The sequence below is a fragment of the Streptomyces sp. NPDC043896 genome, from assembly GCF_056435605.1.
In genome coordinates, this window is the sequence record NZ_JBWKEE010000006.1 from 283,278 (window position 1) to 340,577 (window position 57,300).

General features: G+C 72.7%; 47 protein-coding genes, 1 tRNA gene and 1 pseudogene (2 of these 49 running past the window's edge). 28 read left to right on the top strand and 21 right to left on the bottom strand.

Annotated elements, in window-relative coordinates; translation table 11 throughout:
* Both AC069X_RS11440 and AC069X_RS11445 read right to left on the bottom strand, forming a co-directional pair.
* A protein-coding gene (locus AC069X_RS11440; protein ID WP_478727445.1) for an ABC transporter permease crosses the window boundary here: on the bottom strand, positions 1 to 2,344 show its 5' portion. 206 nt of this gene lie to the left of the window's left edge; only the first 2,344 of its 2,550 coding nucleotides appear in the window; its start codon is at positions 2,342 to 2,344; its stop codon lies beyond the left edge, outside the window.
* A 56-nt stretch (positions 2,345 to 2,400) separates the two neighbouring features.
* Positions 2,401 to 3,168 carry an ABC transporter ATP-binding protein gene (locus tag AC069X_RS11445; RefSeq protein WP_042803491.1) on the bottom strand — a complete coding sequence of 256 codons (768 nt, stop codon included), beginning with the start codon at positions 3,166 to 3,168 and terminating at the stop codon, positions 2,401 to 2,403.
* Positions 3,169 to 3,599: 431 nt separating this feature from the next.
* Here AC069X_RS11445 and AC069X_RS11450 point away from each other — a divergent pair.
* A tRNA-Leu gene (locus tag AC069X_RS11450) sits at positions 3,600 to 3,682 on the top strand.
* Positions 3,683 to 3,818: 136 nt separating this feature from the next.
* On the top strand, positions 3,819 to 4,664 hold the full coding sequence (locus tag AC069X_RS11455; RefSeq protein ID WP_478727447.1) for a Bax inhibitor-1/YccA family protein: 846 nt from the start codon (positions 3,819 to 3,821) through the stop codon (positions 4,662 to 4,664).
* Between the two features lie 115 nt (positions 4,665 to 4,779).
* Here AC069X_RS11455 and AC069X_RS11460 read toward each other — a convergent pair whose 3' ends face one another.
* The gene (locus AC069X_RS11460; RefSeq protein ID WP_478727449.1) at positions 4,780 to 5,010 is read right to left on the bottom strand and encodes a DUF4287 domain-containing protein; all 231 of its coding nucleotides are present in this window, start codon (positions 5,008 to 5,010) and stop codon (positions 4,780 to 4,782) included.
* 102 nt (positions 5,011 to 5,112) lie between these two features.
* Between AC069X_RS11460 and AC069X_RS11465 the strand changes: the two genes are divergently transcribed.
* On the top strand, positions 5,113 to 5,469 hold the full coding sequence (locus tag AC069X_RS11465; protein WP_478727451.1) for a hypothetical protein: 357 nt from the start codon (positions 5,113 to 5,115) through the stop codon (positions 5,467 to 5,469).
* Here the strand turns inward: AC069X_RS11465 and AC069X_RS11470 are convergent.
* From AC069X_RS11470 to AC069X_RS11480, 3 genes are all read right to left on the bottom strand, one after another.
* The gene (locus tag AC069X_RS11470; protein WP_478727602.1) at positions 5,453 to 6,259 is read right to left on the bottom strand and encodes a hypothetical protein; all 807 of its coding nucleotides are present in this window, start codon (positions 6,257 to 6,259) and stop codon (positions 5,453 to 5,455) included. The two genes, AC069X_RS11465 and AC069X_RS11470, sit on opposite strands and share 17 nt — an antisense overlap.
* Before the next feature lie 314 nt (positions 6,260 to 6,573).
* Positions 6,574 to 7,794: an acetyl-CoA C-acetyltransferase gene (locus tag AC069X_RS11475; protein WP_478727453.1), complete on the bottom strand. Its 1,221-nt coding sequence runs from the start codon at positions 7,792 to 7,794 to the stop codon at positions 6,574 to 6,576.
* Positions 7,795 to 7,950: 156 nt separating this feature from the next.
* Entirely contained in the window at positions 7,951 to 9,006 is a 1,056-nt protein-coding gene (locus AC069X_RS11480) for an SGNH/GDSL hydrolase family protein (RefSeq protein ID WP_478727455.1), read from the bottom strand.
* Positions 9,007 to 9,119: 113 nt separating this feature from the next.
* On the opposite strand from AC069X_RS11480, the gene AC069X_RS11485 reads away from it, so the two are divergent.
* Complete coding sequence (locus AC069X_RS11485; protein ID WP_478727604.1) at positions 9,120 to 10,502, top strand: cystathionine beta-synthase; 1,383 nt, start codon at positions 9,120 to 9,122, stop codon at positions 10,500 to 10,502.
* Positions 10,503 to 10,847: 345 nt separating this feature from the next.
* Here AC069X_RS11485 and AC069X_RS11490 read toward each other — a convergent pair whose 3' ends face one another.
* Entirely contained in the window at positions 10,848 to 11,219 is a 372-nt protein-coding gene (locus tag AC069X_RS11490) for a hypothetical protein (protein WP_478727457.1), read from the bottom strand.
* Between the two features lie 148 nt (positions 11,220 to 11,367).
* Here AC069X_RS11490 and AC069X_RS11495 point away from each other — a divergent pair, with 148 nt between their 5' ends.
* On the top strand, positions 11,368 to 12,210 hold the full coding sequence (locus AC069X_RS11495) for a MurR/RpiR family transcriptional regulator (protein WP_478727459.1): 843 nt from the start codon (positions 11,368 to 11,370) through the stop codon (positions 12,208 to 12,210).
* Between the two features lie 19 nt (positions 12,211 to 12,229).
* Here AC069X_RS11495 and AC069X_RS11500 read toward each other — a convergent pair whose 3' ends face one another.
* Entirely contained in the window at positions 12,230 to 13,393 is a 1,164-nt protein-coding gene (locus AC069X_RS11500; protein ID WP_478727461.1) for an FAD-dependent oxidoreductase, read from the bottom strand.
* 118 nt (positions 13,394 to 13,511) lie between these two features.
* Here AC069X_RS11500 and AC069X_RS11505 point away from each other — a divergent pair, with 118 nt between their 5' ends.
* On the top strand, positions 13,512 to 14,072 hold the full coding sequence (locus tag AC069X_RS11505) for a TetR/AcrR family transcriptional regulator (RefSeq protein ID WP_478727463.1): 561 nt from the start codon (positions 13,512 to 13,514) through the stop codon (positions 14,070 to 14,072).
* 60 nt (positions 14,073 to 14,132) lie between these two features.
* On the opposite strand, the gene AC069X_RS11510 is transcribed toward AC069X_RS11505, so the two are convergent.
* Positions 14,133 to 15,485: a type III PLP-dependent enzyme domain-containing protein gene (locus tag AC069X_RS11510; RefSeq protein WP_478727465.1), complete on the bottom strand. Its 1,353-nt coding sequence runs from the start codon at positions 15,483 to 15,485 to the stop codon at positions 14,133 to 14,135.
* 105 nt (positions 15,486 to 15,590) lie between these two features.
* Here AC069X_RS11510 and hutU point away from each other — a divergent pair, with 105 nt between their 5' ends.
* The 8 genes from hutU to AC069X_RS11550 all read left to right on the top strand — a co-directional run bounded on the left by hutU (position 15,591) and on the right by AC069X_RS11550 (position 25,606).
* Positions 15,591 to 17,255, top strand: coding sequence for a urocanate hydratase (hutU, locus tag AC069X_RS11515; RefSeq protein ID WP_478727467.1), 1,665 nt, complete (start codon positions 15,591 to 15,593; stop codon positions 17,253 to 17,255).
* Positions 17,256 to 17,356: 101 nt separating this feature from the next.
* Entirely contained in the window at positions 17,357 to 18,547 is a 1,191-nt protein-coding gene (locus AC069X_RS11520; RefSeq protein ID WP_478727606.1) for an allantoate amidohydrolase, read from the top strand.
* On the top strand, positions 18,538 to 19,878 hold the full coding sequence (locus AC069X_RS11525; protein ID WP_478727469.1) for a formimidoylglutamate deiminase: 1,341 nt from the start codon (positions 18,538 to 18,540) through the stop codon (positions 19,876 to 19,878). Before AC069X_RS11520 ends, AC069X_RS11525 begins: the two co-directional genes overlap by 10 nt.
* Before the next feature lie 127 nt (positions 19,879 to 20,005).
* Positions 20,006 to 21,184, top strand: a complete 1,179-nt coding sequence (gene hutI, locus AC069X_RS11530; RefSeq protein WP_478727471.1) for an imidazolonepropionase — start codon at positions 20,006 to 20,008, stop codon at positions 21,182 to 21,184.
* A gap of 137 nt (positions 21,185 to 21,321) precedes the next feature.
* Positions 21,322 to 22,023, top strand: coding sequence for an LPXTG cell wall anchor domain-containing protein (locus AC069X_RS11535; protein ID WP_478727473.1), 702 nt, complete (start codon positions 21,322 to 21,324; stop codon positions 22,021 to 22,023).
* A 54-nt stretch (positions 22,024 to 22,077) separates the two neighbouring features.
* Positions 22,078 to 23,106: a COG1470 family protein gene (locus AC069X_RS11540; RefSeq protein ID WP_478727475.1), complete on the top strand. Its 1,029-nt coding sequence runs from the start codon at positions 22,078 to 22,080 to the stop codon at positions 23,104 to 23,106.
* Complete coding sequence (locus AC069X_RS11545; RefSeq protein WP_478727477.1) at positions 23,103 to 24,263, top strand: hypothetical protein; 1,161 nt, start codon at positions 23,103 to 23,105, stop codon at positions 24,261 to 24,263. The genes AC069X_RS11540 and AC069X_RS11545 overlap by 4 nt, the downstream gene beginning before the upstream one ends.
* Positions 24,260 to 25,606, top strand: a complete 1,347-nt coding sequence (locus tag AC069X_RS11550; protein WP_478727479.1) for a hypothetical protein — start codon at positions 24,260 to 24,262, stop codon at positions 25,604 to 25,606. The genes AC069X_RS11545 and AC069X_RS11550 overlap by 4 nt, the downstream gene beginning before the upstream one ends.
* 76 nt (positions 25,607 to 25,682) lie before the next feature.
* Here AC069X_RS11550 and AC069X_RS11555 read toward each other — a convergent pair whose 3' ends face one another.
* A complete protein-coding gene (locus AC069X_RS11555) occupies positions 25,683 to 27,203 on the bottom strand; it encodes a peptide MFS transporter (protein ID WP_478727481.1) in 1,521 nt (506 codons plus the stop codon).
* A gap of 471 nt (positions 27,204 to 27,674) precedes the next feature.
* Here AC069X_RS11555 and AC069X_RS11560 point away from each other — a divergent pair, with 471 nt between their 5' ends.
* A complete protein-coding gene (locus tag AC069X_RS11560) occupies positions 27,675 to 28,352 on the top strand; it encodes a response regulator transcription factor (RefSeq protein WP_478727483.1) in 678 nt (225 codons plus the stop codon).
* Positions 28,353 to 28,388: 36 nt separating this feature from the next.
* Entirely contained in the window at positions 28,389 to 29,654 is a 1,266-nt protein-coding gene (locus AC069X_RS11565) for an ATP-binding protein (protein ID WP_478727485.1), read from the top strand.
* 36 nt (positions 29,655 to 29,690) lie between these two features.
* Here AC069X_RS11565 and AC069X_RS11570 read toward each other — a convergent pair whose 3' ends face one another.
* Complete coding sequence (locus tag AC069X_RS11570; RefSeq protein ID WP_478727487.1) at positions 29,691 to 30,227, bottom strand: GtrA family protein; 537 nt, start codon at positions 30,225 to 30,227, stop codon at positions 29,691 to 29,693.
* A gap of 210 nt (positions 30,228 to 30,437) precedes the next feature.
* Between AC069X_RS11570 and AC069X_RS11575 the strand changes: the two genes are divergently transcribed.
* Positions 30,438 to 31,577 carry a 5-(carboxyamino)imidazole ribonucleotide synthase gene (locus tag AC069X_RS11575; protein ID WP_478727489.1) on the top strand — a complete coding sequence of 380 codons (1,140 nt, stop codon included), beginning with the start codon at positions 30,438 to 30,440 and terminating at the stop codon, positions 31,575 to 31,577.
* A 155-nt stretch (positions 31,578 to 31,732) separates the two neighbouring features.
* Here the strand turns inward: AC069X_RS11575 and AC069X_RS11580 are convergent.
* Positions 31,733 to 31,882: pseudogene (locus AC069X_RS11580) on the bottom strand (RNA-guided endonuclease TnpB family protein); the annotation flags it as partial.
* A 245-nt stretch (positions 31,883 to 32,127) separates the two neighbouring features.
* Between AC069X_RS11580 and purE the strand changes: the two are divergent.
* The 3 genes from purE to AC069X_RS11595 all read left to right on the top strand — a co-directional run bounded on the left by purE (position 32,128) and on the right by AC069X_RS11595 (position 35,165).
* The gene (purE, locus tag AC069X_RS11585; protein WP_478727490.1) at positions 32,128 to 32,667 is read left to right on the top strand and encodes a 5-(carboxyamino)imidazole ribonucleotide mutase; all 540 of its coding nucleotides are present in this window, start codon (positions 32,128 to 32,130) and stop codon (positions 32,665 to 32,667) included.
* A complete protein-coding gene (locus AC069X_RS11590) occupies positions 32,664 to 33,842 on the top strand; it encodes a dipeptidase (protein WP_478727492.1) in 1,179 nt (392 codons plus the stop codon). The genes purE and AC069X_RS11590 overlap by 4 nt, the downstream gene beginning before the upstream one ends.
* Positions 33,843 to 34,043: 201 nt before the next feature.
* Positions 34,044 to 35,165: a membrane dipeptidase gene (locus tag AC069X_RS11595; protein ID WP_478727494.1), complete on the top strand. Its 1,122-nt coding sequence runs from the start codon at positions 34,044 to 34,046 to the stop codon at positions 35,163 to 35,165.
* A gap of 10 nt (positions 35,166 to 35,175) precedes the next feature.
* Here the strand turns inward: AC069X_RS11595 and AC069X_RS11600 are convergent, their stop codons facing one another.
* Together AC069X_RS11600 and AC069X_RS11605 are read right to left on the bottom strand one after the other, a co-directional pair.
* Positions 35,176 to 36,471: a glycosyltransferase 87 family protein gene (locus AC069X_RS11600; protein WP_478727496.1), complete on the bottom strand. Its 1,296-nt coding sequence runs from the start codon at positions 36,469 to 36,471 to the stop codon at positions 35,176 to 35,178.
* Positions 36,472 to 36,573: 102 nt separating this feature from the next.
* Positions 36,574 to 37,917, bottom strand: coding sequence for a UDP-glucose dehydrogenase family protein (locus tag AC069X_RS11605; protein WP_478727498.1), 1,344 nt, complete (start codon positions 37,915 to 37,917; stop codon positions 36,574 to 36,576).
* A gap of 242 nt (positions 37,918 to 38,159) precedes the next feature.
* On the opposite strand from AC069X_RS11605, the gene AC069X_RS11610 reads away from it, so the two are divergent.
* The 3 genes from AC069X_RS11610 to AC069X_RS11620 all read left to right on the top strand — a co-directional run bounded on the left by AC069X_RS11610 (position 38,160) and on the right by AC069X_RS11620 (position 41,666).
* Positions 38,160 to 39,317, top strand: a complete 1,158-nt coding sequence (locus AC069X_RS11610) for an acyl-CoA dehydrogenase family protein (RefSeq protein ID WP_478727500.1) — start codon at positions 38,160 to 38,162, stop codon at positions 39,315 to 39,317.
* 430 nt (positions 39,318 to 39,747) lie between these two features.
* Positions 39,748 to 40,830, top strand: coding sequence for a mannose-1-phosphate guanylyltransferase (manB, locus tag AC069X_RS11615; RefSeq protein WP_478727502.1), 1,083 nt, complete (start codon positions 39,748 to 39,750; stop codon positions 40,828 to 40,830).
* Positions 40,831 to 40,853: 23 nt separating this feature from the next.
* Positions 40,854 to 41,666, top strand: a complete 813-nt coding sequence (locus AC069X_RS11620; RefSeq protein ID WP_478727608.1) for a polyprenol monophosphomannose synthase — start codon at positions 40,854 to 40,856, stop codon at positions 41,664 to 41,666.
* A 61-nt stretch (positions 41,667 to 41,727) separates the two neighbouring features.
* Here AC069X_RS11620 and AC069X_RS11625 read toward each other — a convergent pair whose 3' ends face one another.
* Entirely contained in the window at positions 41,728 to 42,876 is a 1,149-nt protein-coding gene (locus AC069X_RS11625; RefSeq protein ID WP_478727504.1) for an acyltransferase family protein, read from the bottom strand.
* Positions 42,877 to 43,064: 188 nt separating this feature from the next.
* Positions 43,065 to 44,432, bottom strand: coding sequence for an LCP family protein (locus AC069X_RS11630; protein WP_478727506.1), 1,368 nt, complete (start codon positions 44,430 to 44,432; stop codon positions 43,065 to 43,067).
* A gap of 106 nt (positions 44,433 to 44,538) precedes the next feature.
* Here AC069X_RS11630 and AC069X_RS11635 point away from each other — a divergent pair, with 106 nt between their 5' ends.
* The 3 genes from AC069X_RS11635 (at position 44,539) to AC069X_RS11645 (ending at position 48,067) form a co-directional block, all read left to right on the top strand.
* Positions 44,539 to 45,075 carry an acyl-CoA thioesterase gene (locus AC069X_RS11635; protein WP_478727508.1) on the top strand — a complete coding sequence of 179 codons (537 nt, stop codon included), beginning with the start codon at positions 44,539 to 44,541 and terminating at the stop codon, positions 45,073 to 45,075.
* A 133-nt stretch (positions 45,076 to 45,208) separates the two neighbouring features.
* A complete protein-coding gene (locus AC069X_RS11640) occupies positions 45,209 to 46,375 on the top strand; it encodes an acyltransferase family protein (protein ID WP_478727510.1) in 1,167 nt (388 codons plus the stop codon).
* A gap of 168 nt (positions 46,376 to 46,543) precedes the next feature.
* The gene (locus AC069X_RS11645; protein ID WP_478727512.1) at positions 46,544 to 48,067 is read left to right on the top strand and encodes a glycosyltransferase family 39 protein; all 1,524 of its coding nucleotides are present in this window, start codon (positions 46,544 to 46,546) and stop codon (positions 48,065 to 48,067) included.
* A gap of 27 nt (positions 48,068 to 48,094) precedes the next feature.
* Here AC069X_RS11645 and AC069X_RS11650 read toward each other — a convergent pair whose 3' ends face one another.
* Positions 48,095 to 49,594, bottom strand: a complete 1,500-nt coding sequence (locus tag AC069X_RS11650) for an LCP family protein (RefSeq protein ID WP_478727514.1) — start codon at positions 49,592 to 49,594, stop codon at positions 48,095 to 48,097.
* Positions 49,595 to 49,789: 195 nt separating this feature from the next.
* On the opposite strand from AC069X_RS11650, the gene AC069X_RS11655 reads away from it, so the two are divergent.
* On the top strand, positions 49,790 to 50,818 hold the full coding sequence (locus tag AC069X_RS11655; RefSeq protein WP_478727516.1) for a glycosyltransferase family 2 protein: 1,029 nt from the start codon (positions 49,790 to 49,792) through the stop codon (positions 50,816 to 50,818).
* Between the two features lie 90 nt (positions 50,819 to 50,908).
* Here the strand turns inward: AC069X_RS11655 and AC069X_RS11660 are convergent, their stop codons facing one another.
* The 4 genes from AC069X_RS11660 to AC069X_RS11675 form a co-directional block, all read right to left on the bottom strand.
* Positions 50,909 to 52,453 carry an LCP family protein gene (locus tag AC069X_RS11660; protein WP_478727609.1) on the bottom strand — a complete coding sequence of 515 codons (1,545 nt, stop codon included), beginning with the start codon at positions 52,451 to 52,453 and terminating at the stop codon, positions 50,909 to 50,911.
* A 388-nt stretch (positions 52,454 to 52,841) separates the two neighbouring features.
* Positions 52,842 to 54,587 carry an LCP family protein gene (locus AC069X_RS11665; protein ID WP_478727518.1) on the bottom strand — a complete coding sequence of 582 codons (1,746 nt, stop codon included), beginning with the start codon at positions 54,585 to 54,587 and terminating at the stop codon, positions 52,842 to 52,844.
* Between the two features lie 223 nt (positions 54,588 to 54,810).
* Positions 54,811 to 56,127, bottom strand: coding sequence for an LCP family protein (locus tag AC069X_RS11670; protein ID WP_478727520.1), 1,317 nt, complete (start codon positions 56,125 to 56,127; stop codon positions 54,811 to 54,813).
* Between the two features lie 229 nt (positions 56,128 to 56,356).
* Entirely contained in the window at positions 56,357 to 57,100 is a 744-nt protein-coding gene (locus AC069X_RS11675; protein ID WP_478727522.1) for a TIGR03089 family protein, read from the bottom strand.
* A gap of 140 nt (positions 57,101 to 57,240) precedes the next feature.
* Here AC069X_RS11675 and AC069X_RS11680 point away from each other — a divergent pair, with 140 nt between their 5' ends.
* Positions 57,241 to 57,300, top strand: the beginning of a protein-coding gene (locus AC069X_RS11680; RefSeq protein WP_478727524.1) for a peptidoglycan recognition protein family protein. It continues 1,347 nt past the right edge of the window; only the first 60 of its 1,407 coding nucleotides appear in the window; the start codon lies at positions 57,241 to 57,243; its stop codon lies beyond the right edge, outside the window.

Here is a 57,300-nt window from a genome sequence, read left to right on the forward strand (position 1 = left end):
CCGCGCCGAAGAGCGAGATGACCACGGACTCCAGACGGATCATGTTCTTGACCCGCGCCCGGTCGAGGCCGATCGCCCGCAGCATGCCGATCTCCTGGGTCCGCTCGAAGACGGACATCGCCAGGGTGTTGACCACGCCGAGCACCGAGATGATCAGCGCCATGCCGAGCAGGCCGTACATGATGTTGAGCATCGTGTTGATGATGCCGCCCATCTCGTTGCGCATGTCCTGCTGGGTGGCGACGGTCATCGCCGGGTTCTTGCCGAGGGCGTCGATGACGGCCTGCTGGCTCGCCTTGGACTGGCCGCCGCTGGTGTTGACGTAGACCTCGGGGATGAGCTGCTCGTCGGTGTGCGCGGCGAGGATCTTGTTGTCGAGGACGAAGGGGGACAGCAGTCCGTCGAGGTCCTCGTAGACCGCGCCGACCTTCAGGGTGGCCTTCTGGCCGTCCTCGAACTGCGCCTGGAGGGCGGAGCCGACGGTGAGGTTCTGCTTCTTCGCGGTCTTCTCGGCGACGGCGACCTCGCCCTTGCCGAGGCTGTCCAGGGAGCCGCCGACGACCTTGATGTTCAGCACCTGGCCGATGGCGGCCGGGTTGACGCCGGACGCGGCGCGGAAGCTGTCGCCGATCTTGAAGTAGCCGGCGGCCTGCGGGGAGACCGCCGTGACGCCGGGGGCCTTGGCCAGGGCCTCGACGACCGACTTGTCGAGGCTGCCCATGCCGCCGGACATGGTGACCTTGTAGTCCGCCTTCAGCTTGTCGGTGCTCATCTTGTCGATGGCCTTGCCCATGGTGACGCCGAGCACCGACATGGTGGTGACGAGGGTGAGGCCGATCGCCAGGGAGGCGGCGGTGACGGCGGTGCGGCGCGGGTTGCGGACGGCGTTCTGCGCGGCCAGCTTGCCGGGGACGCCGAAGACCTTCTGCAGGGCCGGGCGGATGCCCGCGATGACCGGCTTGGACAGCAGCGGCAGCAGCACGATCATGCCGATGAGCATGAGGGCCGCGCCGGCGCCGATGACCATGCGGCCGTCGCCGCCCATCGAGACACCGAGGAAGACGACGCCGATGCCGGCGAGGCTGACGACGGAGCCGATGACGTTGCGGACCACGAGGGACTTCGCGGAGGCCGGCAGGTGGGCGCTGCCCATGGCGGCGACGGGGGCGATCCGGCCGGTGCGCCAGGCGGGCAGCAGGGCGGCGACGGTGGTGACGAGGACGCCGATGACCAGGGCGGCGATGATCGTGCCGGGGGCGACGACCAGGTCCCCGGCGGGGATCTTGGCGCCGAGGGAGTCCATCAGGGAGCGCATGCCGACCGCCAGGCCGACGCCGGCGGCGAGGCCGATGGCGGCCGAGAGGGCGCCGACGACCAGGGCCTCGGCGAGCACCGAGCGCATGACCTGGCCGCGGTTGGCGCCGACGGCGCGCAGCAGGGCCAGCTCCTTGGTGCGCTGGGCGACCAGCATGGTGAAGGTGTTGTAGATCAGGAAGACGCCGACGAAGAGGGAGATGCCGGCGAAGGCGAGCAGCATGTTGCTCATGCTGCTCATCCCCTTCTCGATGTCCTTGGCCTGCTGGGCGGCGAGTGCGGCGCCGGTCTGGGCCTTGGTGGTCTTGCCGTCGACCAGCGGCTTGATGTCGGCGAGCAGCGTGTCGGCGGAGGCGCCGGGGGCGGCGGCGACGGAGAGCTCGTCGTAGAAGCCGGGCTGGAGGTAGAGCTGCTGGGCGACCTTGGTGTCGAAGAGGACGAGGCTGCCGCCGGCGTTGACGGCGCCGTCCTCGGTGGTGAAGACGCCGGCGAGGGTGAACTCGCGGACCGGGCCGTTGGTGGCGACGCGGACCTTGTCGCCGGTCTTGTACCCGCCCTTGGCGGCGGACTCCTTGTCGAGGGCGACCTGGTCGTCCTTGAGCGGGCCGGTGCCGTCGGTGAACGTGTAGCGGGGGTCCTTGCCGTCCTTGACGGGGGCGTAGTTGGAGCCCTTGTTGGCCCAGCCGGTGCCGATCAGCTTGCCGTTCTCGTCGCCGACGCCGGCGAAGCCGGAGACGCGGCCGGAGACCGAGCCGACGCCCTTGACGGCCTTGACCTTGTCCAGGGTCTGCTGGCTGATGCCGGGGTCGCCCTCCTTCTGGCCGTCCTCGGAGCGGGCCTGGCCGTACGAGGTGACGGAGACGGCGACGCCGTCGTAGCTCTTGGCGGACTGGCCGGACAGGGCCTTGCCGAGGGTGTCGGTGAAGACGAGGGTGCCGGAGACGAAGGCGACGCCGAGGGTGACGGCGAGCACCGTCATCAGCAGCCGGGCCTTGTGCGCGAGGACGTTGCGCAGGGCGGTACGGAACATGGGGTTATCAGTCCTGGGCTGGAAGTCTGTTCGTGGCTTCGGTGATCAGTGACCGATCAGCTGGTGCGGCCCTTGGCGTCGAAGGCCTTCATCCGGTCGAGCACGCCGTCGGCGGTGGGGGCGTACATCTCGTCGACGATGCGGCCGTCGGCGAGGAAGATCACGCGGTCCGCGTAGGAGGCGGCGACGGCGTCGTGGGTGACCATGACGACGGTCTGGCCGAGCTCGCGCACCGAGTTGCGCAGGAAGCCGAGGACCTCGGCGCCGGAGCGGGAGTCGAGGTTGCCGGTGGGCTCGTCGCCGAAGATGATCTCGGGGCGGGCGGCCAGGGCGCGGGCCACGGCGACGCGCTGCTGCTGGCCGCCGGAGAGCTGCGTGGGGCGGTGGGAGAGGCGGCCGGAGAGGCCGACCATGTCGACCACGGTGTCCAGCCACTGCTTGTCGGGCTTGCGGCCGGCGATGTCCATGGGGAGGGTGATGTTCTCCAGGGCGGTCAGGGTCGGCAGCAGGTTGAAGGCCTGGAAGATGAAGCCGATCTTGTCCCGGCGCAGCTGGGTCAGCTGCTTGTCCTTGAGGGAGCCCAGCTCGGTGTCGCCGATGCGGACGGAGCCGGAGGAGAAGGTGTCGAGGCCGGCGACGCAGTGCATCAGCGTGGACTTGCCGGAGCCGGAGGGGCCCATGATCGCGGTGAACTGGCCCTGGGCGAAGTCGACGGAGACGTTGTCCAGGGCGACCACCTGGGTCTCGCCCTGGCCGTACACCTTGGAGAGCTGCGCGGCGCGGGCGGCCACGGCCTGTGCGGTGTGCTGCCGGGCGTAGTTCATGGCGGTCACGGGGGGACTCCTGTCGAGCGGTCGTGCGGTGCTGCGGGACCTTTCCATCCTCACCGGGGGCACCCCCGCCGGGGATCAGCCGCGGTGCCCGTTCGACGGCCCACTGGAGTCTGACCGGAAGCCGCCCCGTCTCCTCCTCTGGTATGACAGGAGCGCCGCCGGGGAGGGGTGCGCGGGGCGTCGCGCAGGGGGTGGCCCGGGGTGGCGGGAGGGGTGGCGGGCGGCAGCGGAATCAGGTCAATCCCGGGGCGGCGCGGATCATCCTCCGGAAGGGGGCCGACCGCGACTTATCGGCCCTGACGCCCACTCAATCGCCAATAAAATCAGACAACATCGGATAGAGAGCACTCGGCCGGGCATGGTGTTCCGGATAGGCTCATCACCACGTTCAAGGCTTTTTTCCACGGGGCCCGCCGCGCCTTGCCCGGATGGTGGAATGGCAGACACGGCGAGCTTAAACCTCGCTGGCCCTCGGGCCGTGCCGGTTCAAGTCCGGCTCCGGGCACTCAGCGGCGCTTGCCGTTTATCCCCGGCGGTTCGCCGCGCCTTCTCCTAAGATCCTCCTCCAGCAGTAGGGTGCTTTCTTTGCGAGCGCATTACTCTTGATGCAAGGCCGCGCACGGTGGCCATGGAGGAGTGAGATGAGGAGCAGTAACCCGGTCTTCTCGCGACGGGGGTTCAGCCGCGACAACGGCGGCTACGCGGGCTTCGAGGCGCAGGCCGGGACCGCGACCAACCCGTACGCGACGAATCCTTACGCCACCGACCCGACCACCGGCATGCCGGCGGCCCCGGTCCGCGGCAACGCGATGACCATCGACGACGTCGTGACCCGTACGGCCATGACGCTCGGCACCCTGATCGTCACCGCCACCCTCGCGTGGATCGCCCTGCCCGTCGACCCGGCCAACGTGGGCAAGTCCTACGGCATCGCCATCGGCTCGGCGCTCATCGCGTTCGTCCTCGCCATGGTGCAGAGCTTCAAGCGCAAGCCGATGCCGGCGCTGATCCTGGGCTACGCGGCGTTCGAGGGCGTCTTCCTCGGCGTCATCTCCATGGTGACCAGCACCTACATCAGCCCCGGCGTGGTCGTCCAGGCCGTGCTCGGCACGATGTGCGTCTTCGCCGCGGTGCTCGTGGCGTACAAGATGCGCTGGATCCGCGTCACCCGCCGCTTCACCGGCTTCGTGATGGCCGCGGCCCTCGGCTTCGTCCTGCTGATGGTGGCGAACTCCCTGTTCATGCTGTTCGGCGGCGGTGACGGCCTCGGCTTCCGCAGCGGTGCGCTCGGCATCGTCTTCGGCATCGTCGGCGTCATCCTCGGCGCCTGCTTCCTCGCCCTGGACTTCAAGCAGGTCGAGGACGGCGTGACGTACGGCGCCCCGCGCGAGGAGTCCTGGCTGGCGGCCTTCGGCCTGACGCTGACCCTGGTGTGGATCTACCTGGAGCTGCTGCGCCTGTTCCAGATCCTCTCGGGCGACGACTAGTCGTACCGGCAAGAGCGAAGGGAAGGCCCCGCGAGCGTCCGCTCGCGGGGCCTTCCCGCGTTCCGGGCTCCTCGGGGAGCCGGGGGTCGGGGCCGGTCAGGGGTCGGGGGCGGGCTCAGCCGAACCTGCGGGCGGCTCTGCGCAGGCCGTGCTCGTGGATGATCGCCTTCGCCTGGCCGTACGACAGCTCGTGCGCGCCGAGCAGCCAGCTGACCTTCTCCTGGAACCGGACGAGGGAGGGGCCTTCGTCGACGGTGCGGAGCCAGTCGGAGATCTCACGACCGGTGGTCTGGGGGATTCTGTCGATCATGTTGCGGTGGGTCTTCTCGGAGAACTCTACGGACATGGGCGCCTCCGGGGGGTGTCGCCGTGCTGTTCTCTTCACGTCACCGTGCCGCAGAGTTCGCCCGTTGGCAATGGTGCCGGGACGGCGCGTAAGGTCGGCCGGGTGCTCGATACCTCACCCCTGAACGCCGCCGTGGAACGCTTCGCCGACCGGCTGCGGGCCGCCCCGCAGAGCCGGCTCCGGCAGGGTGCGGCCGCCGAGGCCCTGGAGCTGGCCCGTGAGCTCGCGCTGCGGGCCCAGCGGCTGGAGGACCCCCGGGGGGCGGCTCCGGCGCGCGTGATGCCCGACGCGGGCCTCTTCACCGTCGGGGACCAGGTGGCGGTGGCCGGGCTCGACCTCGCCGAGGCGCTGCGCGCGGCGGAGGCCGCCGGCGCCCCCGCAAACGCGAAGGCCCCGTCCGAGGTGCTGGACGAGGCCGTGGCGCTGGTGGAGCAGGCGGAAGTCAGAGCGATGCGATGACCCGGTCCGCGAGGATGTAGACGTTGCTGTCGGGGTCCTCGGAGTCACCGCAGGAGAAGGTCAGCGCGTAGGCGCCGGAGATGCCGGAGCCGCCCAGCAGGACCGGTGCGGTGCCCGAGCGCAGGGCCTCGGCGAGGCGCTCCGCGGTCTCCCGGTGGCCCGGGGTCATGCACAGCGTGGTGCCGTCGGTGAAGACGTACACGTCGAGGGTGCCCAGCGGGCCCGGGCGGACGTCCGCGAGGGCCGTACGGGCCTCCGCGAGCTCCTCCAGGCGGCTGACGGTGCGCTCGTGGTCGGCGCCGGGGTTCGGCTGGACCGGGACGAAGTCGGGGTGCGAGGGGTGGCGGCGGCGGGCCGCGGCCAGTTCCGCCGAATCCTCGGGGTACTCGTCGGCGAGGTCGTCGCCCAGGACCGGCTCCAGGCCGGCCATGTCCGCCTGCCGGGGCAGGAAGACCGGGCTGTCCTCGCCGAGGCCGGGCAGGCCGCCCAGCAGCGAGGGGGCGTCGGCGGCGTCGCGGGCCTCCTGCGCGGCCCAGAAGGCCCGCGCCTCGGCCAGCTCGCGCTCGCGCTCCTCGGCGAGGGCCTCGGCCACGGCGGCTCGTATCTCGGCGGCGGGGGACTGAACCCCCGCGCTGCGGGCGTGCGGGACGGTCGCGGCGCGCGGGTGGGTCGACACCGCCAGCTCATCGCGCAGGGCGGTGACCTGCTTGCGCAGTCCGTGGACGGCGTGCAGCGCAGCAGCGCCCACGGCCGTGGCAGCGGCCGTGGTCAGCAGCAGGGCAAGAGACATGGCGCTCACTGACTAACTCCTGGTTGATTCGATCCCCCGACTTCCTACATCAGCTTGTCCTGTGCTGTGAATGGCGTGCAGTGCATTACGTCATGAATTGGACAGGTCTTTCGTCCTTGCGGAGCAAGGGGTATGGCTTCTGACCTGGGCAAATACCGATCCCCCAGGACAAAGGTCACATCCTGGGGGAGATTCGGTCACAGGTCGGCCGCGACGGGATTGGATCCGCCGTCAGTAGAGCGCACGGATCTCGAGGATCCCTTGCGGGGCCTGGGGGCCCGGCTCGATCCCGTGATCGCCGGGGCCGTCCGGCACTACGACAGGCGCTCGATCACCATGGCCATGCCCTGGCCGCCGCCGACGCACATCGTCTCCAGGCCGAACTGCTTGTCGTGGAACTGGAGGCTGTTGATCAGGGTGCCGGTGATACGCGCCCCGGTCATCCCGAACGGGTGACCGACGGCGATGGCCCCGCCGTTGACGTTCAGCTTGTCGAGCGGGATCTCCAGGTCGCGGTAGGACGGGATGACCTGGGCCGCGAAGGCCTCGTTGATCTCGAACAGGTCGATGTCGCCGACGGTCAGCCCGGCCCGCTTCAGGGCCTGCTTCGACGCCTCGACCGGGCCCAGGCCCATGATCTCGGGGGAGAGGGCGGTGACGCCGGTGGAGACGATCCGCGCCAGCGGGGTCAGGCCCAGCTCCCGCGCCTTGGTGTCGCTCATGATGACGAGCGCGGCGGCGCCGTCGTTGAGCGGGCAGCAGTTGCCGGCGGTGACCAGGCCGTCGGGGCGGAAGACGGGCTTGAGGCCCTCGACGCCCTCCAGGGTGACGCCGGCACGCGGGCCGTCGTCCTTGCTGACGACGGTGCCGTCCGGGGTGGTGACCGGGGTGATCTCGCGGGCCCAGAAGCCGTTCTTGATGGCCTCCTCGGCCAGGTTCTGCGAGCGCACGCCGAATTCGTCCATGTCCCGGCGGGTCACGCCCTTGAGGCGGGCCAGGTTCTCGGCGGTCTGCCCCATGGAGATGTAGGCGTCCGGGATCAGGCCGTCCTCGCGCGGGTCCTGCCAGCCGCTGCCCTCGCTCTGCGCGACCGCCTCGGTACGGGCCTCGGCGTCCGCGAACAGCGGGTTGTGGGTGCCCGGCAGGCCGTCGGAGGAGCCCTTGGCGAAGCGGGACACGGTCTCGACGCCGGCGGAGATGAAGACGTCGCCCTCGCCCGCCTTGATGGCGTGCAGCGCCATGCGGGAGGTCTGGAGGGAGGAGGAGCAGTAGCGGGTGATGGTGGTGCCGGGCAGGTAGTCCATGCCCATCTGCACCGCCACGATACGGGCGAGGTTGTGGCCCTGCTCGCCGCCGGGGAGGCCGCAGCCGAGCATCAGGTCGTCGATCTGGCGCGGGTCCAGCTCGGGGATCTTGGCCAGGGCGGCCTGGATGATCGTGGCGGTCAGGTCGTCGGGGCGGACGTCCTTGAGCGAGCCCTTGCCGGCGCGCCCGATGGGGGAGCGGGCGGTGGAAACGATGACGGCTTCGGGCATCGGGACTCCAAGGGGGTGCGTCGTTGCGGGACCGCATGCGAAGTTACCGCCCCGTACGGTCGAGGTCACCGGCCCGGGCGTGTGACGCCCGCCCCATTTCCCCGCGCGCCGCCCCCGGCGTCGGTCGAGGGATGGTGGAGCGGGGCCCCGCAAACCCTAGGGCCGGGTCTGGGGGGTGGCCGCGGCCGCCGTGGCCGCCGGGGCCGGGGGCTGCGGCTCCGGGGGCTGCGGTTCCGGGAGGCGCCGGCGGCGGCGGTGCTTGAGGAGGGCCCACGGGCCGCGGGCCGGGGTGACCTCCGTGCCCGCCTCGCCCGCCGCGGCGGACGCCGCCTTGGCCACCAGCAGCATGTCCTCGTCCCGCGAGACGTCCAGCCGGTCCGAGCCCGGCCACAGGCCGAGCGCCGCGCACAGCGTCGGCAGCACGGCCATCGCGGCCGTCGCGTACCCCTCGGCCGAGGGGTGGTAGGAGTCGGGGCCGAACATCTCGCGCGGGTTCGCCGCGAACTCCGGGCCCAGCAGGTCCCCCATCGAGATCGTGCGCGCCCCCAGCGCGACCACGCCGATGGTCTGTGCCGCCGCCAGCTGCCGCGAGACCCGGCGGGCCATCCACCGCAGCGGCTGGTACACGGGCTCGATCGTGCCCAGGTCGGGACAGGTCCCGACCACCACCTCGGACCCAGCGAGCCGCAGTCTTCGTACCGCCGACGTCAGCAGCCGCACCGACTGCGTGAGCGGCATCCGCTTGGTGACGTCGTTCGCGCCGATGATGATCACGCACACGTCCGGCGCGGGCCCGTTCCCGTCGAGCAGCAGGCTCACCTGGCGGTCGAGGTCGTCCGACATGGCCCCGGAGAGCGCGACGTTGCGCAGTTCCACCGGCCGCTCGGCCACCGCGGCCAGCCCGGAGGCCAGCAGCGCCGCCGGCGTCTGGCGGGCCCGGCGGACGCCCAGGCCGGCGGCCGTGGAGTCGCCCAGCATGCCCATCCGCAGTGGTCCCGGGCTCAGCTCCGGACCGCTGAACTCGCTCCCGTACAGGCCGTCCGCGCGCGGCGGATCCTCCAGCGTGGTGCCGACCGTGCGCTTCGCGAACTGCACCTCCGCCAGCACCAGACCGACCGCGGCGACTCCGACCAGCCCGAGTCCGCCCCCGCCGTACGCTGCCCCCGCCGCGATCCGGCGGGCCGTCCTCGCCCTGGACACCCTTCGAGCCACCTCCTCCGTCGTGTTGACCTACCTGCCCCGTACTGCCGGTCGGCCAATCCCTTTCCGCATACTCTGGCCGGACCTCCCGGAGAACCCGTGGAGTCCCCTTCTTGGAGAACATGGTGCAATTCCACGACTCGATGATCAGCCTCGTCGGCAACACCCCGCTGGTGAAGCTCAACCGCGTGACCGACGGCCTGCAGGCCACCGTGCTTGCCAAGGTCGAGTACTTCAATCCCGGCGGTTCGGTGAAGGACCGCATCGCCGTCCGGATGATCGAGGCCGCCGAGCAGAGCGGTGCCCTCAAGCCCGGTGGCACCATCGTGGAGCCCACCAGCGGCAACACCGGCGTCGGACTCGCCATCGTGGCCCAGCAGAAGGGCTACAAGTGCATCTTCGTCTGCCCTGACAAGGTGTCCACGGACAAGATCAACGTCATGCGCGCGTACGGGGCCGAGGTCGTGGTCTGCCCGACCGCCGTCGACCCCGAGCACCCGGACTCGTACTACAACGTGTCCGACCGCCTCGCGCGCGAGCCCGGCGCCTGGAAGCCGGACCAGTACAGCAACCCGAACAACCCCCGTTCGCACTACGAGACCACCGGTCCCGAGCTGTGGGAGCAGACGGACGGGAAGATCACGCACTTCGTGGCGGGCGTCGGCACCGGCGGCACCATCTCCGGCACCGGCAACTACCTCAAGGAGGTCAGCGGCGGGAAGGTCAAGGTCATCGGCGCGGACCCGGAGGGCTCCGTCTACTCCGGCGGCAGCGGCCGCCCGTACCTCGTCGAGGGTGTCGGCGAGGACTTCTGGCCGACGGCCTACGACCCGAACGTCACCGACGAGATCATCGCGGTGTCCGACAAGGACTCCTTCCAGATGACCCGCCGCCTGGCGAAGGAGGAGGGCCTGCTGGTCGGCGGCTCCTGCGGCATGGCGGTCGTCGCCGCGCTGCGCGCCGCGGAGGGCCTGGGCCCGGACGACGTGGTCGTCGTGCTGCTGCCGGACAGCGGCCGCGGCTACCTCAGCAAGATCTTCAGCGACGAGTGGATGGCCGGCCACGGCTTCCTGGAGGAGGCGGGTCCCGCCGCGCGCATCGGCGACGTCCTCGCCGACAAGGAGGGCGGCATCCCGTCGCTCGTCCACATGCACCCGGAGGAGACCGTCGGCCAGGCCATCGAGGTCCTGCGCGAGTACGGCGTGTCGCAGATGCCGATCGTCAAGCCGGGCGCCGGCCACCCCGACGTGATGGCCGCCGAGGTCATCGGCTCGGTCGTGGAGAAGGAGCTCCTCGCGGCGCTGTTCGCGCAGCGGGCCTCGCTCGGCGACCCGCTGGAGAAGCACATGAGCGCGCCGCTGCCGCAGGTCGGCTCCGGTGAGCCGGTGTCCGAGCTGATGGCGGTGCTCGGCGAGGCCGACGCGGCGATCGTGCTGGTCGAGGGCAAGCCCACCGGTGTGGTGAGCCGCCAGGACCTGCTGGCGTTCCTGGCCAAGACGGCCAAGTAGCCGAGGGGTCCCTCCGTACGGGGCCGGACGGGGCGGCGGGCCACGGGGCCGCCGCCCTTCGGCGTGTACGGGGTTCGGGGAGGCGGGGACCGCCGCACCCCCGGCGGACCGGGGGGCGGGACGACGGCGGTCCCCGCCCGGGACACGGGCCGGGTCAGGGCCGTCCGCGTCCGTGGCGCCGGCGCGTCCCGGGAGCCGCTCCGGGGTGCGCGGGTGCCGTGCGAGCGTCGGCGGGTCCTTCCGGCTTGCCGGGCGTCCCGTCGACAACACCACTGTGGCGCACTCGTGTTAAGCGGGTGCTGCCGTCACGTGTCGCCCCCGTACCGTTCGCGCGAAAGGGGCGGGTCAACGCACCTGGCCGCGCGGGTCGCGGGAGCGGCGGCGCAGGCGGCCGGTGTGGGCGAGGCTGACTCCGAGGATGCCCGCCCAGGCCACCACCAGCCCCCCGATGCCCTGGGTGATGCCGATGGCCGACAGGGGGACGGCCAGCACCAGGGTGACGATCGCGAACCCGAAGCGCTCCCCGAAGGCGCCCACCGGGGTGGTGCCCGGGCCCGGCGCGCCGCGCTCCAGGAGCAGCCGCTCCTCGGCGAGCCTGCGCCGGACCTGGGTGTCGACCTTGTCCACGAAGGAGTCCACGAGCGCGGCCTCGTACTCGGGCCCGAGCTCCCGCCGGGCCTCCAGCGTGGCGGTGAGTTCCTTCTTGAGCTCTGTCATGCGGACACCGTAGGAACGGCGCCGGCGGCCCGCACTGGGGGTAGCCCCCGTATCCGGATCGCGGGCACCGGCTTGCCGTGCTGCATAGACACATGCAGAGTGCAGGGTGACTGAATATCTCACCGGGGAAGGGACGGAGGGGGCGGCGATGAACGACAGCCCGGCCGCACGGCTGCAACAGCTGTTCGAGGGGCACCGGCTGACGCCGACCCAGCGGCGGATCGCGCACTGCATGGTGCGCGGCGCGGCGGAGGTGCCCTTCCTGTCGAGCGTGGAACTCGCCGAGCTGGCCGGGGTGAGCCAGCCCTCGGTGACCCGGTTCGCGGTGGCCCTCGGTTTCGACGGGTACCCGGCGCTGCGCCGCCACCTCCGCGAGGTGGCTCCCGCGGGGCGTCCGGAGCCCGCGCGCGAGGGCGAGTACAACGAGTACCAGCAGGCGGTCCAGGGCGAGATCGAGAACCTCCGGCGGCTCTCGGCGATGCTCGCGGACCCGGCGCCGGTCGAGGAGGCGGGCCGGGTGCTCGCGGCCTCGTCCCCGCTGCCGGTGCTGGGGCTGCGGGCGGCGTCCTCGCAGGCGCGCGGGTTCGCGTACTTCGCCGCCAAGGTGCACCCGGACGTACGCCTGCTCGACGAGGGCGGCTCGATGCTCGCCGACCGGATCGACGCGGCGGCCGCGGCCGGGGCCTCGGCGCTGCTGTGCTTCGCCCTGCCGCGGCATCCGCGCGAGGTGGTGGAGGCCCTGGAGCACGCGCGGGCGGCCGGGCTGACGGCGGTGACGGTCGCCGATTCGGCGTTCGCGCCCGTGGCCCGGTACTCGGACCTGCTGATCCCGGCGCCGGTGGGCACCGGGCTGGCCTTCGACACGGCGTGCGCGCCGATGCTGCTGGGCCGGGTGCTGCTGGAGGCGATGGCGGACGCCCTGCCGGACGCGCAGGCGAGGCTGGAGGACTTCGACGCGCGGGCCGCGGCGCGGGGGCTCTTCGTGGAGTGACCCGCGCGGCGGGCCCGGCTCAGCGGTAGTCGAGCTCGGCCAGCTCCCGGGCCAGCCGGCCGCGCAGGGCCGGGACGCGGGACAGGGCGGGGAGCAGGGTGTTGCGCACGGCGCGCAGGGCGGGGTTGCGGGTGGTCGCGATCCGGGTCATCCGGTGGGTGAGGGCCACCACCCGCCGGGCGACGGGGCGGCGCCGGGCCTCGTAGCCGGCCAGTGCGGCGGGGTCCTCGGCGGCCAGGGCGCGGCCGAGGGCGTGGGCGTCCTGGATCCCGGTGTTCATGCCCTGGCCGCCGGCCGGGCTGTGCACGTGGGCGGCGTCCCCGGCGAGCAGCAGCCGGCCGGCGCGGTAGCGGTCGGCGACGCGGTGGTGGATCCGGAAGCGGGAGGACCAGACGAGCGCGCGGACCCGTGCCCGGCCGGGGACGCGCTCCTCCAGCAGGGCCCGGACGAAGGCGAGGTCCGGCTCGGCGGGGGCTTCCGCGACGGTGGCGACGATCCGGTAGTGCCCGCCGGGCAGCGGGGCGATCACGGTGAGCCCGCGCGCGCCGAAGGCGAGGGAGACCTCGTGGGGGCCGGGCGCCCAGTCCATGAGCACGTCGGCGAGGACGAAGGACTCCGCGTAGGCGGAGCCGGTGAAGCCGATCCCGGCGGCCTCGCGGACCGTGCTGTGCATGCCGTCGGCGCCCACGGCGTGCGCGGCGCGCAGGGTCTCGCCGGTGGCGGTGGTGAGGGTGACCCCGTCGGCGTCCTGGGTGACGGAGGTGACCTCGTACGGGCGGTGGACCTGGCCGCCGAGGGCGCGCAGGCGCTCCAGGAGCACGGCCTCCGTCTCGTACTGGGGGACCATCAGCGCGTACGGGTGCGCGGTGCGCAGCCCGTCGAAGGGGATCGAGGCGAGGGGGCGCGCGCCGTCGCGGATCCGGAACCGGCTGACCGGGACGCCCCGGCTGACCAGTTCGGCGGAGAGGGCGCCGGAGGGGTCGAGCTCGTCGAGCACCTCCAGGGTGCGGGCGTGGACGACGGCGGCGCGGGAGGTGTTGGCGCCTTCCGCCTGCCGGTCGAGCAGGACGAAGTCGACGCCGGCCCCGGCGAGGGTGACGGCGAGGGCGAGGCCGGTGGGTCCGGCGCCGACGATGGCCACCTTCGTGGTGGCGGGGAGCGGGAGTGCGGCGGTGCTGGTCATTGCGGCCTCCTCCGGCGGGCCAACGCTTGTTGGCCAACGGCTGTTGACTCCACAGTGCGCCGTACCGGGCGGTAAGTCAACACTTGTTGGCCTACGGTTGTTGGCATACCGTGGGGGTGTGACCGGACGACGTACTTCCGAATCGACCAAGACGGCGATCCTGCGGGCCGCCCGCGAGCGTTTCGCCGCCCAGGGCTACGAGCGCACCACCATCCGCGGCGTCGCGGCGGACGCGGGCATCGACCCCTCGATGGTCATGCGGTACTTCGGCAGCAAGGAGCTGCTCTTCGACGCGGCCCTCGCGGTGGACCTGCGGCTGCCGGACCTGGCCGCCGTGCCCGCCGCCGACCTCCCGGCCGCCCTCGTGCGGCACTTCGTCGAGCGGTGGGAGGGCGATCCGGCGGACGACGCGCTGCTGGTGCTGCTGCGTTCGGCGGTGACGAACGAGCGGGCGGCCGAGCGGATGCGGGAGGTGTTCGCGGCGCAGGTGGCCCCGGCGCTGGCGGCCGCCCTCGGCCCGGAGCGGGCCGCCCGGGCGGCGGGCCTGGTCGCCGCCCAGCTGCTGGGGCTCGGGCTGACCCGCTGCCTGCTGCGGCTGCCGGGGGTGGCGGAACTGGACCCGTCCGAGGTCGTGGCGGGCCTCGCCCCGGCGCTGGCGGCCACCCTGGCGAGGCCGTAGCCGGGCCGGGCCCGGGCGGCGGGGCCGCGGGGGCGTCCGGGGCGGCGCGTCCCGGAGCCCCTACAGCAGTGCGTCCCGGAACTCCCCGCCCGCCTCCGTGACGAGTTCCGCCGGGGACTGGGCCGGGCGGGCCAGGGCGAAGCGGACCGTGCCGTGCGCGTCCCGCGTGAAGCCGTGGACCGCCGGGCGGGGGAGGCTGTTGTAGCCGTAGTGGGCGGTGAAGAAGTACGCGCCCGTGTCCGGGACGGCGATCACGTCGCCCGGGGAGAGTTGCGGCAGCTCCCGGGCGGTGGCCAGCAGGTCCCCCGCGAAGCAGGCCGGGCCCGCCACGTCCTGCGCCACCGGGGCGCCGGTCCTGGGGGCGCCCTTGGCGTCGTAGGCCAGGATCCGCACCGGCCACGCCTCCGGGGCGTACACGGTGCGGGTGGCCAGCTGGACGCCCGCGTGGGTCAGGGCGATGGGCCGGCCGCCCGTCACCTTCGTGTACTCGACACGCGCCAGCACCAGCCCGTGCTTGGCCAGCAGGGACCGCCCGAACTCGGTGACCAGCCCGTACGCCCCGTCGAAGAGGCCGGGTACGGCCTCGCGCAGGGCCGCCACGTACTCCCCGTACGCCGGGGCGTGCTCGTCCGACGCGAAGTCCACCGGCAGCCCGCCGCCGATGTCGAGGGTGTCGACCCGGCGCTCCCCGGCCGCCGCGTTGATCTCCTCGGCCAGCCCGTACAGCTCCCGCACCCCCTCGGCGATCAGCGGCAGCGGCACCCCCTGCGAGCCCGAGTGGACGTGCAGCCGGGTCAGCCACGGCCGCTCCGCGAAGGCCCGTACGAGCGCCCCGCGCGCCCCCGGATCGCGCAGCGCGAAGCCGAACTTGGAGGTGGCGGTGGCCGTGGACAGGGCGCCGATGGCCCCGGCGCCCGTCTGGGGGTTGATCCGCAGCCCGACCGGGGAGCGCGTGGGGGCCCGCGCCACCAGGGCGTCCAGGCGGGCCAGCTCCTGCCGGTTGTCGGCGTTGACGGCGATGCCCAGGGTCAGCGCCTCGCGCAGCTCCGCCGTCGTCTTGGCGGGGGAGTCCAGCACCGTCCGCCCGGCCGGCACCCCGGCGGCCCGGGCCAGGGCGAGCTCGCCGGGGCTGGCCACCTCGCAGCCGATCCCGGAGTCCGCGAGCAGCCGCAGTACGGGCACCAGCGGGGCGGCCTTCACCGCGAAGGTGTGCAGGACGGGCGTACCGGGCGCCGCCGCGGCCCCGAACGCGGCCGTCAGGGCGGCGGCGGAGGCGCGGATACCGGCCACGTCGAGGAGGCAGACCACCGGCTCGCGGTCCAGCAGGCCCTGCTCCACGGCGGCCCGTACGGCCCGGTCACGGCGCTCCGCGGCACCCTCCGCGGTGCCCGGCGTGTGCGTCTCGGCAGCCATGTCCGCCATCCCATCATCCAGCCGACCCGCCCGCAGCTGTTGACTGGAACTATTCATGCCGCGAGGATGTGAATGGATTGACCAACATCGGAGGAGGCAACAGCCATGTCAGGACCCCGCCCCGTACGGGCCGCGCGAGGCACCGAGCTCAGCACCCTGGGATGGCAGCAGGAGGCCGCCCTCCGGATGCTGCAGAACAACCTCGACCCCGAGGTCGCGGAGCACCCCGACAAGCTCGTCGTCTACGGCGGCACGGGCAAGGCCGCCCGCGACTGGCGCTCCTTCGACGCGATGGTCCGCACCCTGCGCACCCTCAAGCAGGACGAGACCATGCTGGTCCAGTCCGGCCGCCCGGTCGGCGTGATGCAGACCCACGAGTGGGCGCCGCGCGTCCTGCTCGCCAACTCCAACCTGGTCGGCGACTGGGCCAACTGGGAGGAGTTCCGCCGCCTGGAGCACCTCGGCCTGACCATGTACGGCCAGATGACGGCCGGTTCCTGGATCTACATCGGCACCCAGGGCATCCTCCAGGGCACGTACGAGACCTTCGCGGCCGTCGCCGCCAAGAAGTTCGGCGGCACCCTGGCCGGCACCATCACCCTCACCGCCGGCCTCGGCGGCATGGGCGGCGCCCAGCCGCTGGCCGTGACGATGAACGACGGCGTCGCCATCTGCATCGACGTCGACCCGCGCGCCATCGAGCGCCGCATCGAGCACCGCTACCTGGACGTGAAGGCCGACGACTTGGCCCACGCCCTCCGGCTGGCCACCGAGGCCCGCGACGCCCGCCGCCCGCTCTCCATCGGCCTCCTCGGCAACGCCGCCGAGCTGCTCCCGCAGATGCTGGCCGAGGGCGCCCCGATCGACATCGTCACCGACCAGACCAGCGCCCACGACCCGCTGTCCTACCTGCCGGTCGGCGTCGCCTTCGAGGACATGGCCGACGCCGCCGCCAAGGACCCGGCCGGCTTCACCACCCGCGCCCGCGAGTCCATGGCCAGGCACGTCGAGGCCATGGTCGGCTTCATGGACGCCGGCGCCGAGGTCTTCGACTACGGCAACTCCATCCGCGGCGAGGCCCAGCTGGCCGGCTACGACCGCGCCTTCGCCTTCCCCGGCTTCGTCCCCGCCTACATCCGCCCGCTGTTCTGCGAGGGCAAGGGCCCCTTCCGCTGGGCCGCCCTGTCCGGCGAGGCCTCGGACATCGCCAAGACCGACAAGGCGATGCTGGAGCTCTTCCCGGAGAACGAGTCCCTGCACCGCTGGCTCAAGATGGCCGGCGAGCGCGTCCACTTCCAGGGCCTGCCCGCCCGCATCTGCTGGCTCGGCTACGGCGAGCGCGACCGGGCCGGCGAGCGCTTCAACGACATGGTCGCGAGCGGCGAGCTGGCCGCCCCGCTGGCCATCGGCCGCGACCACCTCGACTGCGGCTCCGTCGCCTCCCCGTACCGCGAGACCGAGGCGATGCTCGACGGCTCCGACGCCATCGCCGACTGGCCGCTGCTCAACGCCATGGTGAACGTGGCCTCCGGCGCCTCCTGGGTCTCCATCCACCACGGCGGCGGCGTCGGCATGGGCCGCTCCATCCACGCCGGCCAGGTCACCGTCGCCGACGGCACCCCGCTGGCCGGCGAGAAGATCCGCCGCGTCCTCACCAACGACCCGGGCATGGGCGTCATCCGCCACGTCGACGCCGGCTACGACATCGCCGAGACCGTCGCCGACGAGCGCGGCGTCCGCGTCCCGATGCGCGAGGGTGACTCCGCGTGAGCTCACCGCACGACCCGTCCCCGGCCGCACGGCCGGGGGCGGGGCCCGCCCAGGGGCCCGCCCGGCCCTCCCGGTCCCCCCAGGGGTCCTCGTTCCACGAGATGTGGGCCGACCTCGCCCCCATCGGCCGCCACGCCGGCACCGGCGGCTACCGGCGCCACGCCTGGACCGGAGCCGACGCCGACTGCCGGGCCTGGTTCCGCGGCCAGGCCGAGGCCCGGGGGCTCACGTACGAGGTGGACCGCAACGGCAACCAGTGGGCCTGGCTCGGCGACCCCCTCGCGGGCGACGCCGTGGTCACCGGCTCCCACCTGGACTCCGTCCCCGACGGCGGGGCCTTCGACGGCCCCCTCGGCGTGGTGTCCTCCTTCGCCGCCCTCGACGAGCTCCGCGCCCGGGGCGCCGCCCTCACCCGCCCCCTCGCCATCACCAACTTCGGCGACGAGGAGGGCGCCCGCTTCGGGCTGGCCTGCGTCGGCTCCCGGCTCGCCGCCGGGCAGCTGACCAAGGAACAGGCGTACGCGCTGCGCGACGCCGACGGCGTCAGCCTCCCGCAGGCCATGGAGGCCGCCGGCTACGACCCGCAGGCCATCGGCGCCGACCCGGAACGCCTCGCGCGCGTCGGCGCCTTCGTCGAACTCCACGTCGAACAGGGCCGCGCCCTCGACCTGTCCGGCGACCGCGTCGGCATCGCCTCCGCGATCTGGCCGCACGGCCGCTGGCGGTTCGACTTCCGCGGCGAGGCCAACCACGCGGGCACCACCCGCCTGGTGGACCGCCGCGACCCGATGCTCACGTACGCGCACACCGTCCTCGCCGCCCGGCAGGAGGCGGCCCTCGCCGGCGCCGTCGCCACCTTCGGCAAGATCGCGGTCGAGCCGAACGGCGTCAACGCCATCCCCTCGCTCGTCCGGGGCTGGCTCGACTCCCGCGCCGCCGACCAGGCCACCCTCGACACGGTCGTCACGGCCGTCGAGAAGGCCGCCCGCGAGCACGCCGACCGCGACGGCATCGACCTGAACGTCGTACGGGAGTCCTTCACCCCGGTCGTCGAGTTCGAGCACGCCCTGCGCGACGAGATCGACCGCATCCTCGGCGGGGCCGTCCCGGTCCTCGGCACGGGCGCGGGACACGACGCCGGAATCCTCTCCGCCGCCGTCCCGACCGCCATGCTGTTCGTACGCAACCCGACCGGCGTCTCCCACTCCCCGAGGGAGTTCGCGGCCGAGGACGACTGCGTGGCCGGAGTCCTCGCCCTCGCCGACGTACTGGAAGGCCTGGCATGCCGCTGAAGACGTACTGGCTCGAGCACGCCTGGCTCGGCGGCGCCGTCGAGCCGGGCGTGGCCCTGGACGTGTCGGCCGACGGGCGGATCGCCGCCCTGCGCACCGGCACGGACACCCCGCCCCCCGGCGCGGAGGTACTGCGCGGGCTGACGGTACCGGGCCTGGCGAACGCCCACTCCCACGCCTTCCACCGGGCCCTGCGCTCGGTCGTCCAGGTGGGCAGCGGGACCTTCTGGACCTGGCGCGACGTCATGTACAAGGTCGCCCAGCACCTCACCCCCGAGAGCTACTTCGACCTGGCCCGCGCGGTGTACGCGGAGATGGCCCTGGCCGGCATCACCAACGTCGGCGAGTTCCACTACGTCCACCACGCGCCCGGCGGCACCCCGTACGCCGACCCGAACGCCATGGGGGAGGCCCTGATCGAGGCCGCCGCCGCGGCGGGCATCCGCATCACCCTCCTCGACACCGCGTACCTCTCCTCCGGCTTCGGCGAGGCGCCCAACGAGCACCAGCGGCGCTTCTCCGACGGCACCGCCGACGCCTGGGCCGAACGGGTCTCCGCCCTCAAGCCCCGCGACCACGCGCTGGTCGGCGCGGCGATCCACTCCGTGCGCGCGGTCCCGGCCGGCCAGCTCGCCACGGTCGCCGAGTGGGCGCGGGAGCGCCAGGCGCCCCTGCACGTCCACCTGTCCGAGCAGACCGCCGAGAACGACGCCTGCCAGGCCGCCCACGGCCGGACGCCCACGCAGCTGCTCGCCGACCACGGCGTCCTCGGCCCGCGCACCACCGGCGTGCACAACACGCACCTGACGGACGCGGACATCGCCCTGCTCGGCGGGACCGCCACCGGCACCTGCATGTGCCCCACCACCGAACGCGACCTCGCCGACGGCATCGGCCCGGCCGGCCCGCTCCAGCGGGCGGGCAGCCCGCTGTCGCTCGGCAGCGACAGCCACGCCGTGATCGACCTCCTGGAGGAGGCGCGGGCGATGGAGCTCAACGAGCGGCTGCGCAGCCGCACCCGGGGCCACTGGACGGCGAACGCCCTGCTGACCGCCGCCACCGCCGACGGGCACGCCGCGCTCGGCCTGCCGGACGCGGGCCGCCTGGAGGCGGGGGCCCTGGCCGACTTCACCACCGTCGCCCTGGACTCCGTCCGCACCGCCGGCCCGCTGCCCCGGTTCGGCGCCGAGACGGCCGTCTTCGCCGCCTCGGCGGCCGACGTCCGCCACACGGTGGTCGGCGGCCGCCACGTGGTCCGCGACGGCCACCACACCCTGGTCGGGGACGTGGCCGCGGCCCTGGCCGACTCGATCGCCGCCGTCCGAGGCTGACGCCTGGAGTCCCCCACCCCGCCACGAGATCCAGCCCCGCCGGCGTTCGCGGCGCGGGGCCCCGGGCGCAGCCCCGGGCAACGGAGCAGGGGCGGGGCGGGGGACAGAACCCTCCGAGAGGAACCCCGTGTCCACCACCCTGATCACCAACATCGGCAGCCTCGTCACCAACGACCCCGCCCTCGGCGACGGCACCCCCCTCGGGCTGATCGAGAACGCGGCCGTCGTCATCGACGGCGACACCATCGCCTGGGCCGGCGAAGCCGCCACGGCCCCCGCCGCCGACGCCTCCTTCGACGCGAAGGGCCGCGCCGTCATCCCCGGCTTCGTCGACTCCCACAGCCACCTCGTCTTCGCCGGCGACCGCACCGCCGAGTTCAACGCCCGGATGTCCGGCCGCAGCTACTCCGCCGGCGGCATCCGCACCACCGTCGCCGCCACCCGCGCCGCCACCGACGCGCAGCTGGAGGCCAACCTGCTGCGCCACCTCGACGAGGCCCGCCGCCAGGGCACCACCACCTTCGAGACCAAATCCGGCTACGGCCTCACCGTCGCCGACGAGGCCCGCGCGCTGCGCATCGCCTCCGCGCACACCGAGGAGGTCACCTACCTCGGCGCGCACATCGTCTCCCCCGACTACGCCGACGACCCGGCCGGCTACGTGGACCTCGTCACCGGCGAGATGCTGGAGGCCTGTGCCCCGTACGCGCGCTGGGTGGACGTCTTCTGCGAGAAGGGCGCCTTCGACGGCGACCAGGCCCGCGCCATCCTCACCGCCGGAGCGGCCGCCGGGCTGATCCCGCGCGTCCACGCCAACCAGCTCTCGTACGGGCCCGGCGTCCAGCTCGCCGTGGAGCTGGAGGCGGCCTCCGCCGACCACTGCACCCACCTCACCGACGCCGACGTGGACGCCCTCGCCCAGGCCGCCGGCACCACCGTCGCGACGCTGCTGCCCGGCGCCGAGTTCTCCACCCGCGCCCAGTGGCCCGACGCCCGCCGGCTGCTCGACGCGGGCGCCACCGTCGCCCTGTCCACCGACTGCAACCCCGGCTCCTCGTACACGAGTTCCATGCCGTTCTGCATCGCCCTCGCCGTCCGGGACATGGGCATGACCCCCGACGAGGCCCTGTGGGCCGCGACCGCCGGCGGGGCCCGCGCGCTGCGCCGCGGGGACATCGGCCGCCTGGCGCCCGGGGCCCGCGCGGACCTGGCCCTGCTCGACGCCCCGAGCCACGTCCACCTCGCCTACCGGCCGGGCGTCCCGCTGGTCTCCGCCGTCTGGCAGCGGGGGGTCCGCGCCGCCTGAGCGGCTCCCGGGCCGGGCCCGGGAAACCGCCCGAAGCACCGTCTGCCCTTTGTCTTCCCTCCGTAAGGTCCCGGGCGTACCTTGTGCCACCCATCTGATGTGTCGTCAGTAACTTGTGGCCCGAGGGGAAGACGAAGGTGTCCGACCGGAAACGCTCCACCGCACTCGCGCCGGCGCTCGCGCTCGCGTTCGCCGGCTCCGCGGTCCTGTTCGCCGCCCCCGCGGCCCACGCCGACGTGGTCGACGTCCAGTACAACTGCCAGACCCCCATCGGGGACAAGTCGGCGGTCTCGCCCATCGACATCAAGGCCGTCAAGGAGGGCGACGGCTACAAGCTGACGATGTCCTTCCAGAAGGGCGTCTCCTCCAGCCCCATCGAGCTCGGCAAGGGCGCGATGAACCCCAGCGCCGTGATCATGACCGACGGCGCCGAGAAGGTCTCCGTACCGGTCTCCGGCCCGCCCAACCCCGAGGCCGCCCCCGCCAACACCCCCATCAAGATCACCGACCTCTCGGGCACCTACACCCCGAAGAAGAGCGGCAAGGTCACCTTCACGGCGGGCGTCCTCACCATCAAGGCCATGGGGACCACCACCACCTGCACCCCGGGCAACAGCCCCAAGCCGTCCCTGGAGCTGGAGGTCACGGCCGCCGGCGGCGGAGCCCCCCAGACCGGCGGCGGCGACGGCGGGGGCGGCGGCGACACCCTCCCGCAGACCGGCCCCGCCGACTCCGCCCTGGCCCTCGGCACCCTCGGCGCCACCGTGCTGCTCTCCGGCGCGGCCGGGGTGCTCTGGCTGACCCGGCGCGGCCGGCGGCCCCAGCGGACCCGGGCCTGAACGGAGCCGCCGCCCGTGCTCCCCACCCCCCGACACCGCGGCCCCAGGCGGCCCGTGCTCCCCACCCCCCGACGCGGCCCCAGGCGGCCCGGCACCGCACTCCTCGCCGCCGCCCTGTACGCCGCCGCCCTGTACGGCGCCCCGGCCGCGGCCGCCGACGAACCCGGCTGGACCGCCGGGCCGGCCACCGCCCGCCCCGGCCCCGCGCGCCCGTACTTCTACCTCGCCGGCCCCGCCGGCACCGTCCTGGAGGACCGCCTCACCCTCGACAACCCCGGCGACCGGGAGCACACCGTCACCCTGCGCGGGGCCGACGCCCACAACGCCCCGGACGGCGCCCTCGCCGTGCGCCCCGCCGCCCCCGGGGCCTCCGGCACCTCCGGCGCGGGCTCCTGGATCAGCTTCGGCGCCGCCACCACGGTCAGACTCCCGCCCCGCACCCGCGCGGTGGTCCCCTTCACCGTCACCGTGCCGCCCGCCGCCCCGCCCGGCGACCACCCCGCCGCCGTCGTCGCCACCGGGGGCGGGCGCGAGGCCGGCGTACGGGTCCACCTGCGGGTCGCCGGTCCGGCCCTGGCCGCGCTCACCGTCGAGGACGTCTCCGTACGCGGCCACGGCGCGGCCGCCGTCGTCGACTACACCCTGGTCAACCGGGGCAACGTGGCCCTCACCCCCGAGCTCGCCCTCCGCGCCGACGGCACCCTCCGCGAGCTCCCCGCCCGCCCCGCCCGCGCCCTGCCGGTCGAGCTGCTGCCCGGCCGGCGGGCCCGGCTGAGCGAACCCTGGCCCGGCGCGCCCGCCCTCGACCGGGTCGCCGTCACCCTCACCGCCACCGCCCCCGGCGCGGCCCCGGCCACCGCCACCGCCACCGCCTGGCTGGCACCCGGCGGCACCGCCCCCCTGGCCGCCGGCGCCGCGCTCGCCCTCGGCGGGACCGCCCTGGCCGCGCTGCTCCTCGTACGGGCCCGCCGCGCCCGCCGCACCCGGCGCGAGCGGCCGCACGGCACCCCCGCGCCCCCGCCGGACCGGGCCCCGGCACCCCGCCACGAGGACGCGCACGAGCTGACGGGAGCAACCAGGTGAGCCGCAGTCGCACGGCCGGCCCCCGGGCCGTACCCACCCCCGGCGCGGCCCCGGCGGCACTCGCCCTCGCGCTGCTGCCGCTGCTGGGCCTGCTGGCCCTGTTCGCGACGGCCGCCCCCGCCTCCGCCGCCGAGGGGAAGCCCGCCGCGGCGCTCTCCCTCCAGGAGGCGGCCAAGGGCACCGAGCTCACGGTCACCGGCACCGGCTGGCGGCCGAAGACCCTCGTCATGCTGCTGGTCTGCGGCCAGAACATGATCGGCGGCACCAACAGCTGCGCCAACGCCGACGGTACGGCCGTCTCCGTCGGCGACGACGGGCGCTTCACCGCCCGGCTGCCCGTGGCGGAGCCGCCCAAGCCCTGCCCCTGCGTGGTCAACGTGACGTCCGTCAACGGCGACCAGTCGACCGTGGCCGTACCGCTGAAGATCACCGGCCATCCGGTGGCCGAGCTGCCCGCCGAATCGGGCACCGCCCGGCTGGCGCTGCTCACCGGCGTCCGCCTCAAGGGCGAGGACGGGGTGCTGACCTGGTTCGGCGCCCCGCCCGGCCGGAAGTTCACCGCCACCGTCGGCAACCTCGGCTCGGCCCCGGTCAAGGACCCCGTCTTCCAGCTCGGCACCGCGCACGGGGTCTTCGCCCCGGTCTGGGAGGAGGCCCGCTGGAAGGGGACGATCCCGCCCGGCGGCAAGGCGGAGGTCGCGCTGGACGTGGCCCTGCCGGCCGGCGCCCACGGCGACTACACCGTTTCCCTCAAGTATGGGGAGACCCTGCTCGCCACCCAGCCCTGGGGCGTGGACCGCCCGTACGGGGTGCTGCTGTTCTGGGGCCTGCTGCTGGTGGTGATCCCGACGGCGCTCTTCCGCGCGGGCATGGCCGTCGTCGACCGGGTCCGCCCGCGCGCCGGGGCCTCCGGCCGCCACCGCGGCAGCCGGCCGGCCCCGGACCCGGCCGCCGCGGGGGACCCGGCGGTGACCGCCCGCCTGCCGAAGGTCCCCGCCGTACGGGACACCGGCGCGCCCACGGCGGTCCTGCCGTGGTTCACCCCCGGGCAGCCCACGGGGCCGGGGCCGGGGCCCGGGCCGGTGCCGCGCGAGGCCCGGCCCCCTCAGACGTCCGCACCGTCCGATCACAGTCCGACGACGAAGGGACCATCGTGAAGACCCAACGGAGGGCGAGCGCGGCCGTGGTCGCGCTGCTGCTCGGCGGCGCGGGTATCGCCGTGGCGGCATCCCCCGCCCAGGCCGCCGAAGCCACGTTCAAGGTCAAGTGCGTACCGCCGGCCGGCGGGGGCGATCCGGTGGAGGGAGAGACCACCGCCAAGATCACCGCCCCGGCCACGGCCAAGGTCGGCGACGAGGTCGACGTGTCGTGGGAGACGGTGAAGCCGGCCTCGAACAACACCGACCTGATGGTGATCCCGAAGGACTCCGTCCAGCCCACCGGCTGGCTCACGGCCGGCGGCGGGGAGGTGAAGGTCGTCGGGGAGAAGAAGAACCCGGAGATACCCAAGAAGGCGCCCATGGTCATGTCGGTCATGAAGGGCAAGCTGAAGCTGACCAAGGCCGGCAAGATCACCGTCACCCCGGGCAAGTACGAGGTCGCGGTGACCTTCTCCTTCGGCACCTTCGTCACCAAGTGCTCCCCGGTGGGCGAGGTGAAGGGGGGCGCGGTCATCGACGTCTCGGACGGCGGCAGCGGCGGTACCACCAGCGGCGGCACCACCTCCGGCGGCACGGCGACGGGCGGTACGGCCTCCGGGGGCGCCACCACCTCCGGCGGCTCCACCACCACGGGCAGCTCGTCCACCGCCTCGGGCGGCTCCTCGGGAGGCAGCGGCGGCAGCGGCGGCCAGACCGACTTCCCGGGCAAGGCCGTCGAGGTGGCGTACGACTGCGGCGCGGTCGTCCCCGGCGGCATCAAGACCCCCGTCACCGTCAACGCCAAGAAGAACGCGGGCGGCGGCTACGACCTCACCGTCAAAACCGCCAAGGGAGCCATGGCCGCCCCCATGGCCCTGCCCGCCGGGGCCCTCAAGCCCTCGATGGACATCAAGCTGGGCGGCGCCGACAGCGGCACGGTCAAGGTCACCGGCCCGGCGAACGCGGAGCCCATCCCGGACAAGGCCCCGGTCAGCCTCAGCGACATGACGGGCACCTACAAGCCGGGGAAGTCGGGCAAGGTGACGCTCAGCCCCGACCAGCTGACCATCGACGTCACGATGGCCCCGGGCTCCACCCCGATCAACGTGCCCTGCAAGGCGGCCAGCAGCGGCGTCTCCCTGGAGCTGGACACCACCGCCCAGCCGGGCGGCTCCGGCTCCAGCGCCTCGGGCTCCGCGGCCTCGGGCAGCAGCTCCGGCACCTCGGGCGGCCTCGCCGAGACCGGCGCCGACGACGAGGGCGGCGTCAAGGCCCTGGCCCTGGTCGCCGGCACCGTGATCCTGCTCGGCGGCGCGGTCTTCACCTTCACCCCCTGGCGCCGCCTGCGCGGCACCCGCTGACGGGTCCTCCCGGACAGCGGAACGGCCCGGCACACCTTCCGGTGTGCCGGGCCGTTCACCGCTCGCGCGGGTCGACTCAGTTCGTGTCACCCGTGAGGGCGTCGACCTTCTTGCGGTACATGTAGATCGCGAGACCGGCGAGCACGGCGGCGGCCGCCTGGAAGAGGATCACGCCCACGCCGTTCATCTTGACCTCGGCCAGGCCGAGCAGACCGGTGATGCAGTCACCGGCGGTGACGGCGAGGAACCACACGCCCATCATCTGGGACGAGTACTTCTGCGGCGCCATCTTGGTGGTGACCGACAGGCCGACCGGGGACAGGCACAGCTCCGCGATGGTGTGCATCAGGAAGATCAGCACCAGCCACCACATGGTGACCTTGGTGTCGTTGCCCGAGGTCTGGTTCAGCGGGATGGCGAACACGAAGAACGAGGCGCCGACGATGACCAGGGCCACCGAGAACTTCACGATGGTGCTGGGCTCGCGGTTGCGGCGGGCCAGCGCCACCCACACGGCGGCGAAGACCGGGGCCAGGGCCACCACGAAGAGCGGGTTCAGCGACTGGAAGATGACGGTCGGGACTTCCCAGCCGAAGAGGCTGCGCTCGGAGTTCTTGTCACCGAACAGCGAGAGGGTCGAACCGCCCTGGTCGTAGATCATCCAGAAGACGGCGGCGGCCACGAAGAACCAGATGTAGGCGCTCATCCGGCCCTGCTCGCCCGGGGTCAGGTCCTTGTCGCGCTTGATGCGGACGAGGACGGCGACCGGGATGACCAGACCGGCGATGGTGATCGGGTACAGCGCCCACTTGATCGTGAACATGTCGGCCATGGTCACGGCGGTGTAGAACACGGCGACGACGGCCAGGACCGCGAGGGCCTTGACGGTCACGGCCTTGCGCTCGGCCGGCGTCAGCGGGTTCGGGACCAGGCTGCTCTTCGGGCTCAGCGTGCGGCCGGCGAGCAGGTAGACCACCAGGCCGATGCCCATGCCGATGGCGGCGAGCAGGAAGCCCACGTGCCAGTTGACGGTCTCGCCGATGGTGCCGATCACGAGCGGAGCCGCGAAGGCACCCACGTTGATGCCGATGTAGAAGATCGTGAAGCCGCTGTCACGGCGCGGGTCGTCCAGGCCCTTGTACAGGTGGCCGACCATCGTGGAGATATTGGCCTTCAGCAGACCCGAGCCGATCGCGACCAGCAGCAGACCGACGAAGAACGAGATCTGGCCGGGCAGCGCGAGCGCCACGTGGCCCGCCATGATCACGCCGCCGGCGATGGCGACGGTCTTGCGGGCGCCCCAGACGCGGTCGCCGAACCAGCCGCCGGGCAGGGCCATGAGGTAGACCAGCGCCACGTACACGGAGTAGATCGCCGTGGCCGTCGCCGCGGTGAAGCCGAGGCCCCCGCCCTGGCTGCCCGTCGCGGCGTCGACGCCGCCGGAGACCAAGTACAGAACGAGAAGCGCACGCATGCCGTAGTAGGAGAAGCGCTCCCACATCTCGGTCATGAACAGCGTGGCCAGGCCAACGGGGTGGCCGAGGAAGGTCTTTTCCGGCGCCGGAGTCGCCGAGTCCTTCGTCAGGCTGGAAGCCATGGTCGATCCTTGCTTGCTCGGGACGCTTGGCTTCGTGAGCTGTTCAGCGCCCGGTGGGGGGTGGCCGGCACCGGCGACGGATGTCCCACCCCACGCCCTGGGGTCTCGTGTCCCGCGATGGCGGGGTGACGGGGCAGCCGTAACCGGGATCCACGCCCCGCGCGCCTCCTCGCGCGCCGGGCCCGGCCCCTAGGTCATTCACTGTCATCTGGGCCGGAACCAACCGACCAGAGCAGAATTTGAGGTTCTTGGCTCGGATTTGAGCGCAGATGTCCCCTCGGTAGTGCATCGGGCGTTCCGCCACCATACGACAGGGCACCGATGCATATGGAAGGGCTTGAGAGATGGATCACAGGTTTCCGGGGAACCGATACGTCAGGTTCGAAGGCGGGTAGTAGTTCATAACCCCAGTTCGAGAGGGGTGTGCGGGCAAGCGCCTGCACCTAGCCGCCGCGGACTACCATCACCCACATGACGCGTGTACTGCTCGCCGAGGACGACGCATCCATCTCGGAACCCCTCGCCCGCGCCCTGCGCCGGGAGGGTTACGAGGTCGAGGTCCGGGAGGACGGTCCCACCGCCCTGGACGCCGGACTGCAGGGCGGCGTCGACCTCGTCGTCCTGGACCTGGGCCTGCCCGGCATGGACGGCCTGGAGGTGGCCCGGCGCCTGCGCGCCGAGGGCCACGGCTTCCCGATCCTGGTGCTCACCGCCCGCGCCGACGAGGTCGACACGGTCGTCGGCCTGGACGCCGGAGCCGACGACTACGTCACCAAGCCCTTCCGCCTCGCCGAGCTCCTGGCCCGCGTACGGGCCCTGCTGCGGCGCGGCTCCGCCGAGTCCGCCCAGCCCCCCGCCACCCACGGCGTGCGCATCGACGTCGAGTCGCACCGCGCCTGGATGGGGGAGGAGGAGCTCCAGCTCACCGCGAAGGAGTTCGACCTGCTGCGCGTCCTGGTCCGCGACGCCGGCCGCGTCGTCACCCGCGACCAGCTGATGCGCGAGGTCTGGGACACCACCTGGTGGTCCTCCACCAAGACCCTCGACATGCACATCTCCTGGCTGCGCAAGAAGCTGGGCGACGACGCCGCGAACCCCCGCTACATCGCCACCGTCCGGGGCGTCGGCTTCCGCTTCGAGAAGAGCTGACCCTCCGCCGTCCGGGGCATCGGGCATCCTCTAGGCATGCGCCGCCGCCTCATCAACTCCACGCTCGCCGTGGTGCTCGTCGTGATCGCCGTGTTCGGGGTCTCCCTCGTCATCGTGGAGACCCGGACCATCACCAGCAGCGCCCAGGACCGCATCGGATCCGAGGCCCTGCGGCTGCTCGGCATCGTCGAGGCGGACGCCCTGGAGCGCGAGCCGGTCGATGCGGGCGCCATCGCCGAGCAGCTCGACCACGGCACGTACGCCCGCATCACCATCCCCGGCCGCCCCGTCGTCGAGGTCGGCGACCGGATCGACGACAGTGTCATCCGGGGCACCGCGCGCGGCGAGCAGGGCGTCCTCGTGGTCGTCGAGGAGCCCCGCGCCACCGTCACCCGGGAGGTCGGGCGGACCCTGGCCGTGGTCGGCGCCGTGGCGCTGCTGGCCGTCGTGGCGGCCGTACTGCTCGCCGTACGCCAGGCCAACCGGCTCGCCTCCCCGCTCACCGACCTCGCCGAGACCGCCGAGCGGCTGGGCTCCGGCGACCCGCGCCCCCGGCACAAGCGCTACGGGGTCCCCGAGCTGGACCGGGTCGCCGACGTACTGGACTCCAGCGCGGAGCGGATCGCCCGCATGCTGACCGCCGAGCGGCGCCTGGCCGCCGACGCCTCCCACCAGCTGCGCACCCCGCTGACCGCCCTGTCGATGCGGCTGGAGGAGATCACGGTCACCGAGGACCTGGCGACCGTGCGGGAGGAGGCCACCATCGCCCTCACCCAGGTGGAACGGCTCACGGACGTGGTCCAGCGGCTGCTGACGAACTCACGCGACCCCCGGACCGGCTCGGCGGTCCCCTTCGACCTGGACGAGGTCGTCAAACAGCAGGTGGAGGAGTGGCGGCCGGCCTACCGCAGCGCCGGACGGGCCGTGGTGCGCTCCGGGAAGACCGGCATGCGGGCCGTGGGCACCCCGGGCGCGGTCTCCCAGGTACTGGCGACGCTCGTGGAGAACGCGCTGATGCACGGCGGCGGCACGGTCGCCCTGCGCACCCGCGTCACCGGCAACCAGGCCGTCATCGAGGTCACGGACGAGGGCCCCGGCGTCCCGCCCGACCTCGGCAACCGGATCTTCGAGCGGGCCATCAGCGGCCGCAACTCCACCGGCATCGGCCTCGCCGTCGCCCGGGACCTCGCGGAAGCGGACGGCGGCCGCCTGGAGCTCCTCCAGGGTCAGCCGCCGGTGTTCGCGCTCTTCCTCAGCCGCACCGCCCCCGAGCGCACGGAGCCGGAGCGGACGGTCAGGTAGGGGCCTGAGGGCCGGAGGGGGAAGGGGGCCAGGGGATCAGCCCTGGTTGCCCGCGGGCTCCGGGGTACGGGGGGTGACGGGCACGTCGTGCCCGTCGCGCTGCTCGACGACCAGCGAATGCGCGGCCGGCGTGGGCAGGGCCTTGAAGACCCACGTCCGGTACGACCAGAACCGGAACACGGTCGCCACGCCCATGCCGAAGAACTTGAACACGTTGTTCGCCAGCGAGCTGTCGAAGCCGAAGCCGTACGTGGCCACGTAGAGCACGCCGCTCTCGATGACCATGCCGATCAGGCTGAACACGACGAAGAGGACCATCTCGCGCCGCCGGCTGCCCAGGTCGCGGTCACGGTAGGTGAAGTAACGGAACCCCACGTAGTTCGTGATGATCGCGACCACGATGGCTATGACGTTCGCCCGCACGGTCTGCAGGTCGGTCGTGCTCCGCAGCAGGTTGAACACGCCGAAGTTCACCAGGACGCCCGCGCCCCCGACCGCCCCGAACTTCACGACTTCCCGGGCCAGCCCACGCAAGCGCTCGGACAGCGGTACGGCGTTCGGCGTGCTGCTCATCTGATGCTTCAGTCCCTGTCCGTCGTCGTCGCCCCGCGGCGGCGCGTCACCCGATCTCGTCAACTCCACCATGCTAAGTGTCCCCCGCGGCGGTCGTCCGCGCCCCGGCACCCCGTGCGACGCACGGCACACAGGCCCTCCGGGACCCGCCGGAGGGTCCGCGCCAGGGTCACGTCCGAATGGCGGAATACCGGCGGATACCCTGGAGGCGTGACGTTCCCGGTAGTCGGCATGGTCGGCGGCGGTCAGCTCGCCCGCATGACCCACGAGGCGGGTATCCCCCTCGGCATCAGATTCAAGATCCTCAGTGACACCCCACAGGACTCGGCGGCCCAGGTCGTGAGCGACGTCGTCATCGGCGACTATCGCGACCTGGAGACGTTGCGCGCCTTCGCGCGCGGCTGCGACGTGATCACCTTCGATCACGAGCACGTACCCACCGAGCACCTCCGGGCCCTGGAAGCGGACGGCATCCCCGTCCGCCCGGGGCCCGACGCGTTGGTGCACGCCCAGGACAAGGGGGTGATGCGCGCCAGGCTCGACGAGATCGGCGCGCCCAGCCCCCGCCACCGGATCGTGAGCGATCCGGCGGACGCGGCGGCCTTCGCGGAGGAGGTCGGGGGCTTCCCCGTCATCCTCAAGACGGTGCGCGGCGGGTACGACGGCAAGGGCGTGTGGTTCGTCCGCACCCCCGAGGACGCGGAGGCCCCCTTCAAGGCGGGCGTCCCGGTCCTCGCCGAGGAGAAGGTGGACTACGTCCGCGAACTCGCGGCCAACATCGTCCGCTCCCCGCACGGCCAGGCGGTGGCCTACCCCGTCGTCGAGTCCATCCAGGTGGACGGGGTCTGCGACACGGTGATCGCCCCCGCCCCCAACCTGTCCGAGGCCCTCGCCGGCGAAGCCCAGGCCCTGGCCCTGCGCATCGCGCGTGAGCTCGACGTGACCGGCCACCTGGCCGTGGAGCTGTTCGAGACCACCGACGGCCGCATCCTCGTCAACGAACTGGCCATGCGCCCGCACAACAGCGGCCACTGGACCCAGGACGGTGCGGTCACCTCCCAGTTCGCCAACCACGTCCGCGCGGTCCTGGACCTCCCCCTGGGCGACCCGCGCCCCCGGGCCCGCTGGACGGTCATGGCGAACGTGCTCGGCGGGGACTACCCCGACATGTACGCGGCGTACCTGCACTGCATGGCCCACGACCCGCAGGTGAAGATCCACATGTACGGCAAGGACGTGAAACACGGCCGCAAGGTCGGCCACGTCAACACCTACGGCGACGACCTGGACGATGTGCTGGAGCGCGCACGTCACGCAGCCGGCTACCTCAGGGGAACGATCACCGAGTGACCTGGTCCCCCTCCTGATGGAGGGGGACTCCCCACCCTCGCGGGTCGGGCTTTCCGCTTCACTGACTGCTGCCTCTCAGGGGTGTTCCGTTGAGGTCTTGCGCTGTCTCCACAGACTGCTGCCGCCGGCCCGGCGGCCATAAGGCCGACCGCTGGATCACGGCGGCGGTCGGCGATCCGAGCACGGATCCTCGCCGCCTTGAGCCGGGCCTTGGCCCGGTTGTCGCCGCCCTTCTCCTTCCCGGCCAGATCTCGCTGGGCCCGGGCCAGCCGCTCGCGGTCCCTGCGCTCGTGTTCCGGGCTGGCTCCTCCGCCGGACAGGACAGTTCCAGCTCAGCTGCTTGCGCACCGGTCGGATGGAAGAGGTACTTGAACGCGCGCTTCACCGGAGAAGCAACCCCTCATCCACCGGACGCCATGACCGGTCAAGAACCGAACACAACCTTGGATCAGGGCATTGTCCAGCGGCGTGCGGTTGCCGCTGGACCCTGGTCCGGGCACGCATTTCCTCTCCGGCTTTCCGGCCGGGGTTTCCCTGCAAGGAGATTCAGATGAGCACCGCGAGTTCCCAGGCCCCCGTCGTAGGCATCGTCATGGGCTCGGACTCCGACTGGCCGGTCATGGAGGCCGCCGCCCAGGCGCTGGACGAGTTCGAGATCCCCTACGAGGTCGACGTCGTCTCCGCCCACCGCATGCCGCGCGAGATGGTCTCGTACGGTGAGCAGGCCGCCGACCGGGGCCTGAAGGCGATCATCGCGGGCGCGGGCGGAGCCGCCCACCTGCCCGGGATGCTCGCCTCCGTCACGCCGCTGCCCGTCATCGGCGTCCCGGTACCGCTGAAGTACCTCGACGGCATGGACTCCCTGCTGTCGATCGTCCAGATGCCCGCCGGGGTTCCCGTCGCCACCGTCTCCGTCGCCGGAGCGCGCAACGCCGGCCTGCTGGCCGTACGCATGCTGGCCGCGCACGACCCGGAGCTGCTCGGCCGGATGCGCGACTTCCAGCAGGAGCTCAACGACCAGGCCACCGAGAAGGGCAAGCGGCTGCGCGCCAAGGTCGCGGGCGCGGAATCCTTCGGGTTCGGCAAGTGAGCGCGGCGGACCTGCTGGCGCAGGCCAGGGAGCTGCTCGCCGAGTACCCGGTCGTCGACGGACACAACGACCTGCCCTGGGCGCTGCGCCAGCAGGTCCGCTACGACCTCGACCGCCGCGACATCGGCGGCGACCAGTCGGGCCACCTGCACACCGACCTCCCCCGGCTGCGCGCCGGCGGGGTCGGCGCCCAGTTCTGGTCGGTGTACGTGCGCTCCGACTACAGCGGCGACGAGGCGGTCAGCGCCACCCTGGAACAGATCGACGCCGTCGACCAGCTGATCACCCGTTATCCCGGCTCGCTGGTGCGCGCGCTGACGGCGGACGACATGGAGGCGGCCCGCGCCGACGGCCGCATCGCCTCCCTGATGGGTGCCGAGGGCGGCCACTCCATCAACAACTCGCTCGCCACCCTGCGCGCCCTGCACCGGCTGGGCGTGCGCTACATGACGCTCACCCACAACGACACCATCGACTGGGCGGACTCGGCCACCGACGAACCCCGGCACGGCGGCCTCACCGACTTCGGCCGCGAGGTCGTGCGGGAGATGAACCGCATCGGCATGCTCGTCGACCTCTCGCACGTCGCCGCGTCGACGATGCGCGACGCCCTCGACGTGACACGGGCGCCGGTGATCTTCTCGCACTCCTCGGCGCGCGCCGTCTGCGACCACCCCCGCAACGTCCCCGACGACGTGCTGGAGCGGCTCGCCGGCAACGGCGGGGTGGCGATGGCCACCTTCGTGCCGAAGTTCATCCTCCCCGCCGCCGTCGAGTGGACCCTCGCGGCGGACGAGAACCTGCGCGCCCACGGCTTCCACCACCTCGACACCACCCCCGAGGCGATGGCCCTGCACCGGGCGTTCGAAGAGGCGCGCCCCCGCCCGGTGGCCACCGCCGCCACCGTCGCCGACCACCTCGACCACATGCGCGAGGCCGCCGGAGTCGACCACATCGGTATCGGCGGGGACTTCGACGGCACGGCCTTCACCCCGGCGGGGCTGGACGACGTGGCCGGCTACCCGAACCTGATCGCGGAGCTGATCGGGCGCGGCTGGTCCCGGGCCGACCTGGCGAAGCTCACCTGGTCCAACGCGGTACGGGTGCTGCGCGACGCGGAGTCGGCGGCCCGGGAGCTGTCGGCGACCCGGGGTCCGTCCAACGCCTGCCTCTGACCCCCGCCGCGCGGGGCCCGGGCTCCGGCCCGGACCCCGCCCCGGGGGTGCCGGCCCGCGCCCCGGAATGCGCGCGGCGGCGCTGCCGGCCCGCGCCCCCGGTCCGGACCGGACCCGCGACCCCGCCGGAGCCCGTCCGCGGACCGGGGCACCACCCGAACGCCACATCCGCCGGGCGGCCCCGGCGCCCCCCGTGTCACCGTGGCAGCATCTTCTCTCCCTGCTGCCGCCGAGACCGGAGCCAACGCCATGGCCGACCTGCAGGATGAACCCCACTCCGTGGGCGTCGGAGCCGAAGACGTCCCCGTCACCGCCCCCGCCTTCGCGGGCGGCGCCCTGGACCGCGCGGCCGCGCTGCTCGCCGTCCACCCCGTCGCGGACGGGTGCAACACCCTCGTCTGGACCCTGCGCCAGAGCCCGTACCACGACATCGACACCCCGGACACCGGTGTCGACACCGACATCCCCCGGCTGCGCGCCGGCGGAGTGGGCGCACAGTTCTGGACGCTGCTCGTACCCCCGGGCCGGCCGCGCGAGGGCGCGGCCGCCGACCAGGTGGTGTCCGACACCCTCGAACAGATCGACGTGGCGCGGTCCCTGATGCGCCGCTACTCCGACAGCCTGTGCCTCGCCCTGAGCGCCGACGACATGGCCGACGCCCGCAACCGGGGCCGGATCGCCTCGTTCCTGGGCCCCGTGCCCGGCAGCACGCTCACCGACTCCCTCGGCGCGCTGCGCGCCTTCCACGCCCTGGGCGTGCGGATCATCGCACCGGCCGGCGCCCCCTGGGCCGAGGAGGGCCTGACCGCCTTCGGCCACGAGGTGGTCAAGGAGGTGAACCGGCTGGCGATGCTGCTGGACCTGACGGGCTGCCCGCCGGCCGCGGCCTGCCAGCTCGCGGCGGCGTCCAAGGCACCGGTGATCATCTCGAACACGGGGGCCGCCGCCCTCACCTCCCATCCGGGCAACGTCACGGACGAGGTGCTGCTCGCGCTGCGGGCGGCGAACGGACTGGCGATGGTCACCTTCGACCCCGCGCGGACGGGCGACTCCCTGCACGCGGTGGCCGACCACCTGGAGCACGTACGGGCCATCGCGGGCCCGGAGGGCGTCGGACTCGGAGCCGCCTTCGGCGCCGAGCGAGGAGGCCCCCGGCCGGCCGGGCTGACGGATCCCTCGGGCTACCCGAAGCTGATCGCGGAACTGCTGGAACGGGGCTGGTCGGAGGACGACGTCGCCCTGCTGACCTGGGGCAACGCCCAGCGGGTGCTGCGCGACGCGGAGTTCACGGCCCGCGCCGCACAGCACCGCCGAAGCCCTTAGGGGGTCCGGCTCAGGCGGTGGCCAGTGCCCGCTTCGGCAGGACGGTCGCCTTCCACAGCCGGACCCCGGACCACACCGTGGCGTAGAGCAGGAGGCCGTTGCGGGCGCACAGCAGGACCGTGCCGAGCGTGCTGTTGGTGAGGATGTCCGAGCCGTACCAGACCGGGAAGATCAGCGTGGTCAGGGCGTTGGCGACGATCAGCAGCCAGGCGATCGGACGCTGGGTGGTGTTCTTGGAGGTCAGGCAGACCGCGGCGAGGCCGAGCAGCCAGATCATGTACTGCGGGCTGATGACCCGGCTGGTGACCGTGAAGACCAGGATCGCGCAGAGCGCGGCGTCGAAAGGCGTCGCGCTCGACCAGCGGTTGGCCCTGACGCGCCACAGCAGGAGCAGCAGGAAGCCGGCCACCGTCAGGCCGAGCGAGGCCCGCGCGATGGTCGGGACGTACGGGCCGACGTACTCGAATGCGCCGTACTGGAAGTTGATCTTGCCGGGCCACAGGTCGACCAGACGGGCCGCCATCAGCGCGGACCCGCCGAGGGACTCGACCTGCACGCCGCGGTCGCCCTGGTTGCCGAGGAAGCCGAAGGTGTCGCGGAACAGCGCCGCGAAGACGGCGAGCAGCGCCACGGCGGACAGCGCCGCCGCGACGAAGGCGTCCCGCGTCGACTTGCCGCGCGGGGTGCCGAGCAGGGTGAGCAGCGGCCACACCTTGACCATCGCGCCGATGCCGGCGATGACCCCGCCGGCCTTGGGGCGGTGGCGCATGGCGAGCAGCGCGAAGACCGCGAGCAGGGTGACCTGGATGTCGTACCGCGCGAACGGGGTCGCCATCATCATCGGCAGCGTCACCAGCCACACCAGGGCGCCGGCCATGCTGCCGTCGCTCCGGCGCGCGGCCCGGATGAGGCCGAGCAGGACCACGCCGTCGCAGAGCACCGTCAGGGCGACGAAGGCCTGGAAGTAGGTGAGGAACGGCAGCAGGTCCGGGGAGAGGAAGATCGCCGCGGCCGCCGGGGGGTACTGCCACATGATGTCGTTTTGCGGCAGTGTCCACGTGACGAGGACGTTGTACCAGTTGTGGTAGGTCGCGGTGACCTCGACCCGGACGACGTTCGAGCTGAAGAAGTCGTTGACGAGCATCCAGAGCATCGCGGCCCGGGAGGCCAGCCAGAAGCCCGCGATACCCAGCAGGGCGCCGCGTCCTCGCATGGCTGCTTCGAAGGATCCCCGCCGGTGGCGTGTGGCGGGCGCCGCCGGCGCGGGTGCGGTGGGGCTGGCTGGGAGGCTGCTGGTGGTGGTCATCGGCTCAAAGTCTACCCAGTCGTTTATTGCACTTTCTTGACTGAGTTCGTTCAAAACTGGGTAGGGATGTACGCCCCCGCGGGCCGCCGGCCCCCGATCCCCCTACGCATGCGGCCGCCCCATCGCCCGGTACGTCCAGCCGGCGGCCCGCCAGGCGGCCGGGTCCAGGGCGTTCCGGCCGTCGAGGAGCAGCCGGTCGGTGACGACGGATCCCAGCTCGGCGGGGTCGAGCTCGCGGAACTCGCGCCACTCGGTGAGGTGCAGGACGACCTCGGCCCCGCGGGCCGCCGCGAGCGCGGAGTCGGCGTAGCCGAGGGTGGGGAAGACCTGGCGGGCGTTGTCCATCCCCTTGGGGTCGTACACGGTGACCTGGCCGCCCTGGAGGTGGATCTGCCCGGCGACGTTGAGCGCGGGGGAGTCGCGCACGTCGTCGGAGTCCGGCTTGAAGGTGGCTCCGAGGACGGCGACCCGCTTGCCGAGGAAGGAGCCGCCGACCGCATCCCGGGCCAGCTCGACCATGTGGCCGCGGCGGCGCATGTTGATGGAGTCGACCTCGCGCAGGAAGGTCAGGGCCTGGTCGGCGCCGAGCTCGCCGGCCCGGGCCATGAAGGCGCGGATGTCCTTGGGCAGGCAGCCGCCGCCGAAGCCGATCCCGGCGCGCAGGAACTTGGCGCCGATCCGCTCGTCGTAGCCGATGGCCTCCGCCAGCTTGGCCACGTCGCCGCCGGCGGCCTCGCAGACCTCCGCCATCGCGTTGATGAAGGAGATCTTCGTGGCGAGGAAGGAGTTGGCGGCCGTCTTGACCAGCTCGGCGGTGGGGAAGTCGGTCACCACCAGCGGGGTGCCCTCGGACATCGGGGTCTCGTACACCTCGCGCAGCAGCTTCTCGCCGCGCTCGCCCCGGACGCCGATGACGATCCGGTCGGGGTGCAGGGTGTCCTGCACGGCGAAGCCCTCCCGCAGGAACTCCGGGTTCCACGCCAGCTCCACGTCCGCGCCCGCCGGGGCCAGCTCCGCGAGCTTCGCCGCGAGCCGCTCCGCGGAGCCCACCGGCACCGTCGACTTGCCGACCACCAGCGCGGAGCGGTTCAGGTGCGGGGCGAGCGAGGCGATCGCCGCGTCCACGTACGACATGTCGCAGGCGTACTCGCCGTGCTTCTGCGGGGTGTTCACGCAGACGAAGTGGACGTCGCCGAACGCCCCGACCTCCTCCCAGGACCGCGTGAACCGCAGCCGCCCGGTGGACCCGGGCAGCCCCGCCACGTGCCGGGCGAGCAGCTCCTCCAGCCCCGGCTCGTACATCGGGACCCGGCCGGCGGCCAGCATCTCGACCTTCTCCGGGACGACGTCCAGCCCCAGCACCTCGAAGCCGAGCTCCGCCATGGCCGCGGCGTGGGTGGCGCCCAGGTAGCCGGTGCCGATCACGGTGATCTTGAGGGGGGCCATGGATGCTCCAGAGGTGCGGGGCCGTTTGCGGCCCCCGAGCATAGTCGGGCCGGTACGGGGGGACGTTCCCAGCGGTGTCCCGCTGTCACGCAGCTCACGTACGTGCCGCATATCGCTGCCTGTGCGCCGGGAACTAGAATTTGGGTTACTTAACGGTAGTTAGCATCCCGCGCCGAACCCGTGACAGCGACGCACAGCTGTCGGGGGGTCACTCGGCGCCGCACCCTGGGGAGTGAGAGATCTTGGCGGGTTCTGCCGACTTCGACCTGTACCGCCCGGCCGAGGAGCACGACATGCTCCGCGAGTCCGTCCGAGCGCTCTGCGAGGCGAAGATCCTCCCGTTCGCGGCCGCGGTCGACGAGGAGGCCCGATTCCCGCAGGAGGCCCTCGACGCCCTGGTCGCCAACGACCTGCACGCCGTCCACGTGCCCGAGACCTACGGCGGCGCCGGCGCCGACGCCCTCGCCACCGTGATCGTGATCGAGGAGGTGGCCCGCGTCTGCGCCTCCTCCTCTCTTATCCCGGCCGTGAACAAGCTCGGCTCGCTCCCGGTGATCCTCTCCGGTTCCGAGGAGCTCAAGGCCAAGTACCTCGGCCCGCTCGCCAAGGGCGACGCGATGTTCTCGTACTGCCTCTCCGAGCCCGACGCGGGCTCCGACGCGGCCGGCATGAAGACCCGCGCGGTCCGCGACGGCGACTTCTGGGTGCTGAACGGCGTCAAGCGCTGGATCACCAACGCGGGCGTCTCCGACTACTACACGGTCATGGCCGTCACCGACCCGGAGAAGCGCTCCAAGGGCATCTCGGCCTTCGTCGTCGAGAAGTCCGACGAGGGCGTCTCCTTCGGCGCCCCGGAGAAGAAGCTCGGCATCAAGGGCTCCCCGACGCGCGAGGTCTACCTCGACAACGTCCGCATCCCCGCCGACCGCATGATCGGCGCCGAGGGCACCGGCTTCGCCACCGCGATGAAGACCCTCGACCACACCCGCATCACCATCGCGGCCCAGGCCCTCGGCATCGCCCAGGGCGCCCTGGACTACGCCAAGGGCTACGTCCAGGAGCGCAAGCAGTTCGGCAAGCCGATCGGCGACTTCCAGGGCGTCCAGTTCATGCTCGCGGACATGGCCATGAAGATCGAAGCCGCCCGCCAGCTGACCTACGCGGCCGCCGCCAAGTCGGAGCGCGTCGACGCCGACCTCACCTTCTTCGGCGCCGCCGCCAAGTGCTTCGCCTCGGACGTGGCCATGGAGGTCACCACGGACGCCGTCCAGCTCCTCGGCGGCTACGGCTACACCCGTGACTACCCCGTCGAGCGCATGATGCGCGACGCGAAGATCACGCAGATCTACGAAGGCACGAACCAGGTCCAGCGGATCGTCATGGCCCGCAACCTGCCGTAACCCCACCCGGCCCGTCCGCGTGCGCAAGGCCCCCGCATCCGCCGGGGGCCTTCGCGCATGCCCCTCCCCTTGCCCCTCCTTTGTAACGATTCCGATCCAGCGGGCGGACCCGCAGGTCATGCGCGCCCCCGGAGGGTCCGTACGCCCCCGCCGCGCCGGCCCGCGCGCTCCGGCGGCGGGGGCCCGCCGGACGAGGGCGGGTGCCGGGCGCGGGGTCCGGGGGCTGAGCAGCGGGTCTTCGGTCCCACGGCCCGCACGCCCCCCGGCACGAGGGGACGGACGGGCCCCCGCGCATGCGCAGAGTGAGGAAGCCGCCGTAACCGGAACGTTGCCGGAGCCGGGCGGGGCGGAACTCCGCCGGGCTTCGCACCGCCCGGGATGGGCTAACTTTGAAGCTTCGTACGCCCGAACCGGTTGGGGAGAGAACAAAATGACGGAAGCGATCCTGCTGGTCGGCGGGCAGGGGACGCGACTGCGCCCCGTGACGGTGAACACCCCCAAGCCGATGGTTCCGGCAGCGGGCGTCCCGTTCCTCGCCCACCAGATAGCCAGGGCCGCAGCCGCCGGTGTCACGCACATCGTGATGGCCACCTGCTACCTCGCCGAGGTCTTCGAGCCCTACTTCGGCGACGGCTCCGACTTCGGCATCACCCTCGAGTACGTCGTCGAGGACGAGCCGCTGGGCACGGGCGGCGCCATCCGCAACGCCGCGGAGCGCCTGACGGGCGGCCCGGACTCCCCGGTCCTCGTCTTCAACGGCGACATCCTCACCGGCCTCGACATCGCCGGCCTCGTCGAGTCCCACCAGGCGGCCGACGCCGACGTCTCCCTCCACCTCGTACGCGTCGAGGACCCCCGCGCCTTCGGCCTGGTCCCCACCGACGCCGACGGGCGCGTGCTGGCCTTCACCGAGAAGCCGCAGACCCCCGAAGAGATCATCACCGACCAGATCAACGCCGGCTGCTACGTCTTCCGCCGCAGCGTGATCGACTCCATCCCGGCCGGCCGCCCGGTCTCCGTCGAGCGCGAGACCTTCCCCGGCCTGCTCGCCTCCGGTGCCAAGCTGCACGGCGTCACCGAGGACACCTACTGGCTCGACCTCGGCAAGCCCGAGTCCTTCGTCCAGGCCTCCGCCGACCTCGTGCGCGGCATCGTCTCCTCCCCGGCCGTCCCCGGTCCCCGCGGCGAGGCCCTCGTGCTCCCCGGTGCCGAGGTGGCGGAGGGTGCCAAGCTGTCGGGCGGTACCGTTGTGGGTGCCGGCGCCCGGATCGAATCGGGTGCTGTCGTCCAGGGCTCCATCGTGCTGGACGGCGCGATCCTCGGCGCGGACACGGTGGTGAGCGCCAGCCTCATCGGCGCAGGCGCCTCGGTGGGTTCGCGCACGGTGGTGACGGGCGCGGTCATCGGCGACGGTGCCGTCGTGGGGGCTGACAACGAACTTCGCGCAGGGGTGCGGGTGTGGTGTGAGGCTGAACTGCCGGACGCCGCCGTCCGTTTCTCCTCCGACCGGTGACCAACTTCAGTGAGGCACAACCTGTGATAGGCGAGCAGCAGACTCCCCCCGCGACCGACGTCGCAACCACGAAGCTCCCCGACACCTGGGCGGACACGCCGCTCACCGTGGTCATGCCCACCTACAACGAGGCGGGCAACCTTCCGGGCATGGTGGAGCTGCTCATGGGTCTCGACCAGCCGGGCCTGCGCCTGCTGGTCGTCGACGACTCCTCGCCCGACGGCACCGGCAAGATCGCGGACGAGCTGGCGGAGGGCTTCCTCACCGAGGACGGCAAGCCCCGCATGTCCGTCCTGCACCGCACCGCCAAGGACGGCCTCGGCCGCGCCTACGCCGCCGGCATGGCCAAGGCCGTCGAGGACGGCGCCGAGTACGTCCTCCAGATGGACGCGGACGGCTCCCACCCCGCCGGCAAGATCGCCGAGATGCTGGGCGTCGCCCGCTCCACCGGCGCCGGTCTCGTCGTCGGCTCCCGCTACGTGCCGGGCGGCACCCTCTCCGACGCCTGGGGCGCGCACCGCAAGCTGCTCTCCCGCTGGGCCAACGCGTACGCGAGCACCATCCTCGGCACCCGCGTCCGCGACATCACCGGCGGCTTCAACCTGTGGAGCGCCGCCGCGCTGAAGGCGATCGACCTCGCGTCGATCGGCAGCGCCGGCTACAGCTTCCAGGTGGAGATGAAGTACAAGGCCCTGCGCCGCGGCTTCCGGGTGATGGAGGTCCCGATCCACTTCGAGGACCGCACCGTCGGCGAGTCCAAGATGAACCTGGCCGTCCAGCTGGAGTCCATCGCCATGCCGTGGAAGCTCCGCGCGGCCGCCGGCAAGAAGAAGTAGCCGCACCCGGTACCCGGTCGTACGGAAGGGGCGCCCCCTCGGGGTGCCCCTTCCCGCGTACTCAGCCCCGCGCGGCCGGCCGGCGTTCCAGGAAGCGCTTCAGCCGGCCCGCCGCCGGCCGTTCCACGAACCGCTGGATCAGCCACGACGCCAGCAGCATCACGGCCATCGACGCCAGCAGCAGCGTCCACGGCTCGACGTCGCGGGCCCACTGCTTCAGCAGGGTCACCCCGATCTGCTGGTGCAGCAGGTACAGCGGGTACGACATGGCGCCCGCGACCGACAGCCAGCGCCAGTCGATCCGGTCCAGCCATCCCAGCGCCACCGCGGCCATCACCGCGTAGCACACGGTCACCACGAGCAGGCACATCTCCCAGGACAGCCGGTCGCCCTTGACGGTGTTCCACTGGACGATGTCGTTCAGCCAGCGCTGCATCAGCAGCCAGGAGAACACCAGCAGCGCCCACGGCTCGCCCGCCCGCGCCCCTTCACGGCGGATCAGGTAGAAGCAGATGCCGGAGATGAACAGCGGCGAGTAGTTCGGGTTCGCCAGCACGTGCAGCACCGGCAGCCCGGAGCTCGGCGCCAGCAGCGAGGCCACCGTCCAGATCCAGCAGAAGTTCAGCACCTTGCGGTAGGTCAGCCCCGTCCACGCCACCACGGCGAAGATCAGGTAGAAGCGGACCTCGGACCAGAGCGTCCAGTACGACGGGTCCATCGGGGAACTGCCCAGCGGGGTCTGCACCATCGACAGGTTGGTCAGCACCTGGCTCAGCCCCGGCCCGGCCCCGCCGAAGGGCTTCTGCACGGCCAGCAGCACGCCCATGGTGACCAGTACGCAGAACCAGTACGCGGGCCCCAGCCGGATCACCCGGCTGCGCAGGTAGCTGCCGAGCGGCCGCCCCCACGCGGACATGCAGATGACGAAGCCGCTGATCATGAAGAACAGCTCCACGCCCAGCCAGCTGTAGCGGCCCACCATCGTCAGCCACCCGAAGGCGTCCCGCCCCCACAGCTCCTCGCGGGTGTAGTGGTGCACCAGCACCAGCACCGCCGCGAGGATCCGCAGCCCGTCCAGGACCCGCAGCCGGGGCGGCCGTGAGACGCCCGGCAGGCCCTGCTGCCGCCCCGTCGGGGCGGGCAGGACAAGGGGCCGGTCGCCGTCCTCCCGTCGCTCGTCGACGACGCGCGGGGACGGATGCAGGGACATGCAGACTCCACGGGCAGGCGGACGCGTGCCCGAATTTCTTACGGCCGCGCCGGTTCACGGGCCCGAACGCGGCTTCCCCCCGGCGTCTGGGCCGCAACAGTCTTACGAGAAAACCGGCGCACTGTCCACAGGGAGTGGTCGGCCGTACACCCGTCCCTCACCCGTTCGGCGGCCCTCCGGCGGAGAGGTCATTCCCCCCTGACGGTCACCTTCTGGTCGTTCTGGATCTCCTTGACCAGCTGCTGCAGCTTCGCCTTGTCCCACACGAGGTTGCCGCCGCGCTGCCCGGAGATCGGCATGTTCATCGACACGCCCTCACCGCCGCTGACGCCCTTCATCGCGAAGAACATCTGGCCCATGTCCCACAACCCCATGTCCTTGTCGACGATGAGCGTGTCCAGGCCGGCCCCCATCACCGGGTAGAGGGAGAAGGGGTTGAGGACCGTGGTCGGCGTGGCGGCCTGGCTCGCGAGCGCGGAGAGGAACTTCTGCTGGTTCTTCGTCCGCTGGAGGTCCGACTCCGCGAAGGCGTAGCGGGTGCGCACGAAGGCCAGGGACTGCTCGCCGTTGAGGGTCTGCCTGCCCGCCTTGAAGTCGGCGCCGGACTTCTCGTCCTTGAAGGCCTGCTCGATGTCCAGCTCCACGCCGCCGAGCGCGTCCACGATGTTCGCGAAGCCGGCGAAGCCGATCTCGGCGTAGTGGTCGATGCGCAGCCCGGTGTTGAACTCCACCGTCCGCACCAGCAGTTCCGGGCCGTCCTCCGCGTACGCGGCGTTCAGCTTCACCCGGCGCCCCTGGGAGGGGAACTTCTTGCCCGACTGGGAGCCGACGAAGGAGGGGATCTCCACGTCGGAGTCGCGGGGCAGCGAGATCATCGTGTTCCCGCTGGAGCACTTCGCGAGGATCATCATCGAGTCGGTGCGCTTGCCCTCGGCGGAGCCCGTGTGGAGCTTCTTCTTCTCCTCGTCGGACATGCCCTCGCGGCTGTCGGAGCCCACGATCAGGTAGGTGGTGCAGTCGCCTTCCTTGGGGCGCTCGATGACCTTCGACAGGTCGACCTCGCGGCGCACCTGGGAGTCCGCCCAGAAGTAGGTGCCGATCCCGGTCACGAGCAGTACGGAGACCACCGCGATCGAACCGACCTTGATCCGCTTGCGCCAGTCCGGGGCGGGCCCCTGCGGGCGCCCCGGCCCGCCCGGCGGACGCTGCCCCGGCCCGCCGGGACCGGCCGGACGCCCCGGGCCCGAGGGCCGGCCGTACACCTGGCCGGTGTTGTACCCGCTGTCGTACGCGGAGCCGGGCCCCTGGCCCTGCTGCGGCGGCACCCCGGGCGCTGGGCGGGCGCCCGGCGGCGGGGACTGCGGCGGGACCGGCGGCCGCGCCGGACGCTGCGGCGGCTGCGGCGGGCGCTGCGGCTGCCGCTGCTGGGGCTGCCGCTGGACGTGGCGCATCCGCTGCGCCCCGTCCGGCTGCGCCTGCCCGCTGCCGCGCCCGTACCCGTCATCGCGGCGGCCCCGCGCGTCGCGCTCGCCGTTCCACCCGTCCCAGTCACTCATGGGCACAAGGATGCCCGCCCCGGAGTGCCGCACGACACCCCGGTGGGGTTTCCGTACCAGGCCTGTTGCACACCTGATGCCTCCGGGCCGCACTTAAGGTGGCTGTATGACACAGATACCGGCGGCACCGGAGGGGAAGCCGATCTCGGCCTCCCGGACCACCCTCAGCCACATCATGACCGCGAACGACACCAACCTGCTGGGCACCGTGCACGGCGGCGTGATCATGAAGCTGGTGGACGACGCCGCCGGCGCCGTCGCCGGGCGCCACTCCGGCGGCCCCGCCGTCACCGCCTCGATGGACGAGATGGCCTTCCTGGCCCCCGTCCGCGTCGGCGACCTCGTCCACGTCCGCGCCCAGGTCAACTGGACGGGCCGCTCCTCGATGGAGATCGGCGTACGCGTCCTCGCGGAGCGGTGGAACGAGTCCACCCCCGCCACCCAGGTCGGCAGCGCCTACCTCGTCTTCACGGCGGTGGACGCCGACGGCAAGCCCCGCCCGGTCCCGCAGGTGATCCCGGAGACCGAACAGGACGAACGCCGCTACCAGGAGGCCCAGATCCGCCGCACCCACCGGCTGGCCCGCCGCCAGGCGATCAAGGAGCTCCGCGAGCGGCGTGCCGCCGAGGGCCTCGACGACTGACACCGGTGTGGGCTGGGCCACTGAATGCGGCCGTAGGGCGGCGCCGGCCCACGGGCTGGGCCTAGAGTGTCGTCCGACGTCCGGGGGGAGGACGTCGGACCCCAGCCGGACACTTCGTGGAGCCGCTCCCCTCATGACGCCCGCCCCCTCAGCGCCCGTCCTGCTCGAAGCCATACCCGCCCAGCAGGAGCCGGAGAAGAGCCGCTCGCGCCGTCCGCGCCTCTACGTCCTGGACGCGCTGCGGCTCCTGGCCGCGCTCTCCGTGGTCGCCTTCCACTGGACCGGCGTCAACCTCCACCCGGAGGTGTGGGGCCAGAAGCCCAAGGCGCTGATGCCGACCGTCAACGGCATCACCGCGTACGGCTGGATGGGAGTCCAGCTCTTCTTCCTGATCAGCGGTTTCGTCATCTGCATGTCGTGCTGGGGCCGTTCGCCCCGCGACTACTTCATCTCCCGCGTGGTCCGCCTCTACCCCGGCTACTGGTTCGGCGTCATCGCCACCGCCCTCGTGGTCAACTTCGCCGCCACGGTCCGGGCGAGCCGCAAGCCCCTGAGCTTCAGCGAGCTGCTGGCCAACCTCACGATGCTGCAGAAGCCCCTGTGGGTGCCCGACGCGGACGGCGTCTACTGGACCCTCTGGGTCGAGCTCCGCTTCTACCTGCTGTTCGCCGTCCTCGCCGTCATGGGGCTCACCTACCGCCGGGTCCTGGCGTTCTGCGGGATCTGGACGATCCTCGCGGTGATCACCCCGTACACGCAGATCGGCCTGATGGACCTGCTGTTCCTGCCGAACGACGCCCCGTACTTCATCGCGGGCGTGGCCATGTACCTGATCTACCGGTTCGGCGTGAACCCCATGCTGATCGCGGTCGTCGCCTTCTCCTGGCTCATCGCGCAGAACCGGCTGCACGTCACCGTCGGCGCGTACAAGCACGAGGTGGGCTACGCCCTGTCGTGGCCCGTCGCCGCCGCCATCACGGCGGTGTTCTTCCTCGTGATGCTGGCCGCCGCCACGGGCCTCTTCAACAGGATCCAGTGGAAGTGGCTGACGGTCGCGGGGGCCCTCACCTACCCCCTCTACCTGCTGCACCAGGAGATCGGCTGGGCGCTGATCCGCTGGGGCCGCGACCACGGCCTCTCCCCCTACCCGCTGCTCGCGCTGTGCCTGGCGGCGATCCTGCTGCTCTCCTGGCTGGTCCACCGCTTCGTCGAGCGCCCCGGATCGGCGTGGATGAAGCGGATGCTGGAGAGCGCGCGGTTCTCGCTGCCGAAGCGGGACCCCGCGGTCGTCTCCCGCTAGACCGGTCCCGGCCCCGGCCCGCCCCCGGCCGCTGCCCGCCGGGGCCCGCCGCCGGGATTGGGTGCCGCCCGGGGCCGCGAACTACCCTGTGACGTCGAGCGCGGTCCGGAACGTTCCTGCGCCGAGGCCCCCCACAGCCGATCCGAGGGATCCGGAAGGTACGACCTGATGACCACCAGCAGTACGGCCACCGAGGCCGCAGCCGGCTCCGGCCGGCACGTCCCGGACGGGGGGACGGGCGCCCGGGACGTCCCCCTCGCGGCCCGCACGGCCCGCTACGACTGGCTGTGGGCCGCCCTGCTGACCTTCGCCGTCGCCGCCGTCGGCATCGGGCGGGCCGAGCCCTGGCGGGACGAGCTCGCGAGCTGGAACGCCGCCTCGCGCAGCACCGGCGAGCTGATCGACATGCTGGGCAACGTCGACGCCGTCTCCGGCCTGTACTACCTGGTGCTGCACGGCTGGATCTCCGTCTTCGGGGACTCCACCGCCATGCTCCGGCTGCCGTCGGCGCTCGCCATGGCCGGTGCCGCCGCCTTCGCCGTGCTGACGGCCCGTACGGTCTTCGACCGCCGGACGGCCGTCTTCACCGGCCTGCTCTTCGCGTTCCTCCCGGCCGTCTCCCGGTACGGCCAGGAGGCGCGCTCGTACGCCTTCGTCGTGCTGGCGGTCAGCGCCGCGACCTGGCTGCTGCTGCGCGCCCTGGAACGGCCCACCGCGCGCCGCTGGGCCCCGTACGCCCTCGCCGTGGCCGCGGCCGGGCTGTTCCACGTCGTGTCCCTGCTCTTCCTGCTGCCGCACGGCCTGATCGTGCTGCTGCGCTGGTGGCGGGACCGGCGCGGACGCACCCTCGTCGCCTACGCCGTGACGGTGGCCGTCGCGCTGCTCCCCGTCGTCCCGCTGGTGCTGCTGGGGCAGAGCCAGGCCGGCCGCCAGATCGGCTGGATCAAGACCCCGCACCTGCGCGGCGTCGCCGACCTCTGGAACAACCTCTTCGGCTCCCCGACGATCGGCCTCGCCATCGCCGCGGTGGCGCTGCTGCCGCTCGCCTGGAGCCGGGGCCGGCGGCCCGCGGCGGAGCTCCTGCTGACCGGCGCGGCCCCGATCGTCGCGGCCTGGGTGGTCTCGCAGGGCAGCACCTCGTACTTCATGGACCGCTACCTGCTCTTCACCCTGCCCGCCTGGGCGGTGCTCGCGGCCGCCGGACTGGCCGCGCTGCGGCCCCGGCGGGCCGGGGTGCTCGCCCTGGCCGCGCTGATCGTCCTCGGCCTGCCCGACCAGCGGCAGATGCGCACCGAGTGGGCCAGGGTCGGCCTTGACGGGGAGGCCGCCGCGCAGGTCATCGCCAAGGGCTACCGGCCCGGGGACGGCTTCGTGCCCGTCCGCGGCGCCGACCGCGTGTTCATGATCGACTTCCAGGTGGAGTACTTCCTGCCCGACCGGGTCCAGCTCCGCGACGTCTTCGCCGAGCGCTCGGCGGTGGCGAGCGACGACCTGTTCCCGAAGGAGTGCGCCCAGCCCGTGCAGTGCCTCCGCGCCACCCCCCGGGTGTGGGTGGTGACCTGGAGCGGCACGAAGAACCCGTTCCACAAGCTCCCGCAGGACCAGGCCGACGCCCTGCGCACCCACTTCAAGGTCGTCGAGAGCAAGAACGTGCGCGGCCTGAGCGTCACCCTGCTGGAGCGCGCCGCGTAGCCGCAGCCGCAGCCGTGGCCGCCGCGGCTACGGCCCGCACACCACCTGGTCGCCGGTGACGGCCTGGGCCTCCCCGCCCTGGTAGGGGTCCTCCGGCCGCACCGGCACCACCTTGCGGAACTCCGACCCCGCCGTCACCAGCACCGTGCGGCCCTGCCCGGGCACCGCGCGCAGCTCGCTGCCGGGCAGCGCCGCCGCCACGGTGCGGGCGGAACGGTCCCAGCGCGGGTCGTACGCGATCACCGTGCGCCGGACGTCGCGGCTGGCCGCGTTGCCCGGGGCGCGGGTGGTGTCGAAGCCGGTGGCGCGCAGGGCCTCGTCCACCCGGCCGCCGAGCCCGTCGATCCGGGTCCCGTTCTCCACCTGGACCCGGATCTGCCGCGGCGGCACGTCCACCGGCACGGCGGCCGCCCGCTGCCGCCCGCCGCCGTCCCCGCCGGGCCGGGCCGGGGCCAGCGGCCGGTCCTGACGCAGCGCCTCGAAGAGCCGGGCGGCCTTGGCGTCGTCCCACTTCACCGTCGAGCCGATGCCCTTGACCGGGTACGAGGCGTCCCCGACCGGGACGGACGCGAACTCGGACGAGGACGGCGTGAAGCCGCGCATGGCCTGCCCCAGCGCCAGCATCTGCTCCGAGCCGAAGCCCCGGTCCGCCCGCACCGACCCCAGCAGGGTGGAGCTGACCTCCTTGAACTTCACCGGGTTCAGCAGCACCCCGCTCCCGGTGGCCTGCTTGAGCAGGGCGGCGACGAACCGCTGCTGGCGCTGCATGCGCCCGAGGTCGGAGGCCCCGTCGACATGGCGCGAGCGGACGTACTGGAGGGACTGGCCGCCGCTGAGCCGGTGGGTGCCGGGCAGCAGGTGCAGGCCGGTGTTCTGGTCGTGCAGGGCCTTGGCGGTGCAGATCTCCACCCCGCCCATCGCGTCCACGGTCCGCATGAAGCTGGTGAAGTCGACCTCCAGGTAGTGGTCGATCTTGACCCGGGTCATGTTCTCCACGGTGCGCACGGTCAGGTTGGGCCCGCCCTCGGCGTAGGCCGCGTTCAGCTTCACGGGGTGCGGCCGGTGCGGCTTGCCGGTCACCGGGTCCCGGTGCGCGGGCAGCTCGGCGTAGCTGTCGCGGGGCAGGCTGACCACGCTGGCCCGCTCCCGGTCGGCGGACAGGTGCACCAGCATGATGGTGTCCGTGCAGCGGCAGGGTGCCCCGCCGAGCCGGTACTCCCGCTTCTCGTCGGCGCTGATCTTGTCCCGGCCGTCGGTGCCGACGAGCAGGAAGTTGATCCCGTGCCCGGCCTGCGGGCGGTTCTTCATGTCCTTGAACGGGTCCACCCGTTCGATCCCGGTGTCCAGGCCGGTCATCACGGCGTGGCCCACGGCGCCGGAGCCCAGGACCACCAGCGACAGCCCGGCCGCGATCCGCACCCCCCACCGGGGCCGCCCGTCCCGGTGCCGGGCCCGGCGCCCGCCGCTCCGCGTGCGCTGCGGCTGGGGGGACCTGGCGGGCCGGGTGGGACGGTGCGGCTGGGGCACGGGTGACACCTCCGCGGGGGACAGCACGGGGACGGAGCCGGCGGTTCGCTCGGTGCGGACCGGCCGGCACATCGGGCAGATTCGTCAGAACAGTAGGCCCATACGATCAGCGTCTGTCCGGACCGCTCGTCCGCCGCGCACCCGTTTCCCCCGTACGCGGTAACGTGACACCGATACCCGACCGTGAAGGACGACATGCCCGCCCAGCAGCCCGCAGTCTCGGTGATCATGCCGGTGCTCAACGAGGAGCGCCATCTGCGCGACTCCGTCCGGCACATCCTCGGACAGCAATACGCGGGCGGGATGGAAGTGGTGATCGCGCTCGGGCCGTCCACTGACCGCACCGACGAGATCGCCGCCGAGCTCGTCCGGGAGGACCCCCGCGTCCACACCGTCCCCAACCCCACCGGCCGGACCCCCGCCGCCCTCAACGCCGCGATCAAGGCCTCCCGCCACCCGGTCGTCGTCCGCGTCGACGGCCACGGCATGCTCTCCCCGGACTACATCGCCACCGCCGTCCGCCTCCTGGAGGAGACCGGCGCGCAGAACGTCGGCGGCATCATGCACGCCGAAGGCGAGAACGCCTGGGAGGAAGCCGTCGCCGCCGCGATGACCTCGAAGATCGGCGTCGGCAACGCGGCCTTCCACACCGGCGGCCAGGCCGGCCCGGCCGAGACCGTCTACCTCGGCGTCTTCCGCCGCGAGGCCCTCGAACAGCAGGGCGGGTACAACGAGGAGTTCATCCGCGCCCAGGACTGGGAGCTGAACTTCCGTATCCGCGAGGCCGGCGGGCTCATCTGGTTCTCGCCCGAGCTGAAGGTCCGGTACCGCCCGCGGCCCTCCGTACGGGCCCTGGCCAAGCAGTACAAGGACTACGGCCGCTGGCGCCACGTCGTGGCCCGCTACCACGCCGGCTCCATCAACCTGCGCTACCTGGCCCCGCCCACCGCCGTCTGCGCGATCGCGGCCGGCGTCGTGGCGGGCGTCGCCGTCACCCCGTGGGCCTTCGCCGTCCCCGCCGGCTACCTCGCGGCGATCACCGCCGGCTCCGTCCCGGCCGGCAAGGGGCTCCCGCTGAAGGCCCGGGCCCAGATCCCCGTCGCCCTCGCCACCATGCACATGAGCTGGGGCTTCGGCTTCCTCACCAGCCCGCGCTCGCTGGCCCGCAAGGTCATCGCGAGCCGCCGCCCGGCGGTCCCCGCCCGGGAGCGCTCGCAGGTCTGACACCGCCGCCCGGACCCGGGCAAGGCGGAAGGGGTGGCCCGGTCCTCCACGGACCGGGTCACCCCTTCGCGTTCCATCGGGCGGAGCAGCTCACCAGCGGTACGGCTTGTAGACCTCCATGCAGGCCCCGGTGTCCGAACCGTTGAGGGCGTCGGCCGTGTCCGGTACCGAACCGGCCTCCGGCGCGGCCTGCTGCGGGTAGACCGCGCCGTCGCGCCAGTCGGCGCCCACGATCAGGGTGACCTTGGAGACGTCCGCCGACTGCTGCACCGCCGTGTTCGGGATGCCCATGGCGGCCGCCACGCTCTGCGCCTCGTCCGCCAGGTCGGGGGACGGGTAGCGCACGACGGTGGTCTTCTCCGGGGTCAGCGCGCTGTCCGCCCGGGCCGAGGTGAAGCCCTTGGAGACCAGGGCCTCGGACACCACGTTCGCCCGCCGGGGCGCCAGCGGCATCTTCTCGAAGGCGGTGCCGTTGACGACGTTGACCTGGATCCTGTCGGGCGCGGTCGACGGGGCCGCGGACGGGGACTGGCCGGGCTGCTCCGGCTGCCCGGACGGGGATGCGCCCGGAGCGGGCGCGGACCCGGACGGCGAGGGCTGCGCCGGATCCGGGGCGGCCGCCGACGGGCTCTGCGGGGCCGTCGGCGTCCCGTTCTTGTCGAAGGCCACGTCCTTGCGGATCATCGTCCACAGCTTGTCGGCGTCCGCCGTGTTCGGGACGAGCCGGTCCCGGTCCGAGGGGTCCGGGAAGGTCGGCATCGTCGTCATCGTGATGCGGTTGGTGGGGACGTCCTTGAGCTGCATGGCCAGGTTGTAGAGCTTCTTGACCGAGCCGATCTCCTCGGAGACCTCCAGGGCCTTGGTGCCCGCCTCGGCCAGCGCCGTGATCCGGCCGACGTCGGTGAAGGCGTTCTGGCTCTTGAGCTCGCGCATCATCGAGTTCATGTACATGTGCTGGGCCTGCGCCCGGCCCAGGTCGCTGCTGAACGCGTGCCGGGTGCGCAGCCACTGGAGCGCCTGCTCGCCCTTGACCCGGGTCGTGCCCTTCTGGAGCTTGAGCCCGGAGCCGCCGCCGGAGGTGGCCAGCGGCCGGTCCCAGACGTTGTCCTTGACGCAGACCGGGACGCCGCCGATCGCGTCGGCCATCTGCACCACACCGGAGAAGTCGATCATCATCCAGTGGTCGATGTAGACGTTGGTCAGCTTTTCCCAGGTGGCCAGCGTGCAGCCGGGGCCGCCTCGGCCGAGCGACTCGTTGATCATCGCCCGGGTCTTCTTGTACTTCTCGCCGGTCTTCGGGTCCGTGCACTCGGGTATCTCCACCCGGGTGTCGCGCGGGATGCTGACCACGGAGGCGTTCTCCCGGTCGGCCGAGACGTGCAGCATCATCTGCACGTCCGCGAGCGGGGGGTTCCCGACGGTGTCGCGGCTGCCGCCGAGCGCGACGTTCTCCGGCTTGTTCCGGCTGTCCGAGCCGAGCAGCAGGATGTTCAGCGGGCGCTGGCCCTTGGCGTTGGCGTGGGACTTCTCCACGCCGCTCTCACCGCTCAGGCGCTGCCCGCTGCGGATGTTGCCGTCGAGGTGACGGTAGTAGAGGTACCCGGCCGCCGAGGTCCCCAGGATCAGGAACGCCATGACGGAGGCCACCCAGAACAGCACCCGGCGGCGGCGCCGCCGGACCGGTATCCCACCCTCCGGGGGCTCGGTCGTACCCGAACCCTTCCGGGGCGGGGGCACCGCGGCCGCGGGCTTCTCCGAGGGCTTCTCCGCGGGCTTCCCCGACGGCTTCTCCGAGGCATCGTCGGCAGCTTCTCCGACGCCGTCGGATATGCCGTCGGCGGCCTGGTCGGGCGCCCCCTCCCCCCGCACGCTGGTGTGCTTCACGCGTACCCCCCTCAAGATCACTACTGGTCGGTATTGTGCCGGTCCTACCGGCTACCGCCCGTCATGCGCCGGTCGGTCGATGAGATCGGTGGTGCTGGTTCCGTGCCTAACAGCCGTCCGCCCACTCGGTACGGACCGCTCACTTCGCGCAGACCGCCTTGTCCGCCTCGACCCGCTGGAGCCCCTCGGGCGCCTGCTGCGGAGTCTCCGGGGCGCCCAGCGGCGCCCCGGGTTCCTTGAAGTCGGAGCCCAGCGTCAGTTTCATCGGCGTCCGCGGACCCGCGTCCACGGAACCCACCTTCAGGGCGGCACCGGACAGCCCCATCATGTCCGCCAGCGCCCGGGCCTGGTCGGCCTGGTTCGGGGCGAACTCGAGCTGGGTGCTGCCCAGCCTGGTGGACGCGTTCCCGTGGTTGCTGGCCTTGTGGACGCCCTTGCTGTTCTGCAGCCAGGTCAGGGTAGTGGAGGCCGATCCCGGCGGGCCGCCGCCGTTGTACACGTCCACCCGGACGTCCCCGGCGGGCGCGCGGTTGCCCTGGAGCATCGCGTCCTGCCGGCTCTTCGCGTCGGCGTCGGCCGCTTCCTTCGCCGCCGCCTCCTTCTTCTCGACCTCGGTGAGCGAGACGTCCCCGCGGATCATCTGGAGCAGCGGCTCCGCCTGCGCGGAGTTGAGGACGACGGTCGCCTTCCGGTTCGACGGCTCGTTCGGGTTGTCGAGCACCGGGAGCGTCGTGAAGGTGATGTTCTTCAGGTTCATGTCCTTCAGCTCACCGGCGAGATCGGTGAGCTTGCCGATGGAGCCCAGCCCCTGGTCCACCGTCAGCGACTTGGTGGCCGCCTCCGCCAGCGAGAAGAACTTCTTCGGACTGGTCAGGGTTTCCTTCGACTTCATCTCCCGCATCATCGAACCCAGGAACTGCTGCTGGGTCTTGATGCGGTCCAGGTCGCTCTCGTTGCCGAAGGCGTGCCGCGTCCGTACGAAGGCCAGTGCCTGTTCGCCCTGGAGGCGGTGCTGGCCCGCCTTCAGGTTCAGCTTGGAATCGCGGTCGTTGACGTCCTTCTCCACGCAGACGGGCACCCCGCCCACCGCCGTGCTGAGGTTCTTCACCGCGTTGAAGTCGACCATCATGAAGTTGTCGACCTCAAGGCCGGTCAGCTGCTTGACCGTACGCATCGTGCAGCCCGGGTCGCGACCTTCCTGGCCCAGGCTGTTGTTGAAGCGGCTGCCCTTGGTGCCGGGGATCTCCTTCACGGAACCGTTCGGCTGCTTCGTCGGGCAGGCGGGGATGTCGGTGATCAGGTCGCGCGGGATGGAGAGCGCCGTCGCGTTGGTGCGGTCCCGGGACACGTGGAAGAGGATCGTGGTGTCGGCGTGGCCGACGCTGTCCGCGTCGCCGTAGCCCTCGTTGCCCTTGCCGCTGCGCTTGTCGGTGCCGATCACCAGGATGTTGATCGGCCGGTCCTTCTTGAAACTGCCGCCCGCGCCACCGGTGTCGATGACCTTCAGGTTGCCGTTCAGGTGTTCGTAGTACAGGTACGAGCCCAGGCCGCCCGCGACCAGCAGCAGTGCCAGCGTCCCGCCCGTCGCCACCATGCCCCTGCGGCGCCGGGGCGGGCCGCCGCCCTTGCGGGGGCGCCCGGCGCGCCGCCCGCCGGGCGGACCCTCGCCCCGCCGGGGCTTGGGTACTCCGGGCGACGGTGCGGTCGGTGTCGAGGGGGCGGAGGGAGCGGTGGCGGTTCTGCGGGATCTGCGGGGCGCGGCGACGGTGTGCTGCTGCGCAGCGGAATGACCCAGTCGCAGTTCGTAGTTGCCAGTGCGGGGATTGAGGACCCACTGGTCTGCGGGGTCGATCTCGTCCGCCCGCCCACGGCTTTGCGCATCCACGGTTGCTCGAATCCTCCGTCGGTGCATCGCGACGCGCCTCCCCCCAGGCGCGCGGTCAACGATCCGGCTGCTGGTGCACGGCCCCTGTCACGGCCGGTGCACCGGATCGCTCACCTTATCCGCCCAGGTCAGCCCCGAACCATGCTGGTGACAAAATCCACTCCCCCTATAACGGGCCAAAGCGCTCATCCGGTTCGGTTGTGCCTCGGGCTTTTGGATTGCTTTACCGGCAGTCGGCCGCGGCCGCCGTGGTTCCCGTGAACGTCGGGACGGGAGTGGGCGAGGCCGGCCTTCCGCTTCCCGTCGGCGCGGACCCCGTCGAGGGCGTGGCCGGAGCCGTCGCCGCGCCCGGCGTCGCGGCTGCTCCGGCACCCTCCCGGACCGGCCCGGACGGCTGCGGACGGGGCCGCGGACCGTCCGCCGCGGAGGACTCCGCGGCGGGCTCCGGTTCCGGTCGCGGATCGGCCTGCGGGGAGGTGACCGTCAGCGGCAGGTCCATCCGCAGCTGCCCGAACAGCCGGGCCGCGTCGGGCTCCACCAGCTCGTCCCGGTTGGGGTCCGCCGCGTACGGGCGACGCGGCACGGTCAGGAACTTGACCTGCTCGGTCGGTATGTCCCGTACGCCCCGTACGAGTTCATACAGGCCCCGCAGCGACGCCAGCCCCGGGTCGGTGGTCACCGAGGAAGTGGCCGCGTCCAGCAGCGGGTACAGCCGCGCCGGGTTCAGCAGCACCCCGTTGCTCTGCACCTTCTCCACCAGCGCGCCGAGGAAGTGCTGCTGACGCTCCATCCGTTCGGTGTCGCTGCCGTCGCCCAGCCCGTACCGGGCCCGGACGAAACCCAGCGCCTGCTCGCCCCGCAACAGCTGGCGGCCCGCCGGGAGCCTCAGCCGGGCCTCCGCGTCCACCACCGGCCGGCTGAGGCAGACCTCCACCCCGCCGACCGCGTCGACCATCTTCTTGAACCCGCCGAAGTCCAGCACCATGTGGTGGTCGATCCGGATCCCGGTCATCCGCTCGACCGTACGGATCGTGCAGGCGGCCCCGCCCCACTGGAAAGCCCAGTTGAACTGCGCGAACCGCTCACCCGTGCGGGAGCCGTCCGGCCGCAGACAGCTCGGGACCTCCGTCATCAGGTCCCTGGGTATCGACACCGCCGTCGCGCTGCGGCGGTCCGCCGGCAGGTGCAGCAGGATCGTGGTGTCCGAGCGCTGGGTGCCCTCGTCCTGCCCGTAGCGCGAGTTCACCGTGCCGGACCGCGAGTCCGAGCCGATCAGCAGGATGTTCTGCGCACCCGCCCCGAAGTGCGCCGGGCGCTCCCGCTCGTAGCGCCGCAGCTCGGCCTCGGCGGACGTGTCCTCGGTGATGTTCCCGTCGAGCTTGGCGTACGCCCACCAGCCGACGGCCGCCCCCGCCAGGACCAGCAGGACGAGCCCCAGGCCGATCCAGCGCAGCAGCCGGCGCCGGCGGCCGCGCGGAGGCCTGCCGCCGCCTCCGGCCGCCGCCCCGGCGTCGTCCGGTATGCCCGCGCTGTCCGTCACTGGCGCTCCGTCCCCTCGCCCTGCCGGAAACCGGCCGTACGGGTGAGCACGGCCCTCCAGCCGATCCTGCCCCCGGGTGACGTCGGGGGCCCGGGGACAGGGGCGGGACAAGGGCCATGCGGGTGACATTTCGCGGCGGAACCGCCGCCCGGCGGCGGCACCCCGGAGCGCCGGGAGTGCCTGGAGCGCCCGGGAGCGCCCGGAGCGGCCACGGCACCCGGGGCGGGCGTCAGGCCCGGTGCGTGACCCGCTCGCTCTCGACGCGCTGCTCCAGCGCGTCCGGCGCCAGCGCGTCCAGGTTCCGGCACAGCACCACCGAACCGCCCGCGGCCAGCGCCCCGTACAGGCCCGCCGACAGCCCCTCCCACGTGTCGTAGCCGAGGCCCGACAGCACCCGGGCCCCCTCACCGTGCTTCGCGGCGTCCAGGCGGGCCCGGTCCACCACCTCCGCGTACGACAGCTCCTCGCCGCCCACCACCAGGCCCGGGCCGTCCGCGTCGACCGGGGCGAAGGGAGCGAAGCGGTCCCCCTGACCCGGCACCTCCACCGCGTAGTCCGCGAAGCCGGCCGGCGGCTGCGGGAACCGCCCGCCCAGCGGACGCAGCGCGAGCGCCACCCGCTCCCCGGAACAGGCGCGGGCCTCCTCCAGGGTGTCGGGCCCGCTCACCACCAGGTCCGCCCCGGCGGGATCCCCGCCGATCTCGGCGACCACCCCGACGGAGGCGCAGGCGAGCAGCCACACGGCGCTCTGCCAGTGCGCGGGCAGCAGCAACGCGAGCCGGTCGCCCGGCTCGGCGCCCAGGTCGCCCTGGAGCAGGTTGGCGGTCTTGGCCACCCAATTGGCGAAGGTGGCGACGGACAATTCGACGCGCTCGCCCGTGGCGTCGTCGTAGAAGGTGACGAGGGGGCGGCCCGGATCGGCGGCGAGCGCGGATCGCAGCAGGTCGGCAGGGGTGCGGTCAGTGGCGTTCACCCGGCCCAGCGTACGCGGGCCCGTCCCTCGTACGGAGGGCAGCGGCTCGCCCGTACAGGGGAAGGCACCCCGACGCGTTACCGGACGGAGCGTCAGTTCTCCGATGGCGCTTCGTGGTGGCTGTGCCCAGCATCGCTTCCATGCGCGGATTCCTTGCTTCCTCCATCGGCGTCGCGACGGCGGCCGCACTGGCCCTGCCG

Excerpts from the sequence above, each read along its gene's own strand:
- AC069X_RS11445 (WP_042803491.1), bottom strand. The coding sequence starts at position 3,168 with ATGAACTACGCCCGGCAGCACACCGCACAGGCCGTGGCCGCCCGCGCC.
- AC069X_RS11455 (WP_478727447.1), top strand. The coding sequence starts at position 3,819 with ATGAGGAGCAGTAACCCGGTCTTCTCGCGACGGGGGTTCAGCCGCGAC.
- AC069X_RS11460 (WP_478727449.1), bottom strand. The coding sequence starts at position 5,010 with ATGTCCGTAGAGTTCTCCGAGAAGACCCACCGCAACATGATCGACAGA.
- AC069X_RS11470 (WP_478727602.1), bottom strand. The coding sequence starts at position 6,259 with ATGTCTCTTGCCCTGCTGCTGACCACGGCCGCTGCCACGGCCGTGGGC.
- AC069X_RS11475 (WP_478727453.1), bottom strand. The coding sequence starts at position 7,794 with ATGCCCGAAGCCGTCATCGTTTCCACCGCCCGCTCCCCCATCGGGCGC.
- AC069X_RS11490 (WP_478727457.1), bottom strand. The coding sequence starts at position 11,219 with ATGACAGAGCTCAAGAAGGAACTCACCGCCACGCTGGAGGCCCGGCGG.
- AC069X_RS11495 (WP_478727459.1), top strand. The coding sequence starts at position 11,368 with ATGAACGACAGCCCGGCCGCACGGCTGCAACAGCTGTTCGAGGGGCAC.
- AC069X_RS11500 (WP_478727461.1), bottom strand. The coding sequence starts at position 13,393 with ATGACCAGCACCGCCGCACTCCCGCTCCCCGCCACCACGAAGGTGGCC.
- AC069X_RS11510 (WP_478727465.1), bottom strand. The coding sequence starts at position 15,485 with ATGGCTGCCGAGACGCACACGCCGGGCACCGCGGAGGGTGCCGCGGAG.
- hutU (WP_478727467.1), top strand. The coding sequence starts at position 15,591 with ATGTCAGGACCCCGCCCCGTACGGGCCGCGCGAGGCACCGAGCTCAGC.
- AC069X_RS11520 (WP_478727606.1), top strand. The coding sequence starts at position 17,357 with ATGTGGGCCGACCTCGCCCCCATCGGCCGCCACGCCGGCACCGGCGGC.
- AC069X_RS11525 (WP_478727469.1), top strand. The coding sequence starts at position 18,538 with ATGCCGCTGAAGACGTACTGGCTCGAGCACGCCTGGCTCGGCGGCGCC.
- AC069X_RS11555 (WP_478727481.1), bottom strand. The coding sequence starts at position 27,203 with ATGGCTTCCAGCCTGACGAAGGACTCGGCGACTCCGGCGCCGGAAAAG.
- AC069X_RS11560 (WP_478727483.1), top strand. The coding sequence starts at position 27,675 with ATGACGCGTGTACTGCTCGCCGAGGACGACGCATCCATCTCGGAACCC.
- AC069X_RS11565 (WP_478727485.1), top strand. The coding sequence starts at position 28,389 with ATGCGCCGCCGCCTCATCAACTCCACGCTCGCCGTGGTGCTCGTCGTG.
- AC069X_RS11570 (WP_478727487.1), bottom strand. The coding sequence starts at position 30,227 with ATGAGCAGCACGCCGAACGCCGTACCGCTGTCCGAGCGCTTGCGTGGG.
- purE (WP_478727490.1), top strand. The coding sequence starts at position 32,128 with ATGAGCACCGCGAGTTCCCAGGCCCCCGTCGTAGGCATCGTCATGGGC.
- AC069X_RS11600 (WP_478727496.1), bottom strand. The coding sequence starts at position 36,471 with ATGACCACCACCAGCAGCCTCCCAGCCAGCCCCACCGCACCCGCGCCG.
- AC069X_RS11605 (WP_478727498.1), bottom strand. The coding sequence starts at position 37,917 with ATGGCCCCCCTCAAGATCACCGTGATCGGCACCGGCTACCTGGGCGCC.
- manB (WP_478727502.1), top strand. The coding sequence starts at position 39,748 with ATGACGGAAGCGATCCTGCTGGTCGGCGGGCAGGGGACGCGACTGCGC.
- AC069X_RS11625 (WP_478727504.1), bottom strand. The coding sequence starts at position 42,876 with ATGTCCCTGCATCCGTCCCCGCGCGTCGTCGACGAGCGACGGGAGGAC.
- AC069X_RS11630 (WP_478727506.1), bottom strand. The coding sequence starts at position 44,432 with ATGAGTGACTGGGACGGGTGGAACGGCGAGCGCGACGCGCGGGGCCGC.
- AC069X_RS11635 (WP_478727508.1), top strand. The coding sequence starts at position 44,539 with ATGACACAGATACCGGCGGCACCGGAGGGGAAGCCGATCTCGGCCTCC.
- AC069X_RS11640 (WP_478727510.1), top strand. The coding sequence starts at position 45,209 with ATGACGCCCGCCCCCTCAGCGCCCGTCCTGCTCGAAGCCATACCCGCC.
- AC069X_RS11645 (WP_478727512.1), top strand. The coding sequence starts at position 46,544 with ATGACCACCAGCAGTACGGCCACCGAGGCCGCAGCCGGCTCCGGCCGG.
- AC069X_RS11655 (WP_478727516.1), top strand. The coding sequence starts at position 49,790 with ATGCCCGCCCAGCAGCCCGCAGTCTCGGTGATCATGCCGGTGCTCAAC.
- AC069X_RS11660 (WP_478727609.1), bottom strand. The coding sequence starts at position 52,453 with ATGGCGTTCCTGATCCTGGGGACCTCGGCGGCCGGGTACCTCTACTAC.